Source organism: Paenibacillus sp. FSL M7-0656 (assembly GCF_038003225.1).
GTDB lineage: Bacteria > Bacillota > Bacilli > Paenibacillales > Paenibacillaceae > Paenibacillus > Paenibacillus amylolyticus.
Window position 1 is genome coordinate 2,998,913 of the sequence record NZ_JBBOOT010000001.1, and the last position, 57,671, is coordinate 3,056,583.

At 46.4% G+C, this 57,671-nt stretch carries 54 protein-coding genes and 1 pseudogene (2 of these 55 running past the window's edge); 14 read left to right on the forward strand and 41 right to left on the reverse strand.

Going from position 1 to position 57,671, the window contains the following annotated elements; translation table 11 throughout:
- From MHI01_RS13280 to MHI01_RS13300, 5 genes are all read right to left on the reverse strand, one after another.
- Window positions 1-1,287, reverse strand: partial view of an ABC transporter permease gene (locus MHI01_RS13280; protein ID WP_340983324.1) — the 5' portion only. It extends 84 nt beyond the left edge of the window; 1,287 of the gene's 1,371 nt are visible here — the first part of the coding sequence; it begins with the start codon at window positions 1,285-1,287; its stop codon lies beyond the left edge, outside the window.
- 18 nt (window positions 1,288-1,305) lie between these two features.
- Window positions 1,306-1,989, reverse strand: a complete 684-nt coding sequence (locus MHI01_RS13285) for an ABC transporter ATP-binding protein (protein WP_340983325.1) — start codon at window positions 1,987-1,989, stop codon at window positions 1,306-1,308.
- A 382-nt stretch (window positions 1,990-2,371) separates the two neighbouring features.
- Window positions 2,372-3,535 (reverse strand): hypothetical protein, encoded by a 1,164-nt coding sequence (locus MHI01_RS13290; protein WP_340983326.1) that lies wholly within the window; start codon window positions 3,533-3,535, stop codon window positions 2,372-2,374.
- A complete protein-coding gene (locus tag MHI01_RS13295) occupies window positions 3,532-4,998 on the reverse strand; it encodes a sensor histidine kinase (RefSeq protein ID WP_340983327.1) in 1,467 nt (488 codons plus the stop codon). Before MHI01_RS13295 ends, MHI01_RS13290 begins: the two co-directional genes overlap by 4 nt.
- A complete protein-coding gene (locus MHI01_RS13300) occupies window positions 4,995-5,708 on the reverse strand; it encodes a response regulator transcription factor (protein ID WP_036606313.1) in 714 nt (237 codons plus the stop codon). Before MHI01_RS13300 ends, MHI01_RS13295 begins: the two co-directional genes overlap by 4 nt.
- A 216-nt stretch (window positions 5,709-5,924) precedes the next feature.
- Here MHI01_RS13300 and MHI01_RS13305 point away from each other — a divergent pair, with 216 nt between their 5' ends.
- Window positions 5,925-6,401: an RNA polymerase sigma factor gene (locus MHI01_RS13305; protein ID WP_340983328.1), complete on the forward strand. Its 477-nt coding sequence runs from the start codon at window positions 5,925-5,927 to the stop codon at window positions 6,399-6,401.
- Between the two features lie 222 nt (window positions 6,402-6,623).
- Window positions 6,624-9,410: a DUF5689 domain-containing protein gene (locus tag MHI01_RS13310; protein WP_445744925.1), complete on the forward strand. Its 2,787-nt coding sequence runs from the start codon at window positions 6,624-6,626 to the stop codon at window positions 9,408-9,410.
- A 77-nt stretch (window positions 9,411-9,487) separates the two neighbouring features.
- Here MHI01_RS13310 and MHI01_RS13315 read toward each other — a convergent pair whose 3' ends face one another.
- The 6 genes from MHI01_RS13315 to MHI01_RS13340 all read right to left on the reverse strand — a co-directional run bounded on the left by MHI01_RS13315 (window position 9,488) and on the right by MHI01_RS13340 (window position 14,571).
- On the reverse strand, window positions 9,488-9,850 hold the full coding sequence (locus tag MHI01_RS13315; protein ID WP_340983329.1) for a hypothetical protein: 363 nt from the start codon (window positions 9,848-9,850) through the stop codon (window positions 9,488-9,490).
- Window positions 9,851-10,366: 516 nt separating this feature from the next.
- Window positions 10,367-10,627, reverse strand: a complete 261-nt coding sequence (locus MHI01_RS13320) for a hypothetical protein (RefSeq protein ID WP_340983331.1) — start codon at window positions 10,625-10,627, stop codon at window positions 10,367-10,369.
- Between the two features lie 319 nt (window positions 10,628-10,946).
- Window positions 10,947-11,753, reverse strand: coding sequence for a phosphonate ABC transporter, permease protein PhnE (gene phnE / locus MHI01_RS13325; protein WP_100526573.1), 807 nt, complete (start codon window positions 11,751-11,753; stop codon window positions 10,947-10,949).
- Window positions 11,750-12,601, reverse strand: coding sequence for a phosphonate ABC transporter, permease protein PhnE (gene phnE, locus MHI01_RS13330; RefSeq protein ID WP_036672541.1), 852 nt, complete (start codon window positions 12,599-12,601; stop codon window positions 11,750-11,752). Before phnE (MHI01_RS13330) ends, phnE (MHI01_RS13325) begins: the two co-directional genes overlap by 4 nt.
- Window positions 12,598-13,395 carry a phosphonate ABC transporter ATP-binding protein gene (phnC, locus tag MHI01_RS13335; RefSeq protein WP_076253378.1) on the reverse strand — a complete coding sequence of 266 codons (798 nt, stop codon included), beginning with the start codon at window positions 13,393-13,395 and terminating at the stop codon, window positions 12,598-12,600. The genes phnE (MHI01_RS13330) and phnC overlap by 4 nt, the downstream gene beginning before the upstream one ends.
- A 177-nt stretch (window positions 13,396-13,572) precedes the next feature.
- Window positions 13,573-14,571 carry a phosphate/phosphite/phosphonate ABC transporter substrate-binding protein gene (locus MHI01_RS13340; protein ID WP_373865020.1) on the reverse strand — a complete coding sequence of 333 codons (999 nt, stop codon included), beginning with the start codon at window positions 14,569-14,571 and terminating at the stop codon, window positions 13,573-13,575.
- Between the two features lie 258 nt (window positions 14,572-14,829).
- Between MHI01_RS13340 and MHI01_RS13345 the strand changes: the two genes are divergently transcribed.
- Window positions 14,830-16,434 carry a bifunctional metallophosphatase/5'-nucleotidase gene (locus tag MHI01_RS13345; protein WP_340983332.1) on the forward strand — a complete coding sequence of 535 codons (1,605 nt, stop codon included), beginning with the start codon at window positions 14,830-14,832 and terminating at the stop codon, window positions 16,432-16,434.
- 102 nt (window positions 16,435-16,536) lie between these two features.
- Here MHI01_RS13345 and MHI01_RS13350 read toward each other — a convergent pair whose 3' ends face one another.
- The 4 genes from MHI01_RS13350 to MHI01_RS13365 all read right to left on the reverse strand — a co-directional run bounded on the left by MHI01_RS13350 (window position 16,537) and on the right by MHI01_RS13365 (window position 22,066).
- Window positions 16,537-16,872, reverse strand: coding sequence for a hypothetical protein (locus MHI01_RS13350; protein WP_340983334.1), 336 nt, complete (start codon window positions 16,870-16,872; stop codon window positions 16,537-16,539).
- A gap of 274 nt (window positions 16,873-17,146) precedes the next feature.
- Window positions 17,147-18,985: an ABC transporter ATP-binding protein gene (locus MHI01_RS13355; RefSeq protein ID WP_340983335.1), complete on the reverse strand. Its 1,839-nt coding sequence runs from the start codon at window positions 18,983-18,985 to the stop codon at window positions 17,147-17,149.
- Window positions 18,966-20,768 carry an ABC transporter ATP-binding protein gene (locus tag MHI01_RS13360; protein ID WP_036606290.1) on the reverse strand — a complete coding sequence of 601 codons (1,803 nt, stop codon included), beginning with the start codon at window positions 20,766-20,768 and terminating at the stop codon, window positions 18,966-18,968. Before MHI01_RS13360 ends, MHI01_RS13355 begins: the two co-directional genes overlap by 20 nt.
- A 245-nt stretch (window positions 20,769-21,013) precedes the next feature.
- Window positions 21,014-22,066 carry a CotH kinase family protein gene (locus MHI01_RS13365; RefSeq protein ID WP_340983336.1) on the reverse strand — a complete coding sequence of 351 codons (1,053 nt, stop codon included), beginning with the start codon at window positions 22,064-22,066 and terminating at the stop codon, window positions 21,014-21,016.
- Window positions 22,067-22,410: 344 nt separating this feature from the next.
- Between MHI01_RS13365 and MHI01_RS13370 the strand changes: the two genes are divergently transcribed.
- The 4 genes from MHI01_RS13370 to MHI01_RS13385 are packed head-to-tail and all read left to right on the forward strand — an operon-like array spanning window position 22,411 to window position 25,362.
- Window positions 22,411-23,148: a hypothetical protein gene (locus MHI01_RS13370; protein WP_340983337.1), complete on the forward strand. Its 738-nt coding sequence runs from the start codon at window positions 22,411-22,413 to the stop codon at window positions 23,146-23,148.
- 53 nt (window positions 23,149-23,201) lie between these two features.
- A complete protein-coding gene (locus MHI01_RS13375) occupies window positions 23,202-23,339 on the forward strand; it encodes a hypothetical protein (protein ID WP_161799422.1) in 138 nt (45 codons plus the stop codon).
- Window positions 23,340-24,686 (forward strand): arsenic transporter, encoded by a 1,347-nt coding sequence (locus MHI01_RS13380; RefSeq protein WP_036606287.1) that lies wholly within the window; start codon window positions 23,340-23,342, stop codon window positions 24,684-24,686.
- Window positions 24,687-24,699: 13 nt separating this feature from the next.
- Window positions 24,700-25,362 (forward strand): DUF2642 domain-containing protein, encoded by a 663-nt coding sequence (locus tag MHI01_RS13385; RefSeq protein WP_340983338.1) that lies wholly within the window; start codon window positions 24,700-24,702, stop codon window positions 25,360-25,362.
- Between the two features lie 64 nt (window positions 25,363-25,426).
- Here the strand turns inward: MHI01_RS13385 and MHI01_RS13390 are convergent, their stop codons facing one another.
- From MHI01_RS13390 to MHI01_RS13500, 23 genes and pseudogenes are all read right to left on the reverse strand, one after another.
- Window positions 25,427-25,993 (reverse strand): hypothetical protein, encoded by a 567-nt coding sequence (locus tag MHI01_RS13390; RefSeq protein ID WP_340019396.1) that lies wholly within the window; start codon window positions 25,991-25,993, stop codon window positions 25,427-25,429.
- 138 nt (window positions 25,994-26,131) lie between these two features.
- A complete protein-coding gene (locus tag MHI01_RS13395) occupies window positions 26,132-27,235 on the reverse strand; it encodes a toxic anion resistance protein (protein WP_340983339.1) in 1,104 nt (367 codons plus the stop codon).
- An 11-nt stretch (window positions 27,236-27,246) separates the two neighbouring features.
- Window positions 27,247-27,999, reverse strand: coding sequence for a hypothetical protein (locus MHI01_RS13400; RefSeq protein ID WP_036606279.1), 753 nt, complete (start codon window positions 27,997-27,999; stop codon window positions 27,247-27,249).
- A gap of 147 nt (window positions 28,000-28,146) precedes the next feature.
- Window positions 28,147-29,196 (reverse strand): ATP-grasp domain-containing protein, encoded by a 1,050-nt coding sequence (locus MHI01_RS13405; protein ID WP_076253388.1) that lies wholly within the window; start codon window positions 29,194-29,196, stop codon window positions 28,147-28,149.
- On the reverse strand, window positions 29,197-30,045 hold the full coding sequence (locus MHI01_RS13410; RefSeq protein WP_340984861.1) for a hydrolase: 849 nt from the start codon (window positions 30,043-30,045) through the stop codon (window positions 29,197-29,199).
- Window positions 30,045-31,196: a cysteine protease StiP family protein gene (locus MHI01_RS13415; RefSeq protein WP_340983340.1), complete on the reverse strand. Its 1,152-nt coding sequence runs from the start codon at window positions 31,194-31,196 to the stop codon at window positions 30,045-30,047. The genes MHI01_RS13410 and MHI01_RS13415 overlap by 1 nt, the downstream gene beginning before the upstream one ends.
- Window positions 31,193-32,626 carry a phosphoribosyltransferase family protein gene (locus tag MHI01_RS13420; protein ID WP_340983341.1) on the reverse strand — a complete coding sequence of 478 codons (1,434 nt, stop codon included), beginning with the start codon at window positions 32,624-32,626 and terminating at the stop codon, window positions 31,193-31,195. The genes MHI01_RS13415 and MHI01_RS13420 overlap by 4 nt, the downstream gene beginning before the upstream one ends.
- Window positions 32,556-33,758 (reverse strand): HpcH/HpaI aldolase/citrate lyase family protein, encoded by a 1,203-nt coding sequence (locus tag MHI01_RS13425; RefSeq protein WP_051446978.1) that lies wholly within the window; start codon window positions 33,756-33,758, stop codon window positions 32,556-32,558. Before MHI01_RS13425 ends, MHI01_RS13420 begins: the two co-directional genes overlap by 71 nt.
- A 208-nt stretch (window positions 33,759-33,966) precedes the next feature.
- Window positions 33,967-35,223: a TerD family protein gene (locus MHI01_RS13430; protein WP_340983342.1), complete on the reverse strand. Its 1,257-nt coding sequence runs from the start codon at window positions 35,221-35,223 to the stop codon at window positions 33,967-33,969.
- Between the two features lie 30 nt (window positions 35,224-35,253).
- Window positions 35,254-35,835 (reverse strand): TerD family protein, encoded by a 582-nt coding sequence (locus MHI01_RS13435; protein ID WP_036606267.1) that lies wholly within the window; start codon window positions 35,833-35,835, stop codon window positions 35,254-35,256.
- 93 nt (window positions 35,836-35,928) lie between these two features.
- Entirely contained in the window at window positions 35,929-36,504 is a 576-nt protein-coding gene (locus MHI01_RS13440; protein ID WP_036606264.1) for a TerD family protein, read from the reverse strand.
- Window positions 36,505-36,594: 90 nt separating this feature from the next.
- Window positions 36,595-37,188 carry a TerD family protein gene (locus MHI01_RS13445; RefSeq protein ID WP_036672556.1) on the reverse strand — a complete coding sequence of 198 codons (594 nt, stop codon included), beginning with the start codon at window positions 37,186-37,188 and terminating at the stop codon, window positions 36,595-36,597.
- Between the two features lie 35 nt (window positions 37,189-37,223).
- Window positions 37,224-37,670 carry a tellurite resistance TerB family protein gene (locus MHI01_RS13450; RefSeq protein ID WP_036606259.1) on the reverse strand — a complete coding sequence of 149 codons (447 nt, stop codon included), beginning with the start codon at window positions 37,668-37,670 and terminating at the stop codon, window positions 37,224-37,226.
- Window positions 37,671-38,018: 348 nt separating this feature from the next.
- Window positions 38,019-39,662 (reverse strand): extracellular solute-binding protein, encoded by a 1,644-nt coding sequence (locus tag MHI01_RS13455; RefSeq protein WP_340983343.1) that lies wholly within the window; start codon window positions 39,660-39,662, stop codon window positions 38,019-38,021.
- A 72-nt stretch (window positions 39,663-39,734) separates the two neighbouring features.
- Entirely contained in the window at window positions 39,735-40,604 is an 870-nt protein-coding gene (locus tag MHI01_RS13460; protein WP_340983344.1) for a carbohydrate ABC transporter permease, read from the reverse strand.
- 14 nt (window positions 40,605-40,618) lie between these two features.
- A complete protein-coding gene (locus tag MHI01_RS13465; protein ID WP_243391250.1) occupies window positions 40,619-41,536 on the reverse strand; it encodes an ABC transporter permease in 918 nt (305 codons plus the stop codon).
- A gap of 272 nt (window positions 41,537-41,808) precedes the next feature.
- Window positions 41,809-42,873, reverse strand: coding sequence for a response regulator transcription factor (locus MHI01_RS13470; protein ID WP_340902412.1), 1,065 nt, complete (start codon window positions 42,871-42,873; stop codon window positions 41,809-41,811).
- Window positions 42,870-43,271, reverse strand: coding sequence for a sensor histidine kinase (locus tag MHI01_RS13475; protein WP_340984862.1), 402 nt, complete (start codon window positions 43,269-43,271; stop codon window positions 42,870-42,872). Before MHI01_RS13475 ends, MHI01_RS13470 begins: the two co-directional genes overlap by 4 nt.
- Before the next feature lie 57 nt (window positions 43,272-43,328).
- Window positions 43,329-43,541, reverse strand: a pseudogene (locus MHI01_RS13480) (histidine kinase); the annotation flags it as partial.
- Window positions 43,542-43,556: 15 nt separating this feature from the next.
- Window positions 43,557-44,645 carry a cache domain-containing sensor histidine kinase gene (locus MHI01_RS13485; protein ID WP_340983345.1) on the reverse strand — a complete coding sequence of 363 codons (1,089 nt, stop codon included), beginning with the start codon at window positions 44,643-44,645 and terminating at the stop codon, window positions 43,557-43,559.
- A 227-nt stretch (window positions 44,646-44,872) separates the two neighbouring features.
- Window positions 44,873-45,763: a hypothetical protein gene (locus MHI01_RS13490; RefSeq protein WP_340983347.1), complete on the reverse strand. Its 891-nt coding sequence runs from the start codon at window positions 45,761-45,763 to the stop codon at window positions 44,873-44,875.
- A 266-nt stretch (window positions 45,764-46,029) separates the two neighbouring features.
- Window positions 46,030-46,761 carry a nuclease-related domain-containing protein gene (locus MHI01_RS13495; RefSeq protein WP_036606252.1) on the reverse strand — a complete coding sequence of 244 codons (732 nt, stop codon included), beginning with the start codon at window positions 46,759-46,761 and terminating at the stop codon, window positions 46,030-46,032.
- A gap of 278 nt (window positions 46,762-47,039) precedes the next feature.
- The gene (locus MHI01_RS13500; protein ID WP_036606250.1) at window positions 47,040-47,933 is read right to left on the reverse strand and encodes an NAD(P)-dependent oxidoreductase; all 894 of its coding nucleotides are present in this window, start codon (window positions 47,931-47,933) and stop codon (window positions 47,040-47,042) included.
- A 195-nt stretch (window positions 47,934-48,128) separates the two neighbouring features.
- On the opposite strand from MHI01_RS13500, the gene MHI01_RS13505 reads away from it, so the two are divergent.
- The 3 genes from MHI01_RS13505 to MHI01_RS13515 are packed head-to-tail and all read left to right on the forward strand — an operon-like array spanning window position 48,129 to window position 51,884.
- Window positions 48,129-49,250 carry a GerAB/ArcD/ProY family transporter gene (locus MHI01_RS13505; RefSeq protein ID WP_076253397.1) on the forward strand — a complete coding sequence of 374 codons (1,122 nt, stop codon included), beginning with the start codon at window positions 48,129-48,131 and terminating at the stop codon, window positions 49,248-49,250.
- Complete coding sequence (locus MHI01_RS13510; protein ID WP_340902406.1) at window positions 49,222-50,724, forward strand: spore germination protein; 1,503 nt, start codon at window positions 49,222-49,224, stop codon at window positions 50,722-50,724. The genes MHI01_RS13505 and MHI01_RS13510 overlap by 29 nt, the downstream gene beginning before the upstream one ends.
- Window positions 50,721-51,884, forward strand: a complete 1,164-nt coding sequence (locus MHI01_RS13515; protein WP_340902404.1) for a Ger(x)C family spore germination protein — start codon at window positions 50,721-50,723, stop codon at window positions 51,882-51,884. Before MHI01_RS13510 ends, MHI01_RS13515 begins: the two co-directional genes overlap by 4 nt.
- Window positions 51,885-51,975: 91 nt before the next feature.
- Here the strand turns inward: MHI01_RS13515 and MHI01_RS13520 are convergent, their stop codons facing one another.
- Entirely contained in the window at window positions 51,976-52,305 is a 330-nt protein-coding gene (locus tag MHI01_RS13520) for a hypothetical protein (RefSeq protein ID WP_340983348.1), read from the reverse strand.
- 251 nt (window positions 52,306-52,556) lie between these two features.
- Here MHI01_RS13520 and MHI01_RS13525 point away from each other — a divergent pair, with 251 nt between their 5' ends.
- Window positions 52,557-53,093 carry a hypothetical protein gene (locus MHI01_RS13525; protein WP_340983349.1) on the forward strand — a complete coding sequence of 179 codons (537 nt, stop codon included), beginning with the start codon at window positions 52,557-52,559 and terminating at the stop codon, window positions 53,091-53,093.
- 101 nt (window positions 53,094-53,194) lie between these two features.
- On the opposite strand, the gene MHI01_RS13530 is transcribed toward MHI01_RS13525, so the two are convergent.
- On the reverse strand, window positions 53,195-53,476 hold the full coding sequence (locus tag MHI01_RS13530) for a hypothetical protein (RefSeq protein ID WP_036672575.1): 282 nt from the start codon (window positions 53,474-53,476) through the stop codon (window positions 53,195-53,197).
- 166 nt (window positions 53,477-53,642) lie between these two features.
- Window positions 53,643-54,941, reverse strand: a complete 1,299-nt coding sequence (locus MHI01_RS13535) for a galactokinase (protein WP_340983350.1) — start codon at window positions 54,939-54,941, stop codon at window positions 53,643-53,645.
- A 276-nt stretch (window positions 54,942-55,217) separates the two neighbouring features.
- Between MHI01_RS13535 and MHI01_RS13540 the strand changes: the two genes are divergently transcribed.
- The 3 genes in view from MHI01_RS13540 to MHI01_RS13550 are tightly spaced (at most 59 nt apart) and all read left to right on the forward strand, a layout consistent with a single transcriptional unit that may run on beyond the window.
- The gene (locus MHI01_RS13540; protein WP_340983351.1) at window positions 55,218-56,474 is read left to right on the forward strand and encodes an MFS transporter; all 1,257 of its coding nucleotides are present in this window, start codon (window positions 55,218-55,220) and stop codon (window positions 56,472-56,474) included.
- A 59-nt stretch (window positions 56,475-56,533) separates the two neighbouring features.
- Window positions 56,534-57,460 carry a DUF2268 domain-containing protein gene (locus MHI01_RS13545; protein WP_340983352.1) on the forward strand — a complete coding sequence of 309 codons (927 nt, stop codon included), beginning with the start codon at window positions 56,534-56,536 and terminating at the stop codon, window positions 57,458-57,460.
- Window positions 57,435-57,671, forward strand: partial view of a MerR family transcriptional regulator gene (locus MHI01_RS13550; RefSeq protein ID WP_340983353.1) — the start only. 531 nt of this gene lie beyond the right edge of the window; only the first 237 of its 768 coding nucleotides appear in the window; it begins with the start codon at window positions 57,435-57,437; the stop codon falls past the right edge of the window. Before MHI01_RS13545 ends, MHI01_RS13550 begins: the two co-directional genes overlap by 26 nt.

Consider the following 57,671-nt stretch of genomic DNA (forward strand, 5'->3'; position numbering starts at 1 on the left):
AGCAAAAACGATGCCAAGTGGCAGAGCCGACTGCTGAATAACGACGGTCATCGGACCATTCATCTGATCTGCCATCTGACTCGCCAGCAGACTGTTCACCCCGCCGAGGGCAGCAAAGGCGATCCCCACACCAGCCACGCCGCCCATTAATCCAAGCGTCGCTGCTTCCGTAATAAACATCTGACGGATCTGCCACAGATTTGCGCCCAGCACCTTCATCACACCAATCTGTTTACGACGCTGATGCGTAGACATAATCATCGCTACAATAATGGATAATGAGGCCAGCAGCATGATAAAACCACCGATCCCCAATGCCGCTTTTTGGTACATCGCCAATTGACCTGCCATCGCTTCCTCTTGGAACAGATTACTCTGTGTGTTTAACGTCAGCTTTTTAATCTGTTCTTCCACCTGGGATACATAACGTTTGTCCTCAACCTTGACCAGAGCCGAGTTAAGATGCTTGGCCGCACTGCTGTCGGCCTGCTGTAATCCAAGCTCATCCTGCAATGCACGAGCTGTATCGAGCGGCAGATATACTTTTTTATCGTTTTGAGCGCTCATCTCATCCATGTTGGAAGGCTTCGTCAACTCTCCAGACACACGTATAGAACCACTCATTTTGGTTTTGCTCGCATTCGCATAATCTTCATATCGGAACTGAACCAGCTGCTGAACCAACTGATCCTGCTTCGCTGACATTTCCGTAAACTGCTCCAAAAGCTCGTTGTTATATGGATCAGCATTCAACTGCTCGAATAACTTCTGAGTAACTTTGGGGTCCACGAGTCCAAATGCAGCCCCATAACTGGTTACCGCCATACGACCATCCTCTGCCCCACGTCCCTCAGCATACTTGTATCCAAACCCGCCCAGGGTCTCCAGCTGGGTACCAATGACCTCAACATACGTGCTGCGACCATCCGGAAGCACCATTTCCAGCGAATCCAGCTTTAACATGGGAGCCACGGCAACCACATGGGGAAGTCTTTGGATAATCTGAATCTTTTCCAACGTCAATGCTCCCCGTTCAAACTTCGATGTCTGACCATTCCCCTTGCCATTGCCGGTACGAATGCCCTCATTAGGCGTAATCGTAATTTCATCCATCTTGTAATTGTCGTTTAATGTTTTCTCGCTATAGGTCTGTACAGACTGCCCCACACTAAGTGCAATGATCATGGCGGCAGAACCGATGGACAGCCCCATCATACACAGCAGCGTGACCATTTTTCTACGAATGATCTGTCCCCAGGCCATACGTGCTACATCCCGTATTCTCACATTTCCTCTCCTTTTGCCTCAATCTTCCCTTACAGCCTCTTCAACCAATATTCCATGTTGCAGTGTAAGCACAACTTGCATCTGCTCCGCGACCTCTGCTTCATGTGTCACAATGACAAAGGTTGTATTCATATCCCGGTTAAGCTGCTGCAAAATCGCAATAATCTCTTCCTCCGTCTCGGTATCCAAATTTCCCGTTGGCTCATCTGCAAAGATCACCGAGGGTTCGGTAATGAGCGAACGTGCAATACTGACACGTTGTTGTTGACCGCCCGACAACTGGGACGGGAACAATTTTGTTTTTTCACCCAGTCCAACCTGTTCCAACAGCTTTAATGCTTTTGCTTTGCGTTTCGAAGGGCTTATCCCCATAAACACCAAGGGTAACTCTACATTTTCCCGGATCGTAAGATTGGACAGCAATTCATAGGATTGAAAAATAAACCCGATATGACTGCGCCTGAACTCAGCCAGGCGATTTTCACTGAAACGTACAATATCTTGTCCCGCAATTAGAATCTTGCCCTGATCCGGTTTCATCAGCCCTGCCATCAGATTCAGCAGTGTGGATTTACCCGAACCAGAACTGCCCAGCAGGGCTACCATCTTGCCTTCTCCAATCGTCAGGTTGATATCCTGAAGCACCGGCACGGTTCCCTGGCCATTGCGGAACGAGTGGGATAATTGTTCAACTTGAAGCATTACTACATTTCTTCCTTTCTACTTGCTAAATATGTACAGAGGTTGTTCAAAAAAGCCCGCTTTTGATTACGAAGGATGTCTAATGACATCATCAACATCGAATATAGAATTCAGCCGAAATGTCCGTTGCTCACGTAGTTTTCCCTACGCTCTGCTACTCCATTTCTAGCTTCATCCCATCTTCTCGGTACTGAAAACCAGTTTTTTTGAACTTGTATGTATAGATTCGTGTAGCACATTCCCTTTTATTATAGGGTGGAGATGTATCTGGGCTGGCCGCAGTTGTATCCAACTTGTAACATGTCATAACAAAAAGACCTTGTCCGCAGAGCAGCTATCGCTCCATCAGACCAAGGTCTTATGTTCATATACTTTCCGCAGCTTACCAGGCTCTGAAACTAAAGCGGTACATTTCACTTTTATCCACTGAGCTGCTCACAGCAAATAATTCATCGTCATTCCATTTCAGACTGATGAAGTTATCAATATTGCGATAGATCACCGTATCCGACGAAATCTTGCTGTCATTCAGGTAGGCAACATGCAACTCATTCTTCTGATTCTGACTGTCCATCGGGAAAAAGTAAGCTATTCGGGATTCATCTGCATCCAGATCGAAGCTCCAGATCGAACCTTGTAATAACAGATCATACTGCTCCTCTGCTGCGTGATACCGATACAGCCCCTGTACCTTATTCATCGTTCCCTGGATGAGCATGTCACCATTTTTCAGCAACTTGTACTGTTGGATGTCTTCCATTGCAGCATACGCCTTCACTTCATGCTCATCCTCAAGCGATACACGATAGATAGCATACTTGTCTTTCAGCATCACCAGTATATAAAACTGTTGGTGATCCTCACTGACCTGCAACACATCCATAACGATAAACGTATCACTCGAACCTTTCCCTTGTTTTGGTCCTGTGAACATGCTCATCAGCTCTTCATACGTGTAGATGACATGACTCGTCCCCTGGCTCAGATCAACTTGTTTAAATAACAGATCATCCTGACCGATGTAGGATTCATTCCCTACAAACACTCGATAATACGAGTTGTCGTACGGAAGCTTGCGACGTTCCCCGCTCTGTATTATATACTCATACGTTGTCTTCTGCGTCTGACCTGCCCGATACTGGGAGTAAATGATTTTCTTGTGATCCGGGCTGATCGTTACACCGTAATCCGTATTAGCCGCAATGTTCTTCACTTCCTTATCATCCAGATGCAGGAGAGACAACTTGAGCCCTGAATAGGAAAATTCCGGCTGATTAAATATAATCGTATTCCGGTCTAACACTTCAAAATCAAAGATCGCAAAGTCATTTGGAATCTTGGTAGCCGACTCGATCTGAATCGTACTGCTCGGTGGTGGTGCCAGACGGTTGTTGAACTGCTCACTTGGCAAAATCACCGTTCTTGGTTTGAGATTTCCGAGACTGAACAGGCTCCCAATTCCAAAAATCCCGCTGACAAATGCGATCAACAACCCTGACAGCATCAATCTGTCACGGTTTTTACGCCAAAATCCAGGATGTCTCATGCGTTCATTTCCCCCGGAAGACTGATATTCACTTGTGTCCCTTCCCGCATGATGCTCTTCATCTCCACTGTTCCTCCATGACGCTCAACGATGTTCTTCACAATAGATAAACCCAGCCCGGCACTGCCTTTCTCGGCCCTGTTGATTCCTTTATCCTGGTAAAAGGGTTCAAATACATGTTGGAGCGCTTCAGCACCGATTCCTTCCCCCTGATCACGGATCACAATAGCAATGGAATCACCTAACCTGAAGGATTGTACTTCGATAATGGAGTTCACATCACTGTACTTGACCGAATTATCCAGGATGTTGAGGAAGACCTCCTTCAACTTATCCCGATCTCCCTGTAAATACTGATGTTCCTCCAACTCATAGTGAATGCCTATATTGTACTTGCTCGCCTTAATCGACATGTCCTCACAAGCTTCACGAATAATATCTGATATATCGATACGTTCGAACCGGTATGCCTGAATGACCGCAGAGGAGACCGAGACCTCCAGAATATCCGCAACCATCGTGTTGAGACGCTGGCTTTCCTTGATGATATAATTCATGCCCTTGTCAAAAAAGTCCTGGTCGGTAAATCCGTTATCCCGTAAAATCTGGGCGTATCCCAGAATCGTCGTTAAGGGTGTCTTCAACTCATGTGTCACATTGTCAAAAAAGACTTTGCTTCTGGCCTGTACTTGCTTCACTTCGTCCCGCTCTCGCTCAATCACATCAATCTGCTCCCGAACCCGATCAATCATGACGGTGAAGCTTGAAGCCAGTTCACCGATCTCATCCTTGGTTGTAATCTGAATGTCCGCATTCAGACTTCCTTGGGCCACTTCCGCAGAACGTTTCGTGAGTACACGGATGGGTTGTGTAATTTTCCGGGAAATAAAGATGGATGCGATAAATACAAATACGAAAATAACTGCTGCAAAAAACTTGATCGTATTCTGGAACCGGAGATTGCGTTTGTACAAGTCGGTGTAATCCTTCTCCAACTGCACAATTCCAATCAATTGTTGATCCATCTGAAGCGGGAAGGACAGACTTGCTGTGACCCGACCTTTATCCACAACTGTGGTATAAGCGATCCGGGATTGTATGGCTTCCTCCACATCAGGATGGTCAGAGCGCTTAGCAACGTTAACCTTGCTACCAGCAGATTCGTAGGGCGAAGCATCGGGACGGTATACCGTAATCTCCCCACCAACGGCTGATCCAATCTGCTCCGCGAGCTCGCGACTCCCTGCTTCGAGCGAGTCTCTGCTCATGCGTTTGTTATGTATCAGGAAGTACTGATTCAGCGCGATGTCCAGATTTCTTTTGGATTGCACCATATCCTCATGCACTTCCCGGTACATATTCTCCTGAGCTACCTTATTGGACAGAATCAGCAGCACGGAAAATCCGATAAATACAATGACCGAGAATAACACCACCATTTTGAACTGGATCGTCCACTTCATGTCTGTACCTGAATATTCAGCTTGTACCCCACACCGAATACCGTTTCAATCATCGAAATGCCTTGCACACCACTATCCAGTTTCTTGCGAATCCGTTGCACGTGAATATCCACTGTTCGGGTGTCCCCTGCAAAATCAAATCCCCATACCTTGTCCAGTAGTTCAGAACGTGTATGCACCTTACGATGATGGGTCACGAGAAATAACAACAGATCATATTCTTTATTCGTGAGTCCTGCCCGTTCCCCGTCTTTCCACACTTCCCGTTCATCCTTGCGGATCTCAATATGCTTGCCTAGCCTTACCACCTCATAGGACTGATTCTCCAGTGTCTCGCTGATCAGATCAATCCGGCGAAAAATCGCCCGAATGCGCGCAACCACCTCACGGATATCAAAAGGCTTCGTGATATAGTCATCCGCCCCAAGCTCCATGCCAAGTACCTTGTCCAGCATGTCCGACTTCGCAGTGATCATGATGACAGGTATCTTGGAGTTCACAGATAGTTGCCTGCACACATCAAAACCGCTCATATCTGGCAGCATCAGATCCAGCAGGATCAGATCCGGCTTCGAATCCCGAAGCAGATCCAGACCCTCTTTTCCCGTAGCTGCTTCCTTGATCTCAAATCCTTCCTTACGTAACGAATAGGACAAAATATCGCGAATGGACTCCTCGTCCTCAATAATTAAAATCTCTTTTTGTCTCATGATACTTTCGTAATCTCCCTGCTCTATGAATTTCCTTCATCTGCCTATATTTTGTATCCCAAGCCGTATGCTTGAATAGAGGGAAGCACGAAATGTTACAACTCCGATACAACTCTGAACCTTTTGGAAACAACCTCCCGATATACTTGGATCATAAAGAGACTCATACCAGACCGGACCCAAGCCTGATCTGTATCCAAGGGGGATTCACATCATATGAACAGCACACAAATTAATGATGCTTATATCAACTATAAATCAGAAATCACAAGGTATCTATCCCATATCGTCAAACAACCGCAAGATGCAGAAGATCTGGCACAGGATTGTTTCATTCGACTAATGAACGTTACCCTGGATATCCCTGAAGATCGCATTCTCTATTATCTCAAACGCATTGCCCGTAACCTGGCGATGGACAGCTTCCGCAGGCGAACCCGTACACTCAGACGAGACAGTCGTCTGGAGGTACCTACCCATCACGTCGATACATCCCACCTTGAAATTAGCGAAGGTGTTCATGATCTTGTTTCCCATATTAACAACACCGAACATCGTAAAATATTAGAACTTCGCCTCATCCATGGATACTCCATTAAGGAAACAGCAGAGCTGGTGAATCGCAGTGAAGGCATGATTAAATCCTCTGTCTTCCATGCCGTCAATCGAATTCGGGCCAAAGTCATCTCATAAGAGATGGCTTTTTATTTGCGTAAAATCAATATGCACGCAGAAATGAATGGATTATGACGGGACCGAAATACCTATGGATATGTCAAAAGACCCAATTTTACAAATATCGAGTTAATTTTTACAAATTGTTATGACTATGTGAGATTTTCATGTGGTAGAATATGGACGAACTCATGAATCAACTAATATTTGGGAGGGATTTGGTTGGGTAAATTAACAGGTATGCGAGGAGTATTTTTAAAATCACTCCTGGCATTGTCCATGGCTTTGCCGCTTCAGGTCGGATTATGGAATGGAGATGCGTCGGTTCATGCGGAAGGACCGACAGACCCGGCACCGTTCATCCAGGCAAAGGTTGTGAACCAAAATGCAGGTAAAAAAGTATTGTTCGACAACTCTCACGGCCAAACGGCTGGAGCTGCAGACTGGGTCATTGATGGAGGTTTCTCCGACTTCGGGAATGCACTCGCGAATGATGGTTACTATGTCAAAGAACTTCGCAAGACAACTCCATTTACCTATGATGATCTGAAAGAGTATAACGTATTCGTTATTGCAGAGCCTCAAATTCCTTTCAAAACATCCGAACAAGCAGCACTGAAACAATATGTTGAAACGGGCGGCAGCATCTTCTTTGTTGGAGATCACTATAATGCAGACCGTAATAAAAACCGCTGGGATGGCTCTGAAGTTATCAACGGCTATCGTCGGGGAGCATTCGAAGATCCGGCCAAAGGTATGAGCACCGATGAGCGTAATTCTGAAGCGATGCAAAATGTAACCGGCTCGGACTGGTTGTCCGATAACTTCGGCGTACGTTTCCGCTATAACGCACTTGGCGATATCAACGCCAATATCGTTGTACCAGCAGATCAAGCTTTCGGCATCACAGAAGGCGTATCGGCTGTAGCCATGCACGCCGGTTCAACACTTGCAATCACCGATCCGGAAAAGGCAAAAGGTATTGTGTACCTGCCAAAAACCAACGCAAAATGGAATAACGCGGTAGACCAAGGTGTCTACAACGGCGGCGGGATTGAAGAAGGTCCTTACGTGGCTGTATCCAAGCTGGGCGCAGGTAAAGCTGCCTTCATCGGTGACTCCTCTCCAGTAGAAGATGCATCACCAAAATACTTGCGTGAAGAGACAGGCACACGCAAAACAACTTATGACGGTTTTAAAGAAGCCGATGATGCCGTGTTGCTCGTGAACACCGTAAACTGGCTTGCTACACAAGAGAACTACACAAGCCTAACTGAAGTGAACGGACTTGAACTGGACACAGCTACAGCGCTGTTGCCATTCGAAGAGCCGGCTACTTCCACAGAACCACAAGCTGAACCTTGGTCCGCACCTGCTGCCGGATACAAGTGGTACGATCGTTCCACATTCAAAGCTGGTTCTTACGGTGGCCCTGCATCCAGTGCGAACGCTGCATACAGCTTCGTGAAACAGGATACCCTTCCGAATGCAGAAGACTTCCAGATTCGTGTAGTTGTGGAGAACATGGCTCCCAACACAACCGTATCCGGTTATAGTGCCGGTATCTATCTGACTGGTGGAACACAGGTCGCCATGATCCAGAATGAAAGTGGTACTTGGCCAACTTCGTACGGCTATAGTTCCACATTCAGTGTAACCTCGGACAGCCAAGGTCGCGGGATCAAAGATCTGAACGTCCGGATCAAACCAGGTACAACTGGCGCTGCCAGCTTGCGTCTGCGTCTGAATGGCAGCAACCTGATCACCAATGCCGTGACTGTTGGCAATGTGCCAGCAGAACAGCTTCCGGAAGAAGAAGGACCGATTCCAGCAGCTATCACAGTTGCTGAAGCACGCACCAAAGCTGCTGGCACTACCGTAACTATCGAAGGTGTTGTGACGACAGAGCCGGGTGCATTTGGTGGACAAGCCTTCTATCTTCAAGATGAAACTGCTGGAATCTACGTATTCCAGCACACTAGCGGCTTCCATGCTGGTGACAAGGTGAAAGTAACAGCAGCAACAACCATCTATAACAGCGAGTTCGAGCTTACCGATATCGTTGCGATTGAGAAAACAGGTACGGCTTCTATACCTGCTCCAATCGAGGTTACTGCAATTACAGATGCGAACCAAGGTCAACTGGTTCAATTGAAAAATGTAACGATTGAGAATATCATCAGTGCTACACCAGTTGGATCTTTTGAATTCGACGCGGTAGCAGCAGATGGAACGAGCACACACATCCGTGTAGACACCCGTACAGGTGTAACAGAGACTGCCTTCCCTTATGTTGCTGGTGACAAAATCGATATCACAGGCGTTTCCGCTATTTTCAAAGATGTATATCAATTGAAACCTAGAGGCTTGAATGATTTTGTACCTGCTGAAGAGCAAGGTGGCGGCGAAGTGCCTTCCACTCCAGCTGCAGGAGCACCGGGTAAACCGGTGCTTTCTTCTGATAATGGATATACCTCTGGCCTGTTCGAAGGTTCGTATAACGTAAGCATGAACCTCTGGTGGGGCGAAAATGGTTCCGAGTACAAACTGTATGAGAATGGCGTTCTGATCGATACGCAGAAGTTGACTGCAGCTTCACCATCGGCTCAGTCCTCCAAAACCGCCATTACAGGCAAAGCCAACGGCACGTATACTTACGTAGCCGAGCTGACCAATGACAAAGGCACAACACGCAGTGATGTGCTGACGGTACAAGTAACCAATGCCGCTCCAGGCAAAGCTACGTTGTCCCAAAACAACTGGGATGGTGACGGCAACTACAACGTATCCATGAACCTCTGGTGGGGTACAAATGCAACCGAATACCGTCTCTATGAGAATGATGTATTGATTGATACACAGGCGTTGAACGCAGCAACACCAGCTTCCCAAAGTGCTACAACTGAATTGTCGGGTCGCGCTAACGGAACGTATACGTACCGTGCTGAGCTGATCAACGCTGCAGGCGTAACCAGCACCGAGACAATTACGGTTCAAGTTACTAAAGCATTGCCTTTGGCTAGCTAAGAATTACGATTATTTAAACTTGTATAATCCTCAAAGAGGGCCTTTCTCCGTTTAACGGAGAAAGGCCCTCTTTCTATTTATTCTATGTTGTTTCGAGGAGCAAATCCGTCTCCAAATTGCTCACTCATACGCGCTTGAACTTTGTAAGCTTCTTGCTGATTGCGAGCTGTAGCGACCACATAAAAATTCTGGTCTGACGTCTGTCCTGCTCTGCCAAGATTCAGATTAATATTCTCCCAAGCTGAATCAAACCAAATTAGTCCATGCCATAACGTTTCCAAGGGTTCACCTGATTTTAGATAATGAAGGTTTCCCATATGAATGCCTCCTTGGCTTTCCGCTGCGTAGATAGTCATCATATCTCCAGTTGTTGTAAAATCTTTACCTTCGATTGTAATTCTGCCTTCGAACGTAGACTGACGAAATAGTGGACGGTACATCGTTCCTTCTACCTTAATTGCAGTCGATTCGGTAGTTTCCGGATCAACATAACCAGAATAGATGATTTATATGTCATTAGAACCTCCAGTTCACACCAATGGTCAATAAGTTAATCAGCACATCACTTATCTTACTTGAGAAGGAAACATTGGAGCTAGAGGAGAAATCATTTTAACCGTTTTATTCTCCACTCCCGTCAGATCAATTCTAGTTACATAGGAATTCCTTGGCTGGAAAGTATCTAAAAAAGCTGCCACTGCTAAAGAACCCGACAGATCTTATTCGGCCATTTGGGCCGAATTTTAAAATCTAACGAACCTCAGCATCGCTATTTAACTACATTTCAGTTGCCAAAGGGTTAAATCGGGCAAAACGCAACAAATAGCGCCTCTACGATTCGTTAGAATTCCAGTGATGCCTTATAAGGCTAAATAGGGACTCTCAGGTTCCTTGGCACAGTTCCCGCAAGGCTATGCTACATTGTTTAAATTCTTTATCGCCGATGCAGAACGGGTTCATTTCAAACGTTCTGGCTCATAGCCATTTCTAACAAATAGAATGCTGTTCCATACAGCACAATAAACGGCCACGGCGATGACACTAATGACAAAAATCAAGTTCATCTGTGTAAACGTATAACTGCTTCCCGTGAAAATGATCAGGATTGCACTGAGCCCAATATTTTCTCTGTTATTTTTTTTAAACTTCTGAAAGATCATTCTGTACAGCAATATCAATACCATAAATACAATCCATATAAAATAAAATATTTCCATAGGTCACCTTCCTTTCGAAAAACTCACTTCTTGTATTGGTATCTAGCAGGAGTAATAATTAATATCCTTAATTCCCTTTATATAGAAACCTATTAATATTACATGGATTTGGAAAATAATTCAATCATTCTTATAAATATTCTTGGAATCCTCTTATTCCTCAACGGTTAGCTGAGCAACAAGAACGCACCGTTGTTTATTTGCAGACACAAAAAAAGACTATCCCTGCCCATATTCCGGCACCGAATAGCCCTCTCTTCTTCCTCTATCAACTTATCTTAATTTATCATCTAGTATATTCGTAGCGCCACATTAACCCTTACACCAGCTTCTTACGAATATACCCCGAGATCAAGTCAATAATCGTGATCATCACGATAATACCCAGCAGGATTATACCTACTCGCGGCCAGTTCCGAGTACTTAACGCAAAGATCAGCGGTGTACCGATACCCCCTGCTCCAATTACACCCAGTATAGTCGCGGAACGTACATTGATCTCAAAACGATACAATGTATAGTTCAGGAAGCCAGGCATAACCTGTGGCAGGATGGCAAACCACAACTGCTGCATACGATTGGCTCCGGAGGCAAGCAGCGCCTCGGATGGGCCGTAGTCGATATTTTCAACTTCATCTGCGTACAACTTGCCTAACATGCCGATGGAGTGCAACCCAAGGGCGAGTACCCCTGCGAACGATCCGGGGCCTACTGCCTTGATGAACAACAAGGCCATGATAATCTCAGGGAACGTGCGAATAAAGCTGAGTACCATTTTGCCTGCACCCGAGATGGAACGATGCCCACTCATGTTACGGGCAGACCAGAAGGCAAATGGAATACAGAGCACGGCCGAGATTACAGTACCTAGTACGGAGATTGCCAACGTGTCTAGCAGTCCGCGCAGCAGGTCTTCTCCCTCAGGCAAATATACAAACTCCCAGTCCGGTGAGAAAATTCCGGCTACAATGGCTTTCATAATCTGAGCGGCAGTTTCCTTGAAACCAGTAAACGGTACACCGGCAAGCGCCCAGACATACACAAGGATTAACAGTAACACAATGACCCAGCGTAGCGGGTTCTTCCGTGGTTTAGGCCGGATGCGGCTTGTTTCATTTTTCATCATAGCAATTTCTCCCGCAGCTTAGTACTTACATAATCAATGACCAGAACGATGACGAGGGTAAACAGAATGATTACGCTGGTCTTGTCATACTCCAGGAAACCAAGTGTGGCCTCATAGTAGAGTCCAATCCCTCCGGCTCCCACCAGTCCCAGAATGGCAGCAGCACGTATATTAATTTCGAAGGCATACAGCACATAGGATGTGAACTGGGCAGCCAGTTGCGGCACCACGCCATATACAATGAGCTGAATCCGGTTCATACCAACAGCCGTCATCGCTTCCAGCGGCCCCTGATCAATGGTTTCCAGCGTCTCATACGTCAGCTTCGCGATCAGACCTATCGAGAACACAGCCAGTGCCAAGATTCCGGGGATTGGCCCCAAACCAAACACAGCAACGAACAAAGCAGCAAGCAACAGATCCGGCACGGTCCGAATCAGGTTCAACAGAAAGCGCGCCGGATAGTAGATCCAGCGACTTGGCATCAGGTTACCGGCACAGATAATCGAGACTGGAATCGCAATAATTGCACCAATGGTTGTCCCAATAAGGGCCATTCGAATCGTTTCAAGCATGCCTTGCACGATATTATCAAAGTAACTCCACCGGGGCGGGAACATCTCCTTCAGCAGATCCAGCATGTTGGGAAAACCTTCAAACAACTCCGTGAAGCTGGCATCCGTCTGCTTGGCACTGGCCCACAGAAGGAGCAGAATGATCACTAAGGTGAGCAAATGTTTCGTACGCCCAGGCGGTTTTGGGCGATTCACAACCTGAGCCGGGCTGGAACCAGGTTCCTTCCCCACTCCGCCTGAATTCTGAAGTGGAACGTTGGACTGCCCCTTCATACCACAACTTCTCCCTGCTCATGCACAGCCTGCTTGTCCAACAATTCGTCAGCCAGAATAGGTCTGCCGTATATTTCTGCAAAGCGCTCATCCGTTGCCTCTTCTACCGGGCCGTCGAAGACCACCTCGCCTGCTCGCAATCCGACAATACGGGTCGCATACTCTCTCGCCAGATCAATAAAGTGAAGGTTGACGATCGTCGTAATCCCAAGGTCTTGATTGATGCGTTTCAGGTCATCCATGACCTGTTTTGTTGTAAGCGGGTCAAGTGAAGCAACCGGTTCGTCGGCCAGAATGATTTTTGCTTCCTGTGCCAGTACACGAGCAATAGCCACACGCTGTTGTTGTCCACCAGACAACTGATCTGCACGGGAATAAGCTTTCTCCGAAATATTCACACGATCCAGCGCAGTGAATGCCAGTTCAATATCCTCTTTTGGAAAACGACCCATAATGGTACGCATAGTGGAATGATATCCAACCCGTCCAGCGAGTACGTTACGTAGTACACTGGACCGTTTTACCAGATTGAAACTCTGGAAAATCATGCCGATGTCACGTCTGATCATGCGCAGCCGTTTGCCTTGTGCCTTCGTGATGGAACTTCCGTTAATCAGAATCTCGCCCTCACTAATGTCGTGCAGTCGGTTAATGGAGCGTAAGAGCGTTGATTTACCCGCACCGGACAGACCCACAACAGCAATGAATTCACCCTGCTTAAATTTCAGATTAATATTATCCAGGCCCTTGGTACCGTTAGCGTAAGTTTTGGTAACGTTATGAAGCTCAATCATGACAATATCCTTCTTTCATTCATAATGATCAACCATACATGAGTCCTTGCTATAATGGCACAAGCCAGCGCAGCGTAGATCACGCTGAACTGGCCTGTCCATTGCTACGATTAAGCTGTTCCCATCCAAGAAAGCTACTACAAAGTGAACAGATCCCGAACTACTTTTAGATCAGAATTATTCACCTTTCACTTTTTCGCCATACTGACGAACGATCTCAAACTTGCTATCATCGGACTCTACATAACCTTCATGCGTATAGATTTCTTTGATGATCTGGTGACCTTCAGTATCTTTACCGATATCGATGAAGGCTTGTTTGATCTTCGCAGTCCAATCTGCATTCATGTCTGTACGAACGGCAATGGTATCGTTAGGAATAGGCTCAGTGAACGCCAGTACACGTGTATCTTCAAATACAGTCGGATAGTCTTTAGCTACCGTGTTGCGGGCATCTTGGAAAATAGCTGCTGCATCAACGTCACCGTTCAATACAGCGATAACACCTTGGTCATGACCTTTCAACGTTACAGGTGTTACATCTTTTAATGGATCAATGCCCCTGTCCAGCAACAGACCTGCTGGCCATACATAACCTGCGGAAGACGTTACGTTTTGGTAAGCCACTTTTTTACCTTTAAGGTCCTCGATGGATTGAATCGGAGAGTCTTTTTTTACAATGAACATGGATTTATAGGAATCCGCCAACTCTTCGGTTGGAGCACCTGTCTCATCATTTACACCGAAACGTTGTGCTTGCAAGATAACCTGCGCAGCGCCTTTTTCTTTAGCCAGTACATAAGCTGTCGGAGGCAAGAAACCTACGTCTACTTTGTTGGAAGCCATTGCTTCAATAATTGTGTTGTAGTCGGTGGATACGCTGACTTTTACCGGAATGCCCAGTTTGTCACCAAGCAACTTCTCCAGCGGTTTCGCTTTGGCTTCAAGCGTATCTGCGTTCTGGGAAGGAACAAATTGAACCGTCAGTTCAGTTGGCACATAACCTTCGACAGCTTTCTCTGTCTCTGCCGTAGACGTACCGGATGCATTCGAACTCGAATTATCCCCGTTAGCCGAACCTGTTGTACTACTGCTAGACCCACAAGCACTCAGAAACAGAACCAAAATCAACAATGGTAAAAATAAAGCAGACTTCTTCAAACGAACACCCTCCAAAGAGTTTCTATTTTTCAGTACTTATCTACTATAGTTGCCAAATATTAGCGCGATGTGAAACGAAATTTGGAGTTTTGTAAAGTTTCCTGTCAGGCTGTCAGCGCGACTTGTATCTGTTAGAATAGGCTCATTATGGTTGAAGATATAGGAAGAACATCGGAGATAACGGCGCATACTTCGGTTCTTCAAGCTATTCATTCTTCTCCGTTTTATAGTAATTCCATATATCTGAACTTATATATTAGAGGAGATTGTAAAATGACATCCACAAACCATACGGCAAGCTTCGATATTCTGTATACCAGTGATCTGCACGGGGCGATCCGTCCCATTCATTACAATACCAATGCCTACCGCCCGGCTGGGCTTGCCCTGCTGGCCTCCCTGATTCGCAAGGAACGTGAACGTGCACCTGAATTGATGCTGGTGGATAACGGGGATCTGTTGCAAGGATCACCCTTGGCCTCCTATGCAGCTTCACAGGTTTCCAAAAACGAGGTGCATCCATTCATAACGGTACTGAATGAACTCGGTTATGATGCTGCGGTGATGGGCAATCACGAGTTTAACTATGGTCAGAGTCTGTTGCGCGGAGCAGTTGAAGCTTCTAATTTCCCCTGGCTGTCTGCCAATATTGTAAAAAATGAGCAACCAGACGTACCTGCCTTCGGTCCTCCGTATCTAATCAAAACCTTGTCTACGGGTGTTAAAATTGCCCTCTTGGGCGCAACTACGCACTACATACCGAACTGGGAGCACCCGAAAAATATTGAGGGTTTACAGTTCCTTGATGCCTTAGAGACCATTCGTAAATGGGTTAGCTATATCCATGAGCATGAACAACCAGATGTAATGGTTGTCAGTTATCACGGTGGATTTGAGAGTGATCTGGAGACAGGCGAGCCCACCGAACGGTTAACTGGGGAAAATCAAGGCTATGCCATCTGCCGGGACATCGAAGGCATCGATGTGTTGCTTACTGGACATCAGCATCGTCAGCTTACCGCTAATATTCATGGTGTAACCGTCATTCAGCCGGGATTCAGTGGAAATGGTGCGGGGCATGTATCCCTTCAGTTGGAACAATCATCGGGCGGCAAGTGGCAGATTACAGATAAGCAGGCTCGGTTGTTACTTCTGGATGAACATCATGAGGTTGAACCTGATGCAACCGTCATGAAACTGACGGAAGAGCTGGAAACTGAGGCACAAGCATGGCTTGATCAACCTATTGGCGAGGTGGCTGGGGATTTATCCATCACCAATGCTACGGCTCTGCGACTCAAGGCACATCCATTCATTGCTTTTGTACATCAAGTGCAGATGGAAGCGACTGGAGCGCAGCTCTCCAATACCGCCATGCTGAGTGAAGAAGCTCGCGGTTTCGGGAGTCACATCACCGTTCGGGACGTGTTATCCAACTTCATCTATCCTAATACTCTGACGCTGCTGGAGTTGAGTGGTCAGGATATCCGGGAGGCACTGGAACAAACGGCACGTTACTTTGAAGTGAATGCTTCTGGTGAGGTGGCAGTCAATCCGGCTTATATGGAACCCAAACCACAACATTATAATTACGATATGTGGGCTGGCATGGAATACGAGCTGGATATCTCCCAACCTGTTGGCAGTCGAGTTGTGAAGTTTGAACATGAAGGCAAGCCAATGGACATGAATGGCATGTACTCTGTGGTGATGAACAGCTACCGTGCTGCTGGCGGCGGGGATTATGCAATGTATCTGGGCAAAAAGGTACTGCACGAAGGTGCCACGGACATGGCCGCACTGGTGGAGGATTATATCCGCAGACACCAACCGTTAACGGTGGAGCAGGCTAATAACTGGAAAGTTATTGGGAGTTAAATGAGAAAGAGCAGGTCCTGTGATCAGGATCTGCTCTTTTGTTTTCAACCTATTGCTTACTTGTTCTTGTTGAATTATCTTATCCTGTCCTGTCACGTCCCGTTATCCGACATATTGAAGAATTAACTGATATAACGCTATTGAAAATCCTAAGATACTCGCTTTCATTTTAGATGGATGATATCTTTCGCTACGAATCAAATAAAAGAAAACCAAAATAAACCCTGCGGGGATCCATAGCTCAAAGACACCATTTGTTGTACTTTGAGAATAAATTGGCGTTATGAACGTACTAATCAAAAAGTAAAAGAAAACCGTAAAACGTCTTGTTTCTAACTGCTTGCTCCACCTTACTAGAATGAAAATAATAATGATTGCGATAATCGTAATGTGTAAAGGGGGAAGAAGAAGAGCAGCATTCCCAAATTTAAATTCCATTCCGCATTGCCCTCCTCTCTTTTAATGCATCACATGACTGACTACAGGCATACGTGTATAAATTCATTCTCATGCTTCAAAACCGCTGGCAACCGTCCAAAAACGGACCTATTCCAATATATTCTTATTTTAACATACAATCACAGTTCCGTTTTCCATTTTCCTTCAAGGGAATATGCAAAAAGAGCAGAATTGAGGAGCATCGTGCCCTCATCCCTGCTCTTTTTACATACCTACAAGTTCTCTAATACATGTCCCATATTATCCAAAATGACTATTGCGCCTTTTTACGCAACTGACTGTAATACAGCTCGCTGTAGAAACCGCCTTGTTCCAGCAATGCATCATGCGAGCCTTGCTCCAGTAGTTGCCCATCCTTCAGCACCAGAATCCGGTCGGCCTGACGGATCGTGTTCAGCCTGTGGGCAATAACAAAGCTGGTACGGCCTTGCATCAGGCGTTGCAGCCCTTCCTGGATTTTAATCTCCGTAACAGTATCAATACTGCTCGTCGCTTCGTCCAGTACGAGTATCGATGGATCTGCCAAGATTGCCCGGGCAATGGCGAGTAGTTGCTTCTGCCCCTGACTAATGCCGCTCCCATCGGCCTGGAGCACTTTGTCGTATCCATCCTTCATTCGCACAATGAAGGAGTGGGCATTCGCCAGCCGGGAGGCTGCTTCCACCTCTTCATCCGTTGCGTCCAGACGGCCAAATCGAATATTTTCTCGAATCGTGCCCTGAAACAGAAATGAATCTTGTAGCACAAATGCCATATGTGACCGCAGATTCTCACGCCGAATGGTGGTCATATCGCGACCATCTACCGTTAATGTGCCACCTGTTGGATCATAGAAACGGGATAACAGCTGAATTAATGTTGTTTTCCCCGCTCCGGTCGGACCCACAAGGGCAATCATCTCACCCGGTTTGGCTTCAAAGCTGATCTCATGCAAAATGTTACGTCCTTCATCGTATCCAAAGGATACTTTGTCGAAGCGAACGGCTCCCTCTACCTTGTCCAGAGATATCGCTGCCCCTTCATCCTTCGCTTCCTCATCTTCGTCCAGCACCTCGAATACGCGCTCGGCCCCCGCAATCGCGGACAATAACGTATTCCACTGGTTCGCCAGATCATTCAGCGGACGGGTGAATTGACGGGCATATTCCACAAAGATAATAATCACCCCGACCGTAACCGAACCCTGAATCGCCAGAATACCACCGATGCCCGCCACAATCGCAAAGCTCAGGTTATTCAATCCATTCATCAGTTTCGGGATAAAACCAGAGATCGTCTGTGCCCAGAAACCGGAAATCCGGATGCGGGTATTTCGTTCCTCAAAACCGCGAATCACTCGCTTCTCTTGGGAGAATGCCTTAATGATCCGCTGCCCGGATAAAGTCTCTTCGATGTAACCGTTAAGTTCACCGAGATTGCGCTGCCGCTCCTTGAAGAGCGGTCCCGTTCTGCGCGTAATCCAACGCATGCCAATGGCCATCAGAGGCACAACGATAAAGGTAAGCAGGGTCAGTAACGGGCTGAGCCAGAGCATAACCCCAAACGTTCCGAGCAGTGTTAATACACTTGAGAAAATCTGGATCGCCGAGCTGTTCAACGTACCGCTGACATTCTCGATATCATTGGTCACCCGGCTCATAATCTCCCCCTGCTGGCGTTTACCGAAGAATGGAATCGGTAATTTGTGCAGATGGGAGAACAGATCATACCGCATGCGGAACACGGTTTCCTGTGCAATTTCGATCATCCATATATTTTGTAACCAGGATGTAAGAGAGAACAAGACATACACTGCGGTTAATCCAATCAGAAACCGAGTCCAGCTTGCCCCGGCTTCCCCCGCGATGAAATCATCCACGGCCACCCCTACCATGTAAGGGCCAAGCAAAGCGAGTGCGGAACTGGCAAACACCATCAACAGTACCATGGACAGCTTAACCTTGCGACGTGCCAGATAGGTCCAGATACGACCTAGCGTACCTGACCAGTTCTTCGCCCGTGCCTTGGGTTTGCGACCACCGCCTGACCGTAACGTCTCCGGATCAATCGGAGGCGGTGGCTGACGGAAAGGCTCAATGAATGCTTTGAACATGCTGTGCACCCTCCCCGTATTGTGATTCATGGATTCGACGATACAGCTCTGACGACTCCATCAGGTCTTCATGTTTTCCTTGCCCAATGAGTTGTCCATCATCAAGCAGCAGAATCAGGTCCGCCGAAGTGGTTGAACTGATCTTCTGGGTGATGATAAACGTGGTACACGACAATTCCTCCAGCGCATCGAGCAGTCTGCCTTCTGTAGCCACATCCAGCGCACTTGTGCTATCGTCCAGAATCAAAATTCTTGGTCTACGTACCAGTGCTCGTGCAATGGAAAGTCGCTGCTTCTGTCCACCGGAGAGATTCACTCCCCGTTGACCCAGCAATGTATCATAACCGTTTGGTAAATTCTCAATTGTTTCATGGATCTGCGCGCGCTTCGCGGCTTCCACGATCTCATCCAAGGTAGCATCTTCCTGACCCCAGGCAATATTCTCCCGTATGGAACCGGTAAACAGGACAACCTCCTGAGGCACATAACCAATCGCACCACGCAGCATGGACAGATCCAGCTCTGATGCATCGGCACCATCAATCCGTACCTTTCCTTGATCCTCTGTGTATAAACGCGGAATAAGCTGTACCAGCGAAGATTTGCCTGAGCCTGTTGCTCCCATAATGGCAATACGCTCCCCCGCTTTTGCCGTAAATGTGATGTTATCCAGTACTGTAATTTCACTATTCGGATAACTGAAGCCTACACTGCGGAATTCAACCGCTCCCTGCACAGCGCGCTGTTTCTTCGCCGGGTATACAGATTGCGGAAAATGCGAAGATTTCATAGATCCAGCAGATGGTGCAGACGTTGATATCGTCTGTTCAGTCTCCGACGTGTCCTCCGTATTAAACACTTCATTCAGCCGTTGCGCCGAAGCGCTTGCTCTCGAGAAGGTTACCAGAATCCATGACAACGCAGACATGGCACCAATTGTGCGAAGCAGGTAGTTAATGACGGCGACCACTTCACCCACGGTTGCATTACCGGAGGCAATGTCGACTCGTCCAAACCATAACACGGCGATGATACAAACGTTCATCATCAGCAACATGAACGGCATCGTGGTCTCCGTCAAGCGCAGCGCGGAGATTGTGCCTTTCATCAGCTTGCCGCTGAATCCGGCAAAGCGTTCGATCTCATGGCCCATCCGTACGAAGACACGGATCAGCCGAATGCCTGTCAGATTCTCCTGGATGACTCCATTGACGGCATCCAGTCTGCGCTGCACATTGCGGAACAGCAGCGCTGCTTTTTTGATCATCCACACCACAACAATGAGCAGTACAGGCACCATGACAACCAGTAGCAGACCCAACCTCGGGTTCACGATCACTGCCATAATCATGCTACCAATCACCACCAGGGGCACACGTGTCATGAATCGCAGACTCATGAAGACCGTGTCCTGGACCTGGGTCACATCCCCCGTTAAACGGGTAATCAGGGACGATGTCGCGAACCGGTTAAAGACGGCATAAGAGAACGTTTGCACTTTCTCATACAACTTCTCCCGCAGATCGTATCCGAACCCCAGACTTGCATGGGATGCAAAGAACGAACTGGCAATTCCAGCAGCAAAAGCCACAACAGCACTGCCAACCAGCACACCGCCCCACAACCAGACGACAGAAAGGTCTCCCTGCTGAATCCCGTTATCAATGATCTTGGAGATCAGATAAGGCTGAGCCAGCTCCACCGCAAGCTCAATTAACATCATGACCAGGGCTGCAATCGCGGCAACTCGGTACTTCTTCAAGTAGTACAACAGCTTGATCATAAGCATTCCTCCGGCTCGGAGCACCCTAAACCGATAACACGTTCCAGCTCAGAGCCTCCATTAGACATGTTGTTTTCTCCACAGCGTCCAATATGTAATCATTTCTATGTACACATATGGTTATTATAGCGTATTTTACAATGCCGCTTCTATTCTTATTACCCTACTTTTCCCAATACAATAAACTTCTCTTCATTTTGGCAGTAAAAAAAGGAAGGTCTCCCTTCCCCACGCTAGTTAAGTGCTTACAGCTGATGTAGTTTTTCACTTAGATACTCCCGACGTTTCACCACATATTCGCGAATTCTTTCCGGTTCACCTGCAAATACATCCATGGGCCATTTCATGTAAGGATCTTTGTTGACATCTTCCCGAATCTCATTGTGTAACCGATTCACCAAGGGCATAATTCGCTTCTCTGTAAAAGCATTCATCAGATGCTGGCGCATCAGCTTTTTATATTGTTGACGGAAACTGCGGAATGCCAGCAATCGTCCGGTAAGTCTGTTATACCCCTGAATTCGAACAAGATTGGGGTCAACTCGAGTTCCATAACAGTTCCTCCCCCAAGTACCCTCATAATCCCAAGGCAGGATGCCATATTTTCCGCTTTTGATTTTCTCATACCATGTGTAATTCTGATGAAATCCATCGAAGTTCCCTGTAAGCACAGCTCCACTTAACCAGCGTAAATAATTGTCTGTATCCACCCTCGACTGTAAAAAACGAAACAATTCCAACCTGGACTTTGTGTTCAACTGCTGAATAAAATTACGTAGCCTTGTGCGATCCACATCTTTGCCACGAATTAAGCTGTATCCGGACAATAAATCGGTACTTGTTGAAGAGGATTCCGAATTCATCCTAAAACCAGCATGATCATTCACCGCATAGAAGATACTGCGCACAGGGATTTTCCTTTGACGAAAAAAGAAGGATTTCACCCCTTCGATCCGCAGGTATACACCCAAAAGTTGCCCGTTCAGATAGAGTACGCAGTGTTGTGTAGACGGTGCGGGTACACGAATCGACTCAAAAAAACGAAAAGAAAGTGCATTGCGCAACAACGAAGGATCATCATACTCCGCATTAAAATGATACGTTCGGCTGGATGTACGAACCTCAAATGATTTTTTGGGATAACCGCGTGTATGTCCTCCACGGTATCGAAGCCGGATCGGAAACGGCTTACCGTCCATCTGCATCGTGCTGTTCACAAACGTCTCTGACCATATATTGGACGTTAACTGTTGATATTCGGTTGGAGACAAGCTGATATGGTAGACAGGTAGAGCCATTTCCATCCGCCTTTCGAATACCTGTAAGATTCGCCCGTAGGCTCTTACATCATCCTATGCAGGTGCACAGAAAGTCGTACGGGCGAATGCACAGTCCTGATACTTATCACATCCCAATTCACTTGTCATAATGCGGAATAACCGAGTTATTAATCTATAAATTTACATCATTTTCATAGATTATAGCTGAAATGGTATAAATATAGTTAACTGGCTAGTCCCTCCAAGAAGCATGTCACATATGCTTAAACTACAGACAGACACGAATGACGAATGGAAGGGATCACATTTACATCCACCATTTCTGTCCATCTGAACTTATATCATGGAAGGGGTCAAACACAATGTCTATGAATGGTCAAGGAATAAGAGGTTTGTTGGGAAGAGAGATTAAGATTAACCGGGGAGGACCTGATTCAATACAAGGTACACTTACGGACGTACGCTGGGACTACATGGCAATGAACTGCAAAGAAGGGATTGTCTACGTTAATGAATCACATGTCAAAAGCATAACAGATACAGGCCGTTCCGGTGGTAACCGAAATGCAACCATGGGGAACCCTATTCCTTCCAACACGTTTTTAGGCGTTATGCAAGCACTCCGCTTCCGCCGTGTTCAGATTAACCGGGGAGGACCTGAAAAAGTGGAAGGCATCCTGGCCGATGCCAACCAGAACCAATTGATCATGACTTTGAAAAATCAGGAGATTGTTCGTATTCCGATGCAACATGTGAAATCTGTATCCCTCGTACGTGGTGGTGGGAACAACAACAACAACAACAACAGTAGTAATACAAGTCAAGGGAACCAAGCAGCCCAAGGTAATCAGGCGGCTCAAGGCAACCAGTCTCGTGGCAACCGTTCTCAAGGGAACCAAGCAGCTCAAGGGAACCAATCCCAGGGTAATAAGTCCGGCGGCAACAAGTCACGGAACAACCAAGGCAATCGTTCTCAGGGGCAACGAGTTCAAGGCAACCAATCCCAAGGAAATAAATCTGGTGGTAACAAGTCGCGTGGCAATCAAGGCAACCAAGGCAGTCAATCCCGTGGTAACAAATCCGGCAATAAAAAGAAGTAAATAAAATAAACTGACAACTTAAGTTATCTACCAGCTTAAAGGGGGGAATTATCATGTTGATCTTCGTCGCATTAGTCTTGATTGGTGTGCCTTTTTACTGGATCGTTGCACCCGGAAGGCCCACTCCATCCCATGAACATCTGCTTCAGGCTTCGTCAGGACTTCTCCCCCTGGGAGGTGAATCACAGTAAATGCCTGACTACCAGTTGTGGTTAACCTTCGGGGTCTTTATCATCACTGTCATTTTCCTGATGTGGCGTCCTGGCGGATTGAATGAATCTATACCCACCTCGCTTGGCGCCCTTCTTCTTATTTTAACTGGAGTGAGCAGCTATGCTCACATTGTTGGAATCTTCGGGATCGTATCTGGTGCAGCCGTAACAATCCTCTCTACCATTGTCATGTCGATTATTTTAGATAGCATCGGTTTTTTTCGCTGGATCGCTTTGAATATGATTGAGAAAGCAAGAGGTTCCGGCTTTCGATTGTTCTGGCTAATTCTATTACTTTGTTTTCTCATGACCATCTTCTTCAACAATGATGGCAGTATTCTGATCACAACTCCGATAATTATTCGAATCTGTTCTATACTTCGTCTGAAAATGCATCAACAGTTACCCTACCTGATCTCCGGTGCGCTAATCGCTACGGCTTCCAGTGCGCCAATTGGACTTAGTAATCTGGCAAATCTGATTGCTTTGCAAATGGTTGGCTTAAATCTGAATACTTATACTCAGATGATGTTTGTGCCATCCATGCTTGCGATCATGGTGATGACTGTACTGCTGTTCTATTATTTTCGTAGAAGTATTCCCAAAGTTATTCATCATTTCCCTGTATCCCTGCAGTCTTCATCAGGTTCAGGATATCATCCGCTTCAGACAACTGAATCCGAGAATAAAGTAGACTGGTGGCTGTTCCGTGTCTGTATTGGTATCGTTGTATTTATCCGTGCAGGATATTTTCTAGCTGAGCAAGTCGGTATACGTATGGAGGTAGTTGCAATCACTGGTGTTATTCTCATGCTCGCTGTGCGTTGGTATCGCACCCGGACTGGACTCAAAGATGTGATAACACAAACGCCCTGGCACATTCTACTCTTTGCCTTCAGCATTTATGTTATTGTGGATAGTCTTCACCGAGCAGGCATGACCGCATCGATCATTCAGTGGATGAAACCTATAATAGAAGGAGGAAATGCCAGCATCATTGCTGTGTCGGGGTTAATGCTCACTCTGCTTTCCAATCTATTCAACAATTTGCCCTCCGTCATGATTGGGACCTTTGCTGTTACAGATCTTCCACTAAGTGAATCTCAACTGCATCTTGCGTATCTTGCCAACATTCTGGGAAGTGATATCGGAGCCTTACTGACGCCTATTGGCACCTTGGCAACGTTAATTTGGATGTATATATTAAAGACCCATCATATTCGAATCTCCTGGAAACAGTATATGAAAGTTACCTTTATTGTGATACCAATAAGTCTAATTGTTAGCCTAATTTCACTATATATTTGGACATCTATTCTCTATTGAGAGGAGGAATACTGTGGAACTTCTTACGCATTGGCTGAGTAAATCCGTCGAATTGGAGCTGTCTGGCTGTAAACTACCGATCCAGGGTGAGATCATTGATGTAGGCCAGGATCTGATTGTAGTCTACGGAAATCAGCGATTTGTTTATATTCCACTTCATCATGTTCAATCCATGCATGTCAATACGGCAGATGATTCAAGTATAGTTTTGCCAACACCCGACCCCGAGATGGATCACACCAACATCTCTTACCGCAAAATGCTGATGAACGCCCGTGGACGTTTCAGTGAAATCTCCATCGGAGGGAAAACATTGCATGGTTATATTACAAATATTATGAATGACTACTTTATGTTCTACTCTCCGTTATATCATTCTATCTATGTTTCCATTAATCATCTGAAGTATATTATTCCTTCCCCTACTAACAGCACACCCTATTCCCTTAGTAAGCAACATTTCCCTATGCAACCTTCGTCCATGTCACTCTCCCGTACACTCGATCAGCAACTTCATAAAATGATAGGTGAACTTGTTGTACTCAACCTCGGTTGCAAGCCTTACCGAGCAGGGTTATTGAAGAGTGCAGACAGCCACTTGCTTGCGTTGGTAGAAGCGGATGGGACTTCTTTAATTATGCATACCGATCATATCCAAACCATTCATCTCCCTTGAATATCAGAAGAACAAAAAGGTTCATCTGCCTATGGCTGATGAACCTTTTTTTCACCTTTACATCCTACCATCTTCTGCGTCCACGATCACCCCTATTATGATCATTCAACTCACCAAGACGATCGTATGTCTCCTTATATATCCGAATCACGGCCTGAACTTTGATGAAATCAGCATCTTCCGGTCCAAGCCCCTCCATAAACATTCTCTGAATGATCTGTTGGAAGAATTGCACTTTGGCCTCAATCTGTTCTTGCTCAAGCTGTAATATGTCTTCGAAACTGTGGTTCCCTATGTAATCCATCAACTCATCATCAGGACTGGAATAATCTGCGTTTCTCCGATCTGCTACCCATTCATCCGGCTCATTGGACTGGAGGTTAACACTGGTGCGTAATTGGGATAAGATGATTTTCTCTTTAGCCAACATGACATGAAAATCTTTGTTACGGAGTAGCTCCGATACAATCAGACTGCACATTTCACGGTTTTGGATCAGTATGCCGTCAAAAGGATGTAGCGTCCACTCCCCGTTTGCATAATACAGGTTAAAGTTAAAGAACTCACTGCCATATTTGTATTGAATATTAATCTTGGTCTCATCAATAATCTCGAATGAAAAGTCCAGCATGTTCAGCAAGCTCCTTCGCACAACCCCAGATTTTACCTTCATTCTATCAAATAAATGAAACAAAGAGACGCACTCGGCGTCCCTCGTAGAAAATAAAACCATGTAGCAATCTCGATACGATATGCAGCGAGTCCTACCCTAATCCAGGAAAGATCCTAATGCACTGGAATCCGGTTTGTTTTTTTCCGGAATGGCAACAACCTTCGGCCCTTCCAGACCCAGTCGATCGCTCATTTTAGCGTTAAGGGTTGTCATCTTGTTGGTATAGTCATTACAGCTCTCGATGATCCGGCGATTAGACTGCTCGGACAGATCCAGCGCAGACATCAGATCACCCATCGCCTGATTGACCGCTTCAAGGGACATCGCAGGTTTGGACAACAGTTCATTTGTTTTCTCAGTCGTTGTCTTCAACAATCTGGCGTTTTCCTTGAATTGATCTTCAATCGTCTTATTCGTAGCTTCCACAGCGGAAATGACCTTCTCCTGATCATTAAGAGCCATCGCAATCATGGCCGAAACGGTGATCAGATTCGCTGTTTTATCAATGGCATTATTAACGGAATCAATCAGCTTATCATTGTTATCATTAATGATGTCTGTAGCTGCGATCGCCTGATTGTACAGCATGATCATCTCTGTCATGGATTGGGTACGTGTTACCACTTTGCGCAACCCACGCTCCAGATGTGCTTTACGATTCTCGTTCTCAGGCTTGGCAATCTCGGTTTCGAACAATGCTTTCAATTGATTACCAAAAGAGATTTTGGTCTGCAGATTGTAGATCTCCTGAATGGAAGAACGTTTCAATTGACGCATGTTCACGATGCTTTCTTCCAGGTTGTCCTTGCCGTCCCGCAACCCGTTAATGATGGCATCAATGTTCGTGCGAACGGATTGATAACGGTATACATAGTTTTTCAGCGGGCTTTTACGTAACAACTTCCCGACAAAACTCACATTTTTACTCTGCTGCAAACTCTCACATTCATCACGGAGCTTCAGGATCATGTTTGATACCTCTGCCCGGTTCCCGGACATCAATTCATTGACTGGGCGATCAAGCAACTTGAGAGTCTGTCCTGCTCTCTCTTGTGTTTTCACGCCCAACTTGCCGATATCATCCATTAAGGTATCCAGATGAGCCGGATCACTTTGGGACACTTTCTGAATAAGCTGTGTTGCTTCCTGGTTAATCCGTTGCTCATCTTCCTGCTTCAACTGAGCCCATTCCGTTGCCATGCCAATCCCTCCTATAATTCAGAGCTGTTATACCGTTGATGTATTAGTTCCGCTTTGTTCTGGAGCTCCATTAAGTCTTTATGTTCAATCGTTGATACAATATCCGATATCTTGGAATCCACGTCTCGAAGACCATTCAGCAGCATACGCCGATTGTTGCGTTTGGCTTCTCCACTTAAACGTAAAAATGGATTAATAAAACCGTTCAGGTCTTTTAAAATCAGTCTGCGCACCGTATGGTTGATATCTCCGTTATTTAGTTCCTGAAGGGAAGGAATCACACGCTGCAAACGGGCAAACAACGCCAATGATTTCTCCACGATCTCATTATCCAGCTCGTTCTTCTGACCTTCGGAGATGATCATATCCTCCAGAACTTCCAGGTATTCAATCACCGGATCAAATACAGGATCTGGTTCAGTCCGGGAAGGCTTCGCTTGTTCTGTGCTTGCATGCTGTGCGGGAGTGGAACTCGGTTGGGGCTCTGCCAGAGAAGCTTCTCGCGCCCCTGTTGGCACTGTGCTCGGTGCTTGTCCACCATTCAAGCGGGATGGTTCATTTCCGATATCTGTAATGGGTACAGGGGCTGATGACGAACCCTGGACCTGTGTACGTGGCGTGGAACGTGAAGGAATCAATCCTCCGACCACAGTTGCCAGTGCCGGAATTGCCCACGTGATGACATCCGGTAGAAAGGGACTCGTGATCGCCGCAAGACCATAACCGACCAATGCGCCTATACCTATCTTCGTTTTCCGTAACATTACTTGTCCTCCTGCCTTAACAACACATACAGTGCATATTCAAAAAGTCTGATTTTCAGTACCGAGAAGATGGACTTTTTGAATAACCTCTCATCCGTATTGTAAAAAAACCATCCAGAAGGTGTCAATGTTGAGGGAAATTCTCAGCTAGACGTGGTGTACTCCGCTTACCTTCTGAACGTCGATTATAAATGGTTGTTCGATATGACTTCCCAGTATGCCAAACTTCGGATGAAGTGGTCCAATATCATGGCCAAGTGCAGACTTGACCGCCAGATACGGGAAGTTCACGCCCGACAGACAAGACATGTGCAACCCACCCGACATACGCGGATTGATCTCCAGCAACTTCGGTGTATCCTTGCGATATTTCATCTGTATATTAAAATTATAAGGAATCCGATATACTTCTGCCACATTGCGGGCAATCGCCAGCAATTCCTCGTTTTCTTCAAGCAAGCGCAAACGTCCTCTTTCTTTTCTACGCGGGATAGCCGTTAATAGTTTCCCATTGCGATCCGAAAGACAATCAATGCTGTATTCATATCCTTCCAGTACCTCCATCACCATGACATTTTGAAAGGACGGAGCAGAAGAGAACGCACGCAGGGCATCTTCATACGAAATGGAGTTAAGCGCGTATCCGAACAACTCCTGCAACGGATCACGTTCATTATTAATCACTCGGAATCCCATACCACCCTCACCATTACATGGTTTGAAGCATACATCGTGTCCACGTGCACGTAGCGCCTCATAGGCTTGCTGGAATTGTGCAGCATTACTGACCGTGAAATAATCCGGAATCTCCATAATGCCCTTCTCACGCACCGATTCATAGAACCGGTCTTTCTCCATCAATTGTTCCAGCAATTCCGTGTCCGAGCATACGATAACCCGTGTACCGATCTCTTCGAACAGGGAGATATGTCTGCTGATGTCCAGCATGTTCCAGCGTGGAATAAACACATCAATCTGATGACGACGGCAAAAGTCGAGGCAAAAATCAACATATTCCCGGCCCGTTAGACGCGGTTCAACTTCTGCAACATCACAGCCCTGTAATGCCATATGTCCAGGATCAGGATGAGTACCGTAGATCTCAAATTCCATACCGTCCTCATTGTCCCGAATCGCATTCATATAATGATACGTTACAGAGAACCAACGGTTGAAGTAAATCTTCATTTTTTTCATTTATACGGTCTCCCTTATCTCGGCATGGTCTATCTGGGTCTGTTGATCGTTATGAATACGGTGAACGTAATCGAGAATCTCATCTGCTGCAAAAGCACCGAATTGTTCCGTAAATTGATACGGTACCTGCTCAGGTACACGCTGTCTCTCCACATGTAACTCTCCGTGAGACGGAGCAATGGCGTAGTGCGCAAAGTCCAGCAAACAACGATCCAGCAAGGAATCACCCGAAGCAATCACAGGCACATCGCCAATGCGTTGCCTAATATGCTCCACTGCAGCTCGTTTGTTCACGGCCGAAGGCACCAGATAGAGCTTCCGCCCCTGAATCGAACTCTCCCATCCCAGCGTCTCTAACACCCGAATCTTTTCCGCAATATGCTCCATTGGAAGCTTGTCACGTTCGATTAGCAATGCAAAGAACAGCTCATCACACAATCGCTGATTAATTACCCACTCCGGGCTCAGCACATCGTCAAATAAATTCAGGATCTCTTCGGGAGTAGCTGCCTGCTGACGAAGCAAAGAACGCATATGCAGATTCCATTCATCGTCTACCTGACCGTCAACAATGATGTTGCCACCATTACTCGTCACCGCATATTTCGGAATACATTCGCTCTGAAAAATATGAATGCGCCGGTACTGCTCCACGGTACGTGTCGTCACCGGCATAAATACAATGTCTTGTGGCAAAGACTGCAACCGCTCCAGTGCATATGCTGACATAAAAGCGGACAACTTGCCGTTAATCCACTCTGCGGGAACAAGTCCCGGTGTATCTTCGGGAATACGGAGCGCACGACGGGAGTACACCAGCGTCTGGTCCAGATCACTTGCGTAGATCATCATTCTCCTCCACCTCCCAGGGATTGAATAATGCCGCAACAGGAATAGGTTAATCCCGGATATACCTCAACCGGCACATTTCTGTCTCTGGCGAGCATCATGATATGTTGCAAATCCGGATTATCCAGACGGTCCACAAGAATCTTCCAAGGGACACGGCGCAGTAACACCCGGGTTGTTTCTCCGATTCCAGGTTTGATCAGATTGATGTTCGCAATACCAAAGGATTGCTGAATGGACTCGATATCCTGCCAGCCTTTCCAGGTGATTTCCGAAGTACCAGTAGCATTGTCCTCCGTTTGAATCTCCGCCAGATCCATCATTTGCGGAAAATGCTGAGCGATAGTATCCACGTATTGGGTCGACACATCGTCAGAGGACCATTCACGATACCATTTGGCCCCGTGAAAATCTGACGGTCCAATCAGATCATCGCGAAGTACTGTACGGCTCACCAGTCCCGATACCGTGGAATTCAGACAAGCACTAGGAATAAGATAATCTTCCCTTGTCCCAAAGGTGCCTGAGCATTGCCCCGGATCGGCCAACACGGCAAGATCATCATCGAGACTTATGCCATAAGTCCGTTCCATTTGGTCACAGGATTCTTTCAGCACTTTGCGAATAGCCCCTTTTCCTGTCCAACCATCTACAAACTGAATGGCTGTTTCCAGACCATGCTGCTGTAAAATATATAAAATTGCGTTCTCGTCCATACCCTTGCCACGGATAATAGAAATGCTATAATGCGGAATCGTCACCTTGTATTTCAATTCAATATAACGTTTGATCAGGATGCCCACAGGTGTTCCGGCTCGAGCCAGAGATACCAGCACAAGATTCAGTCCCCTGCGCTCTACAATCTTCTCAGCCACAATGGCGGTATGACGTGCAATTCTTGCACCGGATTGTTCCAGTGTCTGATGGAACAGCTCGATGTATTCTGCTGTGGGCTGGTATTCCACGGGCAGCATCTCCGAATAATGAACCCCGGATTGGATCGCCTGCTCCCGTTCACCCGTTCCCTTTTCCAGATCCACATGGCTGATATCCTTCAGTAGGAAAACAACGTCCGATGCAGCATAACTGCCCATCGGTTCGGGAGACGGAATCTCACGTTGTCTGATTAGCTCCAGTGTAGTTAAGTTCATTGCTCGTTGTCCCCTGTCTTCTCTGGCAAGCCGCAATATACGATATGAATGTGTCCACACCCCAACTGCCCCAGTACCTTCAACATCGGTTCCATTCGTTCTTCGGACATCTGTCTCTCCAGCAGAACAAAAATCTCGTCATACTGTCCCGGGGCGATGTTATAGATAAAGTTACGAACGGATGCGTCTTCCGGTGAGGCATATCCGGCACCACTACGAACAGCATATCCTGGAGCCGGATGTGTATGGATTGGACTGCGGGTAGTGGATTGATACAACACGCCTTCTCCCATCTCGGCAGCAATACGCATCGGAATGTACATGAACTCCCCTGTTCCCATCACCAAAGTCCATTCTCCCGTACGCTGCGTCCGAAGCCGTTCTGCAATCCGGCTAATCTCCTGGCGCAATTCGCCATTATGACGGGATTGCATACCAAACCTGCCCGTATGTTGGACGTAGCTCGCTGTGCTACGTTTACCTTCACCATCCTCCGAAGTAGCGTGCAGCTGATCGAAGGCATCGGCAACGGTAGAGGTTTGAAGCGTTACGGCAGGATGAGATAGCTGCTCATCTTGCTGTGTTGGTTCCAACTGTGGAGTACCCACCACTTCAATACGGCCCTTCAACAGGCTTAACGGTGTAATGGTAATCCCCAGTTCAGCTTCCAGTTCGGCAAACCGAAGTTCGTCCGCTTCCGTACGCCAGTCCAACAGCGAAGCAATCACATATTGCTTCCGGGGGTATCTGGCCTGAATATCCCGAATGATATTCAACGTCGTTTTGCCCGTCGTAATCTCGTCGTCCACCAGAACAATCGGGCCCTCTCCTGCAAAGGCTTCATGATCCAACGCATAACAACGATGAGCCATCGCATGGGAATGTTCTTCTTCAAATTGAATATCTGGATGCATCGCTGGAACATATTCGCGAGTGGTGTGAATATAGGAAGCTTGATCAGCAAACATCTCGTACATGCTGTGACCCAGCGCTGTCGCTGTCTCGGCAAAACCAACAAAACGAATCGTTTCCGGCAAACTCAAGCTTTCTTGCAACAGCATGTTGTACACTTGCCGGGCTTGTTGGGGATCAATCAGCCCCTCGACCATTTCCCGTTTCCACTCGGTGATCTGAACTTTCGTCTCTTCCGTCTTTTCAGTCAGGTGCTCATATAACAGAACAGCCAATGCCGCGCCACTCAGAAGCGAGGTATACGGGTTAACCGGGATGTGCTTGCCCAGCAGTTTGCTTACAAACAGAAATGAACGTTTCTTATTGATGCGTGCTGCCATGGAAAATAGAGATTCTAGTGGAAGTTGCAACGGGTTATGTGTAACCTGAACGTTCAGACTGAATTGATCAAGAATTGGGAACGTAGTTATGTTGTTGTTCGTGCTTGGGCAAGAGCCCGACAAAATGCTGCTGTTCATGTAACACCCCATATATTTGTGATCGGATTAGAATTCGATTCGCCCAGCTCAAGTGTGGTTTAATCTCATTCATTTTGTTATAGTAATTACTTTTGAACACACCCAAGCTACCGTCATTACGGGCGATGATGTCTTGTGCATCGGAATATTCCTCATGTGTAACAACGTACATCGCTTGTACGGGTTTAATATGAGAAGGATGAATGATCGTTTTGCCTACTATTCCATTTTCCTTGTCCATCATGACTTCACGCATCAATCCATCCATTGTGTTCGTAATATATTTCATTCTCAGATGCAGCCCTGATTTGCCCAGGGTTTCTTCGAATGGAGTCTGTCGTAATTGAGGTTTGAACACGCGCTCCCGCTGACTGAAATATTCCCAGACAGGACCTGAGATCACATACGGCTTGTCCATTCGTCCAAACAGATTGATAATATCCGAGATGCAGTCACGGATCGTGGCGATATCGTATATGGTCAATTCCGGGCTTCGGCGTAGTCCAAACAGGCTGGAGAAATCGGTCGCACCAATGCGTACATTGAGCACATATTCAACATTTTCATCGAGGATGTTACGAAGGCCCAGTAAGGTCTCCCAACGTGTCTCCCGATATATAATTGAAGCCGTTTCCAATATAGGCATTCCATAGAGAACGGGATAATGATCCGGTTTCCGTTGATTATAACTGCGGATCTGGTCGAAATAGGCTCTTCCATTGCCCACACAAAACTTGGGCAATGCCACGCCTGTCAGCATGGACACCAATTCTCCCAACGTATCAATGAGACGTTCCAACTGTTGTGGTGAACGTACACGAGCAAACAGAAGAGGCATTTGATCCTGACTCAGCATGCCTGTCTCCATATAAGTCATCAGTTGAGTTAGATGCTGTACCAGACACTGCTCGGCAAACTCTACTTGGTCGTCACCCACAGCGTCCTCCAGATCAATAATAATGGTCGTCAGACCTTCATGTTTACCATTCATAATGTCGTCCGCGATATGTGTGCGCGTCGCGGGCATATATAAAGCAGCCCCAACAGCATATGCCAGTAGATCTTTGGAAGTCCGGTGATTGAACGAGACGGGTGAAGAGAAAAATAAAGTATCTTCTTCTTCCAGACTCAAAAAGTTAAAATATTTCAGGGTTGTCTCCTCCTCGCACCTTTGGCAATAGCCAATCTGCAATAGTTGATTCCAGCTGTCGGGGCATAAAAACCAATCCCTCCTAGTCTGGAGGGATTGATGGTCTATTATCGAGGATAACGTTGGTCAACAGTATCCTTGCAATGGCGCTGACCGATACAGCGTTTATATATTGAATAAATACAAATGATTACTTTCTTCCCGCAACCCACTGCATCCCCCAATCATGAGCCTCGTCCAACGCCTGATGCCCATTATAGAACTGCACGATTCGTTCAATACTGAATGTCTCATTGTTCACATTGCGTAACATCGCGATGCCACACATGCCAAGCGGGCTCCCGTATTCATTCATTCGGACAATGATATCCGGGCCATCCTTCTGCTGGATAGTTACCACACCGTCTACTTGAGACCAGTTGGCCACACCACCATAAATATAGGTAAATACCAAGATGCGCTCAATTTCCGAGATACGGGCACCATTAATCCGCAGATTCTCTCCCGTCTTAACCGATCCCGTCCGGTCATCCCCATCCAGTGCAATATAAGGGAAACGGTTGAGTGAACCAAACGTTTGTCCCAATGCCTGAATTACATCTCGTGTACCATCCTTCATCTCGAACAGGCAGCCCAAGTCCAGATCCACACTCTTGCTGCGACCAAATAACCCTTTGCTACCCTGTTGATTCCAGTTGAGGTTAATCAGGATTTCACCAAGTCCCCCCGCATTTTTCTTGAGGTTAATGGTGTCGCCCTTCTTCTTCAATTCAATTTTGCTGAAATTGATCGAATTCACAGGAGCAGGCGTCGGTTCTGGTGCGGGCGCCGGGGGTGGTGGAGTCGGTACAACTGTCGGAGGAACGGTTGAAGTCGTTGGTGCAGGGTCTGATCCACCATCCACATCCACACCAAAGTTAGCGCAGAGTGCATTCAAACCACCTGCAAAACCCGACCCTATTGCATTGAACTTCCATTCTCCGTTATGACGATACAATTCACCGATGACAATCGCGGTCTCCACTGTAAAACCGCTTCCCAGATCATATCTCATTACTTCCTGACCTGTAGCTGCATTGGCAAACCGTAGAAAACCATGCTGAACCTGTCCAAAATGATGGCGTCGTGCTTCACCGTCATGAATCGTCAAGCTGAAGGCGATTTTCTCAATTCGGGCAGGGATTTTGCCAAGATCAATGGCGAATTGTTTCTTCTCGCCACCAACCTGTCCACCATCCATATACGTGATGAACGAGGTAGAGGGCTGATTATAAAAGATAAAATCTTCATCTCCAGCCACTTTATTGTCTGAACCCAGAAGGAATGCTGATGTGTCCAGCTCTACACCCGAGGCTGCCTCCCAACCAATGCCTACCGTTAGACGAGACAAGCCCGGATTGGTTTTGGTCAGATCACTCTTCTGGCCTTTCACGACAGAAATCGCCATAGCAGATTCACCTTTCTATGCCAAGTTATGTTATTGTGCATCCAGCCCGTAATTTTTACATAAAGCAGATAGTCCACCGGTGAAGCCACTGCCTACCGCCTGGAATTTCCAGTCTGCACCTGCACGGTAAAACTCACAGAACACCACAGCTGTTTCTGTGGAATAGTCCTCTCCGAGGTCGAAACGAAGCACTTCCCGATCACTTGCAGCATCTACAACACGAACAAAAGCATTGGAGACTTGTCCAAAATTCTGCCCTCGTCCATCTCCATCATAGATGGTTACCGTAATACCGATCCGGTGAATGTGCGCAGGGATTTTGCTGAAGTCAACAACAACTTGTTCATCATCGCCATCACCCTCACCCGTACGATTGTCACCGGTATGTGTCACTGAACCCGCACCGCCGCTTGGATTGTTGTAAAAAACAAAGTCATCCGTACCTTTGGCTTTTCCATCTTCGTACAACAAAAAAGCCGAAGCGTCCAGGTCAAAGTCGACTCCACCACTATATTTGTTTGTATCCCAACCCAAACCAACCACCACACGGGTAAGGCCCGGATTCGTCTTAGTCAGGTCAATACGTTGTCCTTTGGCAAGACTGATCGTCATTTGTTTTTCCACCTTTCCAAAATATGTGATTAAATGAAAAGGAGAACCGTCCAGGAGACGGTTCTTCCCATCCTGTAAGTCGTACTGTACGTCCTATTGCAAACCGTAGTCGCGTGTCAATCCAACCAATCCATCTTGGTAACCACTACCGATGGCACTGAACTTCCACTCGCCGCTATGACGATACAATTCACCAACAACTACACCTGTTTCGATGGAGAAGTCTTCTCCCAGGTCGAAACGAATCAGTTCTTCGCTGTTTGCTTCGTTGACGATTCGCACATAAGCACGGGAGACTTGTCCGAAGTTCTGGCTACGTTCTGTAGCTTCGTAGATTGTAATGGAGAATGCAATTTTCTCTACATTCGCGGGTACGTTAGGCAGGTCGATATTGATCTGCTCATCATCACCATCGCCATCTCCTGTACGGTTGTCACCGGTGTGAACAACAGAACCATTTTCATTTTGTGGATTGTTGAAGAAGATGAAGTTTTTCTCGCCTTCTACTTTACCGTTTGCATTGGCACAGAATACCGATACATCCAGGTCAAAGTCTTTTCCGCCATCATACTTATTGGTATCCCAGCCCAAGCCTACTGTGATTTTTGTCAAACCTGGGTTCGTTTTAGTCAGATCGATTTTTTGACCTTTAGAGAGATTAATTGCCATCGTATGATCATCCTCGCTTATTTAAGTGTATTGTAGTTATCGTGACATATGAATATCAGGATTATTGTCGATTTAGGTTAAATCTTGTACTTAGGAGTACCTGCGAGCGAGTTCGTTGATATGTACCGCATGGGAACCCTCTCCAATTGCCGAGAATTTCCATTCGCCTCCATGACGATACAATTCACCACAGATCAACGCTGTTGAACCTGTGTAGTTTTCGGATAGATTGAACTTCACGAGCTCACTGGAATTTTTACCATCCAGAATACGAATATAAGCCTTCTCAATCATGCCAAAATCTTGCTTGCGATTGACACAATCGTAGATATTAACAACGATTAATACTTTATGAACATCAGCAGGAATACGGGACAGATCCATTTTGATCTGTTCGTCGTCACCGTCTCCCTGTCCTGTTAGATTGTCACCTGAATGGATAACCGAACGACATGCACTTTGCTTGTTGTGGAAGCAAACCAGGTTGGAGTCCTTGACCAACTTGCCTTCCTCATTCAACATGATCGCCGATGCATCACAATCGATATCCGCTTGTTTTTTTCTTCCAAAGAAACCTTTGGCAGTTACCGGGTCCCAACCGAGACCAGCAATCACCTCAGTAAGTCCTGCATTGCCTTTGGTTAAATCAATCTTCTGTCCTTTGACCAAATTAATGCTTGCCACTGATTTTCACCTCCCTTCATATGTAAAATAGCTACTTAGAGATTGAATTCACTCGGGTTCAGTCCAAGTACGATGCATATCTCAGCAACGACTCTTTTCTCCTGATCATCAAAGTTGCCGTCAGCTGAACCAATCGCACTGCATACACCCACAATAACGCGTCCTACATCCGGCTTGGCTTTGAATTTCCCAATAGCTTTCAGCGCTTCCTGCTTCCCGATCTCTGGAGAGAACTCAAAGTTCGCGACATAATGATTAAAGCGTGTAATCACTTCAGCCATATCAAATACTTTCAATTCCTGACTCAGGTTGATATAACCGGCCATCTTGTTCTTTTCCGCTTCGTCAATGGAACCATCTGCAAAAGCAACCAGTGCACAACCTGCAACCACGGCATCCATAAAATCTTTATTTTTAAACTTTTTGACTTGCTCTTCAAGTCCTTGTTTTGTTGAATTTAACCAGCTTTTAAATGAACTCATACTCATACTCAACCTCCAATAGTTTCAACCTGGTGTTCCGTACATTCTTTTCAAGATTTTTCAGTAACTTTCATATCTACATCATGTTGAATATAAGTTAAATTATTCCTTAACTATACTCTGAAATACGGCAATTTTCTACATTAAAAAACAATTAATACCTTATGATACGCATCGTTCTGGATATAGTTTCAAGCGAGATGCGAGAATTTTCTATTCACTTCATTTTTCAGTCAAATATTCCCCTATTTGAAGCCCAAACATAAAAAGGCTCTGATCAGGGGATCAGAGCGCTTATTTCTACAACACCAAAATTATAAATTTCATGAATGATTTGAATCCTTGAATTCACTCTGCTTTTTCAAAATCAGCCTGTTGTTGTTCATAGATTTCATAGAAGTCGTCCCAGACTAGTACATTATCCTTTTCCTTGCCCCACCAGTCTTTGTACCATGCTTCAATCTCCGGGCCCCCGCCTTGCTCCCACTTCTGCTGTGCTTCCGTTGCAGCCTGTTCGACTGTATATTTGCTTCCGCCAATGATGGAGCGGGTAAAGATATCGTTGATCGCTGTTGTCACATTGGTCAACTTCACCTGAAGCTCCTTGGGTAGCTGCGGCATATGTTCTGAATGGGTAACACCCTCTCCTACCGGAAGATCCGTCATGTATACCTCACGCGCTTCCTTGAATAGTCGAAGTCCTTCCTTCTGCGATGGGATCTCTTCGCTGAACAGCATTTCTGTGTACCCGCATTTGCCTTCCTCCAGACGGCTGTACAACATGGCGTAATCGCCTGCCCAGCTGATCTCCTGCTTGTATTTCTCCTGATCCGAGATCCGCGGACAGCCTTGATCGTTCAGCGTATAATGCGTGTTTTCAAATCCATTTTTGAAGGTTCGGCCTGACTCTATTTTGGTCAGAAAATCGATATATTGCATAACTGCTTCCGGATTTTTGGCTCGTGCATTCACAGCTGCAGTCATCTGAACCGGGTTATTCCACACCATCGTGTGCTGTCCTACGGACGTGGTTGGCAGAGCGATGACCTTTAATTTGGCTTCAGGAACATTCTGCATCAGTGTGTCCAGTTCCTTCGCTGCAAACCCGGTATAATCCGAAGTCATGGCTGCGTACATACCGATTTTGCCATTCAGGAAATCCTGCTTTGCCTTGGCCCCGTCCTTGTCGGTCAATAAGTCCTTATCCACCACTCCTGCTTCATATAATGCACGTTTGAATGCCGTGGCTTCTTTCATGTTGTTGGGACCAACCACCATCTCCCCGTCCTCCACATTCACCCAGTTGGCGTTGTACATATAGCGGAACAGACCCGCTGTATCGCCGAACTGAAATCCACCGATGCCGTATGTATCCTTAGCTCCGTTTCCATCGGGATCATTCTCCGTGAATGCCTTGGCTACCGCCAGCATCTCTTCCTCATTGGTCGGTACCTCCAGATTCAACTTTTCCAACCAGTCTTCCCGAATAAAAAAGCTCGTTAGTGGAAACACCTCGTTCATACGTCCCACTTCATAGAGCTTACCATCGCTTTTGATGCCAGCCTTCTTGAGCTGGGGATATTTCTCCATCAAGGCTTTGTATTCCACACTCGAGTTCTCGATCAACTCATCCAGCGGCATCAGCTGTTTCTGATTAAACAGTGTGTTACGGATGGGCGTACCGAATTCAAAAATAATATCCGGTGCACTGCCAGAAGCGAATAATACGTTAAGTTTCGACTGGGACTCCCAGCGGGGAACTGCTGTATATTTTACATTTGCCGGGCCATTCTCGTTAATCCACTTGGACCACATATTATCTTCGATCGTACCCATGCCGCTTGGGACCGCGCCCCGATCATAGATCGTTGACGTAATGTTCCCCCTGTTGCCTTCGCCTTCCGCCTGTTCGCTACCGTTACCTCCTGTACATCCCGCCAGCAAACCACCGATCAAGCCCAGAACGAGACCCGACTTCATCCATGCCTTCATCGTTAACGCCATAGATAAGACCCTCTTTCTCTCCTGTAATATGAACCCATGCGGGTTAACCCACAGACTGCTTTAACCTTTAATTGATCCAAGCATGACCCCTTTAACGAAGTACTTCTGCAAGAACGGATACACTGCCAAAATGGGTATGACCATCACAATGACAGCTGCTGCCCGGATGCCTTCCGGGGTCAGATTAGATATCATCGTTGGATCGGTAAAATCCTGTACATTCAGATTGGACATAATCATATTTTGGACGAGCACGGTCATGTTGTATTTGGACGTATCATTGATATAAATCATCACACTCATGAACGAATTCCAGTAACCCACGCCGTAAAAGAGAGCAATAGTCGCCAGCAAAGGTTTGGATAATGGCAACACAATTCGGAACAAAAGCCCCAGTTCACCACAACCATCGATGCGCGCAGCCTCGTCCACTTCCCCCGGCAGATTTTCAAAATAAGATCGCATAATCAGCATGTTGTACGTGCTCACCAGACCCGGTAGCCAAAGCGCGCCGTAACTGTTCACAAGACCGAGATTTTGCACGACCAAATAAGTCGGGATAAGTCCGCCGTTAAAAATCATCGTGAACACCATCGCCATCGTAAAGAAGCGCCGGTGATAAAAATGTCTACGTGACAGCGGATATGCCGCCATAATCGTCACCGCCATGCTGAGCCCTGTACCAATCAATGTGATCTCCACACTGTTCCAGAATGCATTCAGAATCGGCGTTCCCGTAATTAGGCTGTGATAGGAGAACCAGGTGAAATCGACGGGCCATAACCCCACTTGACCTGAAACAACCGCTCTCGCATCACTAAATGACAAGGCAACAATGTTCAGTAAGGGCAGGATACAGCTGACGGCAATCAATGACAACAATACATAATTGATTAGATAAAAGACTTTTTCTCCTTTGGTTTTTCTCATGCTGTTCTCCCTCCCTACCACAAACCTTCGTTGAATCGACGCGCGATATAATTGGCACTGAAAATGAGGATAAATGCAACCAGTGATTCGAACAATCCCATCGCCGTTGTCAGGCTGAACTGTGCTCCCTGAAGACCGGTGCGGTAGATATAGGTACTGATTACATCTGCTATCTCATTGACATTGGAATTCTGAAGCATATACACCTGGTCGAATCCGACCTCCATCACCCGCCCCATCGACAGAATCAGCAGGAGAATAATGGTAGAGCGTATACCCGGAAGGGTAACATGCCAGATCTGGCGCATTTTGCTGGCCCCATCCATCTGTGCAGCCTCGTATTGACTCGGATCAATGGTCGTTAGTGCCGCGAGAAAAATGATGGCATTAAAGCCCATGTCCTTCCAGATCCCTGAGCCAACAAACACCGCTACCCACGAACCCTTGTTGTACATGAACGGATAAGGCGCTCCCGTCCAGGCCTCGACCCAGCGGTTGACGATCCCATTTTCCAAAGAGAAAACCGTCATGATCATCATCGCAATGATGACCCAGGAAAAGAAGTGTGGCATATAGACCACCGTCTGCACCGTTCGCTTAAAGGCCATGTTTCGCACTTCATTCAGCATAATGGCCAGAATGATCGGAATGGGAAACCCGATAATGATGCTTAACAGACTGAGGAACAAGGTGTTGCGAATAATCTCCACCGTGCGCGGATCACTGAACAGCGTCTGAAAATGCTGAAAGCCCACCCATGGACTGTTCCACAGCCCATCATAGAAGTTGTAATCCTTAAAGGCCATGACCAGCCCTCCGATGGGTGCATAACGAAAGGTCAGGTAGAACATAATCACCGGAACAAACATCAAGATTAACGGTATATTCATCTTGAATCGTCGAAGCCGCTGCTGCCGAATCCGCTGCTTCATTTCACTGTCCGGCGGTTGTAATCCAGACGGCGGACCTGCGGTCAGTTCCCCCTTCACATCCATCACTCCTCTCTGCTGTTGATGTACTATAGTTGTATTTTAGATAAAAATGTAAGCGTAAACATTTGTTATTTAACGATCCTTTTATAATTTTCTACGCAAAAATAACCCCACATGGTGGGGTTGACCTTGGAAACGAACAGATATTAAGAGAAGGCTTCTCTTTAATTTGAGACCCTGCAGCAGTTCAAGGGGGATTGCTACCGGGCACTTCACTTGGCTACTTGCTTGCGATATTCGCGGGGCGATACCCCCGTCATCTGTTTGAATACGGTTGTAAAATAACTGGAGTTATCGAACCCGGTCAGTTCCGCTATATCTGCCATGCTCTGCCGAGTGCTGTGCAGCAGTAGCTTCGCCTTATCAATTCGACGCTTGCTGACATATTGGCTGAAGCCTTGTCCTGTCTCTTTTTTGAACAAATGGCTCAAGTAGTTGGGAGTCACATGAACATGGGCAGCCACGGCCTGCAACGTGCATGTGCTGGAATAGTTCATTTCAATATACTGTATAACACGTGTAACGACATGATCCTGCTGTTCCTGAGTTAGCCGCATCAGCATATCCACCCACTCTTCGCTCTTGCATCTCGCCCAAGCGATGACTTCAGGTATGGTATGAATCCAGAGCAGTGGATCTGGGGCAGTTGAGTCCATACCACTGGATTCCTGAGGCTGAAGCTGTTGTACCAGTAAGTCCGTCATGACCTTCATAAGCATATGAATCTCCGCTTTGCCTTGTGACAAGCTCATCCCGGACGCTTCTTCTAGCAACATCTCGATCCGATTCATTATCGATCCGAATTGATGGTGGAGCAGCAACAAAGTCAGTTCCTCTCGCAGTCTCTCGGTACGGTCCACCTGGCTGTATTGTTCCCTGATCCGAATGTCGGACTGTTTTCGGCGATATCGTTCATGTGCTTTTTGTAACACCTGACATGCTTCATCGAGAGAGAAAGGCTTTAACAAAAATTCAATTGCCCCATATCGGATGGCACGCTGTGCATATTCGAACTCACGATAACCTGTCAAAATGATAATCATAATGTCCAGTCCACTCTCGTGTATACGTTCGGCCAAATCTAGACCATCCATCACAGGCATGTTGATGTCCGTAATGATCAGATCAGGTGTGTAGCTGTGTACAGCCTGTATCGCTTCTTCTCCATCGGCCGCTTCCCCAACGACCTCCCACCCGAGGGGGTTATTGCGAACCAGATGAATCAGACCCTGACGAAATAATGCTTCATCATCCACTACAAGCATACGTCCATTCAACAGAACCTACTCCTTTCAGTCACCTGAATTTCCCGGCATGAGTCCTCACCGATCTGATAAGGCAAACGAAGACGTACTAGCGTACCCTCTCCCACAGTCGACTCGATCTGTACACCGTAGGGTTCACCGTGAATCAACTCAATTCTTCGAAGTACACTCCGCATGCCAATGTGCTGACGTTCCTCATCGGCATGTGCCACTGGCTTCATAATGCGTTCAATGACCGATGCGTGCATGCCGCAGCCGTTATCTGAAATTTCAATGATGAGCAGATCCGGCTCTCCTTCATGCCCGTTTTGCCGCGAGCCACGAATCTCCAGATGGCGGTTGTTCCTTTTGTCCGAGAAGGCATGAACAAAAACATTCTCCACGATGGGCTGAAGCAACAGTCGGATCACCTGACAGCGAAACAATTCAGCAGGAACGGCAATTTCAATCGACAAGGCTTCCTGATACCGGGCCTGCTGAATCTGCAGGTAGTGATCTATTTGCTTCATCTCATCCTGTACGGTCGTTAGTTGCTGCACGGGTTCCAGCGTATACTGCAGCATCTCGGACAAGGCAGTGACCAGGCGAGCCGATTTCTCATCACCAAGCATATAGAACTTCCAGAAAAACATGCTCAGCGTGTTATACAGAAAATGGGGATTCAGCTGGGCCTGAATAGCTTTGAGTTCAGCTTCTTATTCACTGAGTTCGCGCTCATACACTTCATGTATAAGCGTATCAATCCGGGAAGCCATTGCATTGAATCGTTCACCGATGAAACCGAGCTCATCCCGTGTCTCGATCCGTACCCGTGTATCGAACTGTCCATCACGCACTCTTTTCATCGCGTTGACTAGACTCGCAAGTGGACGCAACAGTCTGCCGCTAATTACGGTAATGATGAACCAGGAGCAAAATATGCTGGCTACCGCAGAGAACACAGCAACTTTTACAATAATCTTTCCCTTGTTCTGAATCTGAGCCAGTGAGACCTTGCTGACCAGGGTGAAGCCCGCTTTGTCTGACGTTTGCTTCGTATACAATTGGGTTGTTCCCTGCTCGTCCCTGATCTCCGTCGCCCCTAGGCTTAGCTCGGTAAGTGGGGGTGGATCCGCATCCTGATTATGAAAGGCATATAGAAGCTCACCATCTGCGTCAAACAAGTAGACAGCAACTTCCTCATTCAGTCGCAGATCTTTGAGATACGATTCGAACAACGAGGTGTTAAACAGAATTAGCATGACGCCATAGGTCTCCAGATCAACAGACCGCATTAATCGTCCCGCCAGAATCCAATTGGATTGTTCCTCCTGCAAGAAAGCATCCGGCCCCAAACGATTCCAACCATATTCGCCGCCCGTTCCTTCCAGTCTATGAACCATCTCTGCCAGATAGGAAGGATCCATCTGTTGAAATGAGCCAGCAAAGGCGCCGAGATTAAATATGTTATCCTTCAGGTCATATATGCGGAGCCCCATGATCTCCGGTGCATCCAGCCTTACCTGATACAACTGATCATCCAGTTCATCTTCCAGCTTCATCTGATCGTAGGACGAGATGCCAGAGGTCTGTGCTTTGATGGCATTTTTTACGGAGGGATTCAGTGTGATATAATCGGTGACTTTATACATGTCGTGTACCCTGGAATCCAGACGTGCAAGAATCTGCTCTGCGGTAAGACTATACTGGCGACTGACCTCTTCATTGAACAGGTCGATATGGATGCGATAGGTGATCAACCCTGTGATTCCGGAGATTAAGACCGTTGCGGTAGATAAAAACAAGATTAGCTTCGTTTTAAATTTAAAGCGTTTACAAAAGTTCATCCACCACATCTTTCACACACCTCACCTATATTCCGTACATGTCTTACTCCTAAAAACATATCATACACCTCTTGGAAAAAACCAGAAAAACCCTGACCCCGCTTCAAGCGGTAGTCAGAGTTTGTAGGCATGTGATCCAGACATGTTACCAGGATGATTCAGATTAACTCTGGATCACGGCATTTTTATTCCCCGTAAACTTCTTTGATCCGTTCTTCCTCATTCGTAGACAACAGAACATTAAGCAACCCCATGGCATTATTGGCATCGGTTCTCGTCGTCTTGTACATCTCGGCAAACGCCGCTTCATCCTGCTCCGGGTCCATCGCAGCAAGCTTGCCCCATGACGTGCGTGCTTTGTCGTATAGCGTACTCAACGTAATGTCACGCGGATGCTGTGCAACAGGTGCCATGGATTCAAATTTCGCTGTGACCCTGAAGAAATCCATCGAATCCTGGAATGATGTACTGCTATAATCCTTATTTTTCATCGCATCCTCAGTAATTAGCAGACCTTCACGGGCGATAAACAGTGTTTTCACCATGGCACGCTCCAGATTGGTTGCTTCTTCCCAATTTATATAAGATTCATCAGGTGCTTGTACGGTTGTGAAAAATGGAAAGGCATCATCAATTAACCGCTGCGAATCGGAATGAATTGGAACCTCTGCATTCATGTCCACAACGGCATCACTATAGTTGGCCACATTAATATTTTTGGAACGTTCCTCACTGACTCGACGCACCGGATGATCCGTAAGCGGGATACGGATATAACCAAGTTTATCGGCATACTGCTGCTTCAACTCTTCCAGTGTGGTGTCCTTTCCAATCTTGCCGTCGTCAGTTGAAGAAGATTCTTCTGTAGTTGAACCTGTCTCCTCACTCCCCTTCGAACCGGTTGCTGCGGTTTCTGTTACAGCAGCATTTGGGCTGCTTGTTTCTGATGAAGCAACTTCTGTACCGGAAGCAGACTCCGGCAATGACGTCTTTTTAGCTCCGCCACCACAAGCTGTCAGAATCGTTGCCAAACCAAGCATAACTGTGAACGTCTTTATCGTATAATTCCATTTCATCGTATAATCTTCCCCTATCGTATGTATATTCCTGAGAACCATTAACCTCTGGCTCCAAGACTTGAACACCTACTTACAAAAATATCCTTTCATATAACATGCTTGATTCACACAATTGGACATGGTCTACATTCTATCATAAGTTAAAAACCGGTTGTATACGACGATATACCTGTGTCTAAAGCCTTTTACTAGGCGTGCATTAACTACCACCGCAACGCAAAAACACTGCCGCCCGTATGGACAACAGTGTTTGTGAAGCGTAATTATTTGATCCCTTTGGCCTTCTCCATATGCTCTGACCGAATCTGAGGATCCGTGGAATTAACCGATGATAACAGAGCGTAGATCGCCTGAATATCTTTCTCTTGAAATACGGTTTCGGGAACCTCACTCTCAAGTCGTTCCGTCTTCCGCTGAATCGTTTCCACCAACTCATGATCGTAGATGATCAGTTCATCCGAGTTCACATACCTCACAGCAGGATCAACACTGATGCGGCAACGGTTGGTGAAGGTCACCATGGAGACAAGGCGTACTCTTTTGTAGTCTCCGAGGTGTGCATGGATGGCTTCCACATGTGCACGATGCTGCATGAGTGGATTGTACATTTTGACCCGGCTGCTGCTGACCGACCAATTGGCCTCTCTTCTTCCGCCGCGAATCTCACCTGTCGTCAGATTTCGGGTTTCGATCACAAAGATTGCCCGAGGACCGATCACGACATGATCAATCTGCGAATAACCGGAGCGTGACTTCGGATTGGTAACGAGCAGATCGTTCAGCACTTTATATTGACTTGGAAGACCTATCAGCTGATCTGCTGTGCTAGGCTCCTCCGGCTGGCGTGTCCAATCCCCTTCCGCCTTTTTCTTGCGCTTACTACGGACCATACGCGGGGGAATGGTTGTCGTTGATGGTAACGCTGAAGCGGAGGCTGTAATCTGGTTCGCAAGCTCTGGTTGTGTCTTGAACAGAGACAGGATTTTCTTGAACATGGGCAAGCTCCGTTCTATTATAGTGTGGGTTACGGGTGACCATTACAGGAGGAATAACATCCTTTGACACATTCATTATGTAAACTTCTATTACTTATGTCGGATAAAGCGGGGTAAAAATAAAGGGAAAACGATCAAAATCTCTCCAATACGCAAAGTACATATGAACATTTAACCAATTTCGTGACTTTAGACGCATAAACAAGCCGCAAAATTGAAAAAAAACAGCGCAACCCTTTCCTGAATAGAAAAAGAATACGCTGCTGTTCTCTTGGTTGTTAAGCCTGAAGATAATAGGTGTAGAGCACCTGAGTACCTTTCTCTTCCAGCCCATTATTCGCTATTTCCTGATACAGGGATTCGGCCAGGGCCAACCCAGGCGTTTTCATGCCCATCGCTTTTGCAGACTCCAGTGCAATTCCCATGTCTTTGATAAAATGTTTCACATAGAATCCAGGCTCATAATCGCCTGCGATCATGCGCGGACCGAGATTGCTGAGCGACCAGCTTCCGGCTGCACCGGTAGCAATGCTCTTCAACACGGTCTCCGCGTCCAGACCAGACGTCTTGGCATAGGCAAGTGCTTCGCATACACCCATCATGCCAGAGGCAATGGCAATCTGGTTGCACATTTTGGTATGCTGCCCGGCTCCCGCCTTGCCTTGCAGCACAATGTTGGTGCCCATCTGCTCAAACAGCGGACGCACGGCTTCAAAGGCCTCCGAACTACCACCAACCATAATGGACAACTTCGCGTTCTGCGCTCCGATATCACCGCCCGACACAGGCGCGTCCAGTGCATGCAGTCCTTTGGCTTCCGCAGCTTCAAAGATTCGTGCAGCCAGTAGCGGACTGGATGTTGTCATATCAATCAGATATGAACCCGGTTTGGCATTGGCTACGAGACCATCCTCACCGAGATAAATCTCCTCTACATCTTTCGGATACCCCACCATCGTTATGATGACATCACACGCAGCAGCCAGTTTGCCTGGTGTGTCATGCCATACGGCACCTTCCTTCACCAACGCTTCCGCTTTGGCAGCAGTTCGCGTGTACACATGCAGCGGATATCCCGCTTGCTGGATGTGCCCAGCCATGCTTTTACCCATCACGCCTGTACCAATAAAGCCAACTTTTGTCTCTCCAGGTGCCTTCGTTGTATTTGTCATCGCAGGTTTCCTCCCTATTTCTCTATGCTTCGCTCGGTGCTTGTCTTCGACATTGCTATATCTGTATGTTAAAGCTTTCTGCGTAGTCCGTCCATATCGCTTGCAGCTTTCTGTGAAAAAATCTGAAAAAGGAATCAACTTCCTGTATGCTGTACAACCTAACGGAAACTTCCTTCATTGGAAAGGAGGATTCGCATGAGTCGTGAAAAAGGTCAAATTACCATTTGGTTGTCCTTTTCCATCATTTTATTAAGTGCCGGACTGGTCTGCCATGTCTTGTCCATTCCAGGAATTCTCGAAGCAGCAGGCAGGGATGGATGGTTGTCTGTCGTGGCGGCTGGCCCTTTTTTCATGTTGTTTCTATGTATGATGTATATCATCATTCGGCGAGTACGTGGACAGCGATTAACAGATTGGATTACGCGAGAATTCGGGGCGGTCCCTTCCTGGATCTTCCGAATCTCCGCTTCCATTCTGCTGTTCACGCTTGGCACACATACGTTGTATGAGACAACCAACTGGACCGTATCCACGTATCTTCAATTCACACCTCCCTATGTTCTGGCAGGTGGCGGAGCACTGGTTGCTGCGTGGGCAGCGGCTAAAGGCATACGCTCCATTGCGATGACTTCCAGTCTGCTACTGCCCTTTGTAATTTTGCTAGGTTATTTTGTAATGTCCGCCAATATGAAATACAAAGACTACAGTCTATTGTTCCCGATTATGGAGAACGGCATGGGTCCCGTGTGGCGGGGCATGATCTACTCTCTTGCCGGGCTTATGGAAATCTGGATTCTTATGTTATTCCAACATGAAGTCAAAGGCAAAATTCGTTGGTGGCACGTTCTGATCCTTGGCGTGTTTATGCTCAGTATGGCGATCGGACCAACCATCGGAGCCATCGTGGAATTTGGTCCCGAAGAAGCAGCCAAACAACGAAACAGTCCCTATGAGCAATGGAAACTTGTGAATATCGGCAAACTTTTGCAACACGTTGATTTTCTGTCCATCTATCAGTGGCTCAGTGGTTCCTTCGCAAGGGTCGCCATATCCATGTATCTCATCGTGGATCTGCTGAATTTCCGCAGACCGAAGAAACGATATATCGCGATTCTCACCATTACCGTCATCATGAGCTTCATGGCGATGCAATGGTGGCGCATTGATTACGTGGATTATTATGTGGACCATATTCAGTTCCCGGTCATGCTCGCTTATGTATCCATCGTTACCGTAATATTGACCATTGCCGCATTAATCCACAAAAAGGACAAGGAGGCTCCCAAACGTGCCGATCTCAACCCAACCCAAGAATAATCCTGACGTTGAACCGTTCCGAATGAACGAGCATAACCTGAATACCTTTTTTGCCGGATCTGATGATGTCATCATCAATAGTCATATGATCGGAGAACCTCCGATGCAACTCATTATGACCTATTGCAGCGGTATGGTAGATAGTGAAGCGATCTACGATATTATTCTCCCTGAACTCAGACGAACATATGAAAATACACACTTTATCCGTACATCCGACATTGAAAAGTGCATCAGCCTGGATTGGACCCGAATGGATCTGCAAGATCCGGCATTTGGAACTGAACTGATGTCTCTCCGTGTTTTTGAAGGTCATATGTTAGTCTGTATACCATCCCTGCAAACCATGTGGAGTATTGATATATCTAACATCCCTACTCGGACACCGGAGGAATCGACCACCGAAGTTTCGATCCGCGGGGCAAGAGATGGGTTCATTGAACCACTTGCCGTTAATGTTGCCTTGATACGCACCCGTCTGCGTACGAACCAACTGGCCTGTAATATCGAACTGATCGGTACACGTTCTGCAACCAAGGTGGCATTGATGTATATCAAGAATATCGCCAATCCGGAGCTAATCGAAGACGTCCAGGATCGGTTGCGTAAGATTGAGACCGAACGCATCTTGACCGCCAATGAACTGGAAGAATTGCTGTCGCCTTCGAAGATTACTTTGTTTCCCGTCACCCATTATACGGGCAGGCCTGACTTTGCTGCAGAATGTCTCCTGAATGGACGTTTTATCCTCATTGTAGACGGCAATCCCAGCGCCATCATTGGGCCAGTCAATCTGTTTCTTCTGCTCAAATCCCCGGAGGATGCCAGCTTTCCCTTCTTGCCTGTGAACGTAGGACGGATGCTGCGCTTTCTTGGCCTGATGATCACCGTGTTCCTGCCCGGATTCTATATTGCGCTGACATCCTTTCATATGGATCAGATCCCCTTTCCTCTAGTCGCAACGATCTCAGTTGGACGCATGGGACTTCCGATGGAATCGGGAATGGAGATGTTTCTCATTATGCTGCTGATGGAGCTGTTCCGTGAGGCAGGGGTACGTTTGCCAAGTGCCATCGGCCAGACATTAACTGTCGTTGGAGGTCTGATTATCGGAGATTCCGCCATTCGAGCCGGCATGGTCTCTCCCCTCATGATTGTCATCATCGCAGTTACCGTCGTAGCTGGAGCAACCATTGTGAATCAGGTCATGACCAGTTCTGTGCTGATCCTGCGGTTCCTTTGTTTTGTCCTGGGGGCATCCCTCGGCATCTATGGGTTCATCCTATCGTTGATTATGTTCCTCATCTACCTGACCGATCTCAAATCATTTGGCATTCCATATCTCACGCCGTTAACACCGCTTCATTTCAAACAAGCGATAGCTTCATTATTCAAACTGCCAAAGGGGTTAGGTAAACGAAGACCCGTCTATCTCGAGACCCAGGAGCCCCGCAAGAAAGGGAACGAACGATGAAACACTTGTTACAGCGATATATGCTAGGTCTGTTAAGCCTATCGATGTGCGTGATGACGAGTGGGTGCTGGAGTGCCTTTGAGATTCAACAGGTAGACTACGCCAAAGCCTTTGGGATTGATTATAAGGACGGCATGTATCATCTGTATGTACAAACGCTGGATTTTGCAAGTGTCGCCAAAAGTGAAAGTTCAACCAAAAGTGCAGATACACCGCCTGTATGGGTCGGACATGCCGAAGGGAAAACCATGAGTCTGGCGCTGAACGAGCTGTTCCGTACGGCTCAATTACACATGGCTTGGGGGCATGTGACAGCCATTGTTATGGCGGAAGGTGTGCTGACCAGCAAACATATCAAAGAAGTGTTCGACATGCTGGGACGGTTTCCAGAATCCCGTTATACAACCTGGGTGTATGGAACACGAGCGCCTCTGGAGAAAATTCTTAGTGCAACGTCCATCTATAATATGTCGCCACTGGACAGCATTCTTCACAATCCACTTCCCACGTACATGGAAGAATCGTTGTACCCGCCTGTGCTTAGCTTTAAGCTCATTGCAACACATAATGATCCCGCTACCACGACGTATCTGCCAAGTATTGCATTGAACGATACTCAGTGGGCTGAGAATGAGAAGAAACATGATTTGTTTCTGGTGGAAGGGGCCTTTTTCGAAAAGACTGGCTATGACTTTGAATACTTTCCACGCAGTCAGCTTCCCGGTTATCACTGGCTAATCAAGGACATGCGGCGTGCTCCCTTGCTTGTGCAGAAGGATGGAACGATCTACGGGGCGCTCAGTGTAGGATTACCAAAGATCAAAATTAAACCTGTCATTCAGGGTGAAGACGTTACGTTCAACATTGATGCCCACTACCTCACCGCCCTGTACGAATACCTGGTGCCCACCTCTTATGAGGAGATGATCCAGATTAGTGAAGTGAAGTTACGGGAGCAGATCATGCAGACCTATCGTCACGGCCTTGAGCGTGGTGTGGATATTTACGGTCTTCAGGAGAAGCTGTATCGCAAAAATCCGAAACTCTGGCGTAAATTATCAAACAACGGGAGCAAGATGATGCTTACCGAAGACTCGATTAAAGATCTGAAAATCCATCTCACCATCCCGTATACAGGGAAATATAAACGGAAAGTGTAGCAAGAATGTGAAACACCCCTTGTCCGGTATGCGGCCGGATAAGGGGTGTTTGTATTTTTTACTTGTTGATAAGAGAAAAATCCATTTTTCTTTAAAAACCAAATGTTAATCCTAAGTATTCGACTATGATCCATGAAGCAGGCCAAAGCAATGGAACATGAACAACCCAGTAAGGGGCTTTGAATCTTCCATTCTCGTAACTAATCCCACAATAAAAAATTGCAAATAATACGCCCAAAGGATATGTAAAAAGAATTTTAACTAATATATCACGGGAAGTATTGTATGTATGCGGAAACGGTGCAGCTAGAGACATACCTAGTCCAAAAAGAGCTATAGGCCAAATTAACAAACTAATTCCATACAAAACTAAAAAAAACAATAAATAATTGAAAAGCTTCTCATTCTTCCTCTTACTCATGCACCCTCCTGATTTCCTAATCGTATCGTTCAGCTTAATAAGCTTTATCAGAAGATTTTACAGTATATATATGGAAATATAAACACTTCGTTCCTTATTGATTATTAAAAAGACCTCCAACCATTGACCTTAATACTCCCCTAAGAATTAATAATCCTCAATGTTAGTCACTACTCATCTCTTTATTTACATGCATAATTACCAATTTACGGCTCATACTACCATAAGTAAATTATCGAAGGAGTGACAGCATGAGGTTAAAAAGTATCATCGCCGTTGGAGCCGTGTTAACCTGCTCAACTCTGTTATGGGGATGTGGTAATGGCACTGCGAATAATGCTTCTCAGCAGCAGAATGACACCGTTCGGTCGGAGAGCTGGAGCGATCCCAAACGACTGGAAGCTTCCCACCTTGAGGCGCTTGAGCGTATGGAGAAAGACCATATTCACCGAATGGTTTCGCTTAGCGCAAGTACAGATGGGGACAAAGTGATGACCACACTTGAACGATCGAGCCAAAAGTTGGAGGAGATGAGACCCCTAGCAGAAATGCTCCAGCACGAAGGACATCCGGCATTATTACAGCGAATCCAGGACATGTCCGGTGATATCCAAGGTTCCAAATCCGTCATTGCTGAGATGAAAAGTTTGCCTCAGGACGGTAAAATTAAGATCCAATCTGAGAACTCCGATTCTTTGCATCACATCAGCAGCTTCCGCGATTACCACCAGTATATTCAGGGACAAGTGCAATCTTTAGACGGTAAATCTACGCAAATGTCCCACTAATCTAAAAAATAGTTCAGAGAATCGTTACAGTCGGAATACGAAAATCCGATGGTTAACGGTTCTTTTTATTAACTTTATATTGTTATCCCTCTACTACAGCTTCATTCCACCCACAACGAAACCCAGATGAACATGCTAAACAGCAAGACTGGTGCAAGTGCGCCTGTGGCTAATATGATCCAAAGTGTCGCGGGCTTGATCCTTTGGCAGTATGTATCGACTTTGCGCATCCGATCTTTGCGCCACTTGGCAAACCTGAGCTGTCTGACCATCCGACTCAGAACTATTTGCCGCTGCTCGCCCTCTTCGAATTCATCGATCGCACGCCGCAACTCCTCGTATAATTGAGCCTCTTCCTGCCCAGCCACTGTAGGTGTAATCATCTGATCCTTCCTCCCATGAGAACATTATTGAGATATAGCCACTACTTAAATAACACATTACAGACCTTCAAGGTTTGAAGTTTTTTAAAAAAATGGACAATCTAAAAAGCCCGGGCATAGCCCGGACTTCGTTGAATTATGCTAGAACTATTTATTCAAGTGATTTTTAGCTCGCGTTAGCAATCAATGTATTCAGGCATACCGCGCCTTGTGCACGCACATTAACGACGATAATCGGCGTTTCCAGCATGTCGTGCATCCAGGACATATACTCTTCTACTTTTTCGTTCGGAAGGATCGTCAGAATAACCCCTGCGAATCCACCACCATGAATACGACAAGCGCCATCACCCAGGTTTTGCAGATAATTCTCGGTCAGTGCCAGCGCGATGCCAATCTCCTGTTCCTTCACAGCACCACTCTGATATACATTCTGCAACCACTTCCATGATGAGTTACCGGACGCCATAATCAGTTTCAAGAAATCAGCAAAACGTCCATCCCGCAACGCCTGAACTTGACCATCGACACGATTGTTTTCCTCCAGGAAATGAAGCGCACGCAGCACGGCACGATCCCCAGCAGCTTCACGAACCTTCTTAAGGTTGGCATAGATTGCGTCTGCTGTAATTTCCCGAACATACTCACTGCCGAGCGCCTGAGCAACCGCTCTCATCTCATACGGCACAGCAGCATAATCTTCCGTCAGATCAGCGTGGTTACCACCAGTATTCACAATGACTAATGAGTAACCGTTTTGTTGGAAATCCCACTGAACAGGTTCGATGACCGGCTGTGCAGGATTTTCAAAATCAATGGCAATCAGTCCGCCGTACGCACAAGCCATCTGATCCAACAGACCGGAAGGTTTGTTCCAATAATGATTCTCCGCATACTGACCGATCTTGGCCAAGGTTACAACATCCAGTGCACCGTCATTATAGAAGTGATTCAAAATCGTACAGATCAGCATCTCAAATGACGCCGATGAACTGAGTCCTGATGCCGAGAATACGTTACTGGAGATGTACGCTTGGAAGCCGCCAACCTGGTGTCCAAACTCTCCGAATCCCGCAGCCATACCGCGAATCAATGCTGTTGTGCCATCGTCTTCCGCATTTGGCGTAAGATTCGTGAGATCGATTACATATTTCTTGTCATAACCTTCTGAGTAAAACGTAATAACCGACTCCGCAGTTGGTGCAGCCACTGCAATCGTATCCAGCGTAATGCTGCCCGCCAGTACTTTACCATGGTTATGATCCGTGTGATTGCCGCCAATCTCACTACGTCCTGCCGCGCTGAACAACTTGCTTCCTTCTTGCGCGCCAAAGTATTCTTCGAACGTTGCGTTCAGCTTCGTGTAACGTGCAGTCTGTTCCTCTACTTGTGATTGTCCATACATTTGGGCAAGCAACGCTTGGCCCTCCGTGGATTGGATCAGATTCAATGGTTGTGTCGTCATTAATAATCCTCCTATGGATATGCAGCTTTTATTTTTGGGCTGTTGATGAACATGGTTGTCGCGTCTGTTTCATACCTTATTCCTCTCCCATTATCTCAGCTTCACAGCGGAAAAGGTAGGGTAGAATTGAAAGTTTGTAAGCGTTTTGTGAAGTTATTTATTGTAAAAATAGGATTGAAAACCATTTTGCAATAACTTAAATTTAGTTTAAGTGAAAACACATTATTTTCCAAAGTCAATGTTGCTATGCTATTCATCTTATTCGTGGAGGAAACGATGAAAATCAAATCGAATTATACCAAGTTATTCGGTGCTTTTTCGCTTACATTTTTGGGTGATGGACTTACACTTGCTGCGGTTCCTTGGCTCATATCAACCCTTACAAGCGATACGCTGTACGCCTCTGTCACCATGACGGCACTTCGTTTACCCTGGCTGCTATTCAGTCTGCCCGTGGGTGTTCTCATCGACCGTTACTCACGCAAACATATGCTGATTGGGGCAGGCTTTACGCGAATGATGCTTCTACTTGCTCTGACGTTATGTATCTGGGGTGGGTGGGTGAGCATTCCGATTCTGGCTCTGTTCATGTTTGGAATTGGCCTTAGCCGAGTGGTATTCGACAGTACAGTGCAGACGGTCATCCCTCGACTCGTAGATGAAAGTAAATTGGAGAAAGCGAATGGGCAGTTCACCGCCGGACAGTTAGTCACGAGTGATATTCTGGGCGTTGCCCTGGGAGGGTTTATTATCACCCTGCATATTGTTTTTCCTTTTGCCATAGACGCCGTAACGGCTGTTATTGCTCTACTCTTTTTGATCAGTTTGAAGGGAAACTTCTATCCAGGGGATACGGAAACAACCAAGAAGGAAGTTCGCCCGATGAAAAATTGGAAACGCGAGATGTGGTCCGGTATTCAATATGTCTATCATGATCGTTTTCTCCGTGGACTAGCCATTCTATCTGTTACCATTACGCTGATGTATTCGATCATTCTCGCTACTCAGATTTTCTTTGTACGAGATGTGCTTCAGTTGGATGCTTTTGCATTCGGTATTCTCATCTCCATTGCAACCATCGGCAGCATCGTGGGGAGCCAGGCTGTTGCTTATATGCGCAAGAAATGGAGTACAAAACAATTGATTCTCTCTTCCATTTTGTGCATGGGAATCATCTACGGTGTGGTGGGTCTAACTACAAATGCGTATATGGTAGGCGGACTGTACTTCTGTGCTGCATTTTTCATTATTGTCTACAATGTTACCCGTTCCTCCATCCTGCAACGTTCCGTTCCTAATGAGATGCTTGGCCGGGTCGGAAGTGTATTTCGCTTTTTGTCCTTTGGCATTAGTGCCATCGGTACGCTTCTCGGCGGAATATTGGTGCGGGTTAGTGAAACGACTTTTGATCGCGTATTCTCGCTGCAACTCCCTTACCTCTTGTTAAGCCTGATCTATATCCTGTCTGGTCTGATATTCGCAATGAAGATGAAGAATCATTCTGAGAGCCAGCAGCGTAACATCAACGCTTGACTGTAACGTAAGGTCATACTTGATAATGATCTCAAGCTTACATGAAGGAGAGACTAAGGATGAAGATTACCGCGTTACGTTCAGATCAAATCTATAAAGAGGTCATCCAGGCCGCACCCGATGAGAAAGTGGAGTTATACCGCGAGCGAATGATGAGTCCATTCATGAACAAATGGAACATTCAACAGATCCCGTTTCGATCTCAAGAACCTCACGGCTTCGACGTGATTATGATGAATAACTTTATGAATATCGCTCCAGCAGATATCACACCTGAGATTAACGAATCGTTAGCAGCGATCTCGTCTGAAGCATTTTGGCAACAGTGTCATGAAGCCGTTCGTACGAGTCTATCGACCTTTACGGATCACGGGATTGAGCTATCGGTCTCCGAATATCTATATACAATTTTATTAGGCGATAAGAACAGCCCTTCACTGAAGATGAACGAAGGCATCAGCGGAGATGGTGGAATCCCTGGTTATATTATTGCGAACCTGATCCCCAATGGATATACTCTACCTCGTATGCAATCGGTGTTGGCCCATGAATGCAATCATAACGTGAGGTATCAATATATCCAGTGGAATCCACAGATTACGCTTGGGGAGATGGTGGTTAGTGAGGGGTTGGCTGAGAGCTTTGCGACATCCCTGTATGGAGAAGAGTTGCTAGGCCCCTGGGTAGCCAAAACGGATATGGAGACTTTGAACAACGTTATCAAGCCGAAAATGAAAGACCAGCTGCATGTCACCGGTTTTGACCAGATTAATCCGTATCTATACGGCGATGAACTTGCCATAATGCAAAATTTCACTCCCGTAGGTATGCCCTATGCGGCTGGCTATGCCTGCGGTTATCACTTAATTCAATATTATCTGAACAAGACAGGTACACCGATTACCGAAGCCACCATCACTCCGGCAAGTGTTATCCTTGCGGAAACAAAGGAATTTTGGAATGAAGACACCCTATTTCACCGTTAAAGATATCATTCAGATTACTGGCATCACCAAACGTGCATTACATTATTATGATAAAACAGATCTATTAAAACCGAGCAAAGTCGAAGACAATGGCTATCGGTATTACGATCAAGAGGCACTGGGGAATCTGCAGATGATTCTGTTGTTCAAAGAAATGAATTTCTCATTAAAAGACATTGCGGCCATGATGCAACTTTCCAAAGAAGAACAA

What these genes read in the sequence shown, in the direction of transcription:
- phnC (WP_076253378.1), bottom strand. Translation starts at nt 13,395, where the DNA reads ATGATTGAGCTTCATAACGTTACCAAAACTTACGCTAACGGTACCAAG.
- MHI01_RS13285 (WP_340983325.1), bottom strand. Translation starts at nt 1,989, where the DNA reads ATGCTTCAAGTTGAACAATTATCCCACTCGTTCCGCAATGGCCAGGGA.
- MHI01_RS13420 (WP_340983341.1), bottom strand. Translation starts at nt 32,626, where the DNA reads ATGAACAGCAGCATTTTGTCGGGCTCTTGCCCAAGCACGAACAACAAC.
- MHI01_RS13405 (WP_076253388.1), bottom strand. Translation starts at nt 29,196, where the DNA reads ATGAAAAAAATGAAGATTTACTTCAACCGTTGGTTCTCTGTAACGTAT.
- MHI01_RS13380 (WP_036606287.1), top strand. Translation starts at nt 23,340, where the DNA reads ATGCCTGACTACCAGTTGTGGTTAACCTTCGGGGTCTTTATCATCACT.
- MHI01_RS13375 (WP_161799422.1), top strand. Translation starts at nt 23,202, where the DNA reads ATGTTGATCTTCGTCGCATTAGTCTTGATTGGTGTGCCTTTTTACTGG.
- phnE (WP_036672541.1), bottom strand. Translation starts at nt 12,601, where the DNA reads ATGAAGGGGCAGTCCAACGTTCCACTTCAGAATTCAGGCGGAGTGGGG.
- MHI01_RS13545 (WP_340983352.1), top strand. Translation starts at nt 56,534, where the DNA reads ATGAAGATTACCGCGTTACGTTCAGATCAAATCTATAAAGAGGTCATC.
- MHI01_RS13345 (WP_340983332.1), top strand. Translation starts at nt 14,830, where the DNA reads ATGACATCCACAAACCATACGGCAAGCTTCGATATTCTGTATACCAGT.
- MHI01_RS13315 (WP_340983329.1), bottom strand. Translation starts at nt 9,850, where the DNA reads ATGTACCGTCCACTATTTCGTCAGTCTACGTTCGAAGGCAGAATTACA.
- MHI01_RS13530 (WP_036672575.1), bottom strand. Translation starts at nt 53,476, where the DNA reads ATGATTACACCTACAGTGGCTGGGCAGGAAGAGGCTCAATTATACGAG.
- MHI01_RS13505 (WP_076253397.1), top strand. Translation starts at nt 48,129, where the DNA reads ATGAGTCGTGAAAAAGGTCAAATTACCATTTGGTTGTCCTTTTCCATC.
- MHI01_RS13415 (WP_340983340.1), bottom strand. Translation starts at nt 31,196, where the DNA reads ATGAACTTAACTACACTGGAGCTAATCAGACAACGTGAGATTCCGTCT.
- MHI01_RS13395 (WP_340983339.1), bottom strand. Translation starts at nt 27,235, where the DNA reads ATGGCAACGGAATGGGCTCAGTTGAAGCAGGAAGATGAGCAACGGATT.
- MHI01_RS13400 (WP_036606279.1), bottom strand. Translation starts at nt 27,999, where the DNA reads ATGTTACGGAAAACGAAGATAGGTATAGGCGCATTGGTCGGTTATGGT.
- MHI01_RS13305 (WP_340983328.1), top strand. Translation starts at nt 5,925, where the DNA reads ATGAACAGCACACAAATTAATGATGCTTATATCAACTATAAATCAGAA.
- MHI01_RS13490 (WP_340983347.1), bottom strand. Translation starts at nt 45,763, where the DNA reads ATGAAATGGAATTATACGATAAAGACGTTCACAGTTATGCTTGGTTTG.
- MHI01_RS13460 (WP_340983344.1), bottom strand. Translation starts at nt 40,604, where the DNA reads ATGAGAAAAACCAAAGGAGAAAAAGTCTTTTATCTAATCAATTATGTA.
- MHI01_RS13465 (WP_243391250.1), bottom strand. Translation starts at nt 41,536, where the DNA reads ATGAAGCAGCGGATTCGGCAGCAGCGGCTTCGACGATTCAAGATGAAT.
- MHI01_RS13410 (WP_340984861.1), bottom strand. Translation starts at nt 30,045, where the DNA reads ATGATCTACGCAAGTGATCTGGACCAGACGCTGGTGTACTCCCGTCGT.
- MHI01_RS13440 (WP_036606264.1), bottom strand. Translation starts at nt 36,504, where the DNA reads ATGGCAATTAATCTCTCTAAAGGTCAAAAAATCGATCTGACTAAAACG.
- phnE (WP_100526573.1), bottom strand. Translation starts at nt 11,753, where the DNA reads ATGATGAAAAATGAAACAAGCCGCATCCGGCCTAAACCACGGAAGAAC.
- MHI01_RS13370 (WP_340983337.1), top strand. Translation starts at nt 22,411, where the DNA reads ATGTCTATGAATGGTCAAGGAATAAGAGGTTTGTTGGGAAGAGAGATT.
- MHI01_RS13450 (WP_036606259.1), bottom strand. Translation starts at nt 37,670, where the DNA reads ATGAGTTCATTTAAAAGCTGGTTAAATTCAACAAAACAAGGACTTGAA.
- MHI01_RS13290 (WP_340983326.1), bottom strand. Translation starts at nt 3,535, where the DNA reads ATGAGACATCCTGGATTTTGGCGTAAAAACCGTGACAGATTGATGCTG.
- MHI01_RS13535 (WP_340983350.1), bottom strand. Translation starts at nt 54,941, where the DNA reads ATGACGACACAACCATTGAATCTGATCCAATCCACGGAGGGCCAAGCG.
- MHI01_RS13430 (WP_340983342.1), bottom strand. Translation starts at nt 35,223, where the DNA reads ATGGCGATTTCTGTCGTGAAAGGCCAGAAGAGTGATCTGACCAAAACC.
- MHI01_RS13300 (WP_036606313.1), bottom strand. Translation starts at nt 5,708, where the DNA reads ATGAGACAAAAAGAGATTTTAATTATTGAGGACGAGGAGTCCATTCGC.
- MHI01_RS13455 (WP_340983343.1), bottom strand. Translation starts at nt 39,662, where the DNA reads ATGAAGGCATGGATGAAGTCGGGTCTCGTTCTGGGCTTGATCGGTGGT.
- MHI01_RS13390 (WP_340019396.1), bottom strand. Translation starts at nt 25,993, where the DNA reads ATGCTGGACTTTTCATTCGAGATTATTGATGAGACCAAGATTAATATT.
- MHI01_RS13500 (WP_036606250.1), bottom strand. Translation starts at nt 47,933, where the DNA reads ATGACAAATACAACGAAGGCACCTGGAGAGACAAAAGTTGGCTTTATT.
- MHI01_RS13520 (WP_340983348.1), bottom strand. Translation starts at nt 52,305, where the DNA reads ATGAGTAAGAGGAAGAATGAGAAGCTTTTCAATTATTTATTGTTTTTT.
- MHI01_RS13320 (WP_340983331.1), bottom strand. Translation starts at nt 10,627, where the DNA reads ATGGAAATATTTTATTTTATATGGATTGTATTTATGGTATTGATATTG.
- MHI01_RS13540 (WP_340983351.1), top strand. Translation starts at nt 55,218, where the DNA reads ATGAAAATCAAATCGAATTATACCAAGTTATTCGGTGCTTTTTCGCTT.
- MHI01_RS13350 (WP_340983334.1), bottom strand. Translation starts at nt 16,872, where the DNA reads ATGGAATTTAAATTTGGGAATGCTGCTCTTCTTCTTCCCCCTTTACAC.
- MHI01_RS13435 (WP_036606267.1), bottom strand. Translation starts at nt 35,835, where the DNA reads ATGACGATCAGTCTTGCCAAAGGACAACGTATTGACCTGACTAAGACG.
- MHI01_RS13360 (WP_036606290.1), bottom strand. Translation starts at nt 20,768, where the DNA reads ATGATCAAGCTGTTGTACTACTTGAAGAAGTACCGAGTTGCCGCGATT.
- MHI01_RS13495 (WP_036606252.1), bottom strand. Translation starts at nt 46,761, where the DNA reads ATGTTCAAGAAAATCCTGTCTCTGTTCAAGACACAACCAGAGCTTGCG.
- MHI01_RS13310 (WP_445744925.1), top strand. Translation starts at nt 6,624, where the DNA reads ATGCGAGGAGTATTTTTAAAATCACTCCTGGCATTGTCCATGGCTTTG.
- MHI01_RS13355 (WP_340983335.1), bottom strand. Translation starts at nt 18,985, where the DNA reads ATGTTCAAAGCATTCATTGAGCCTTTCCGTCAGCCACCGCCTCCGATT.
- MHI01_RS13525 (WP_340983349.1), top strand. Translation starts at nt 52,557, where the DNA reads ATGAGGTTAAAAAGTATCATCGCCGTTGGAGCCGTGTTAACCTGCTCA.
- MHI01_RS13515 (WP_340902404.1), top strand. Translation starts at nt 50,721, where the DNA reads ATGAAACACTTGTTACAGCGATATATGCTAGGTCTGTTAAGCCTATCG.
- MHI01_RS13295 (WP_340983327.1), bottom strand. Translation starts at nt 4,998, where the DNA reads ATGAAGTGGACGATCCAGTTCAAAATGGTGGTGTTATTCTCGGTCATT.
- MHI01_RS13365 (WP_340983336.1), bottom strand. Translation starts at nt 22,066, where the DNA reads ATGGCTCTACCTGTCTACCATATCAGCTTGTCTCCAACCGAATATCAA.